The 56,429-nt window shown below is 65.5% G+C and carries 49 protein-coding genes and 1 tRNA gene (2 of these 50 running past the window's edge); 17 read left to right on the top strand and 33 right to left on the bottom strand.

Annotated elements, in window-relative coordinates:
* Together pcnB and folK are read left to right on the top strand one after the other, a co-directional pair.
* A protein-coding gene (gene pcnB, locus CCX87_RS13555; RefSeq protein ID WP_087747064.1) for a polynucleotide adenylyltransferase PcnB crosses the window boundary here: on the top strand, positions 1-497 show its 3' portion. It extends 1,093 nt beyond the left edge of the window; the window shows 497 of its 1,590 coding nt (coding positions 1,094-1,590); the start codon falls outside the window, past its left edge; the stop codon is at positions 495-497.
* A 35-nt stretch (positions 498-532) separates the two neighbouring features.
* Positions 533-1,039, top strand: a complete 507-nt coding sequence (gene folK / locus CCX87_RS13550; RefSeq protein WP_232476402.1) for a 2-amino-4-hydroxy-6-hydroxymethyldihydropteridine diphosphokinase — start codon at positions 533-535, stop codon at positions 1,037-1,039.
* Between the two features lie 149 nt (positions 1,040-1,188).
* Here folK and CCX87_RS13545 read toward each other — a convergent pair whose 3' ends face one another.
* Together CCX87_RS13545 and CCX87_RS13540 are read right to left on the bottom strand one after the other, a co-directional pair.
* On the bottom strand, positions 1,189-2,166 hold the full coding sequence (locus CCX87_RS13545) for a tripartite tricarboxylate transporter substrate binding protein (protein WP_087747060.1): 978 nt from the start codon (positions 2,164-2,166) through the stop codon (positions 1,189-1,191).
* 103 nt (positions 2,167-2,269) lie between these two features.
* On the bottom strand, positions 2,270-3,328 hold the full coding sequence (locus CCX87_RS13540; protein ID WP_087747057.1) for a CDP-6-deoxy-delta-3,4-glucoseen reductase: 1,059 nt from the start codon (positions 3,326-3,328) through the stop codon (positions 2,270-2,272).
* 181 nt (positions 3,329-3,509) lie between these two features.
* On the opposite strand from CCX87_RS13540, the gene CCX87_RS13535 reads away from it, so the two are divergent.
* Positions 3,510-4,460: an NAD-dependent epimerase/dehydratase family protein gene (locus CCX87_RS13535; protein ID WP_087747054.1), complete on the top strand. Its 951-nt coding sequence runs from the start codon at positions 3,510-3,512 to the stop codon at positions 4,458-4,460.
* A gap of 18 nt (positions 4,461-4,478) precedes the next feature.
* Here CCX87_RS13535 and CCX87_RS13530 read toward each other — a convergent pair whose 3' ends face one another.
* The 3 genes from CCX87_RS13530 to CCX87_RS13520 form a co-directional block, all read right to left on the bottom strand.
* Entirely contained in the window at positions 4,479-5,129 is a 651-nt protein-coding gene (locus CCX87_RS13530; RefSeq protein ID WP_087747052.1) for a DUF4124 domain-containing protein, read from the bottom strand.
* Positions 5,130-5,313: 184 nt separating this feature from the next.
* Positions 5,314-5,910, bottom strand: a complete 597-nt coding sequence (locus CCX87_RS13525) for a hypothetical protein (RefSeq protein WP_087747050.1) — start codon at positions 5,908-5,910, stop codon at positions 5,314-5,316.
* 347 nt (positions 5,911-6,257) lie between these two features.
* Complete coding sequence (locus CCX87_RS13520) at positions 6,258-7,217, bottom strand: chemotaxis protein (protein ID WP_087747047.1); 960 nt, start codon at positions 7,215-7,217, stop codon at positions 6,258-6,260.
* Between the two features lie 215 nt (positions 7,218-7,432).
* On the opposite strand from CCX87_RS13520, the gene CCX87_RS13515 reads away from it, so the two are divergent.
* Together CCX87_RS13515 and CCX87_RS13510 are read left to right on the top strand one after the other, a co-directional pair.
* A complete protein-coding gene (locus CCX87_RS13515) occupies positions 7,433-7,927 on the top strand; it encodes a hypothetical protein (RefSeq protein WP_087747045.1) in 495 nt (164 codons plus the stop codon).
* A gap of 330 nt (positions 7,928-8,257) precedes the next feature.
* On the top strand, positions 8,258-9,451 hold the full coding sequence (locus CCX87_RS13510; protein ID WP_087747042.1) for a sugar transporter: 1,194 nt from the start codon (positions 8,258-8,260) through the stop codon (positions 9,449-9,451).
* Positions 9,452-9,475: 24 nt separating this feature from the next.
* Here the strand turns inward: CCX87_RS13510 and CCX87_RS13505 are convergent, their stop codons facing one another.
* Together CCX87_RS13505 and CCX87_RS13500 are read right to left on the bottom strand one after the other, a co-directional pair.
* Entirely contained in the window at positions 9,476-10,747 is a 1,272-nt protein-coding gene (locus tag CCX87_RS13505) for a CaiB/BaiF CoA transferase family protein (protein WP_087747040.1), read from the bottom strand.
* Positions 10,748-10,954: 207 nt separating this feature from the next.
* Positions 10,955-12,160, bottom strand: coding sequence for an acyl-CoA dehydrogenase (locus CCX87_RS13500; RefSeq protein ID WP_087747038.1), 1,206 nt, complete (start codon positions 12,158-12,160; stop codon positions 10,955-10,957).
* A 218-nt stretch (positions 12,161-12,378) separates the two neighbouring features.
* On the opposite strand from CCX87_RS13500, the gene CCX87_RS13495 reads away from it, so the two are divergent.
* Both CCX87_RS13495 and CCX87_RS13490 read left to right on the top strand, forming a co-directional pair.
* Positions 12,379-13,317, top strand: coding sequence for a LysR substrate-binding domain-containing protein (locus CCX87_RS13495; protein ID WP_087747036.1), 939 nt, complete (start codon positions 12,379-12,381; stop codon positions 13,315-13,317).
* Positions 13,318-13,472: 155 nt separating this feature from the next.
* Positions 13,473-13,691, top strand: coding sequence for a hypothetical protein (locus tag CCX87_RS13490; protein WP_087747034.1), 219 nt, complete (start codon positions 13,473-13,475; stop codon positions 13,689-13,691).
* A 183-nt stretch (positions 13,692-13,874) separates the two neighbouring features.
* Here the strand turns inward: CCX87_RS13490 and CCX87_RS13485 are convergent.
* Positions 13,875-13,959, bottom strand: a tRNA-Leu gene (locus CCX87_RS13485).
* A 41-nt stretch (positions 13,960-14,000) separates the two neighbouring features.
* On the opposite strand from CCX87_RS13485, the gene cysM reads away from it, so the two are divergent.
* The 3 genes from cysM (at position 14,001) to CCX87_RS13470 (ending at position 15,813) form a co-directional block, all read left to right on the top strand.
* Positions 14,001-14,903: a cysteine synthase CysM gene (gene cysM, locus CCX87_RS13480; RefSeq protein ID WP_087747032.1), complete on the top strand. Its 903-nt coding sequence runs from the start codon at positions 14,001-14,003 to the stop codon at positions 14,901-14,903.
* Between the two features lie 92 nt (positions 14,904-14,995).
* Entirely contained in the window at positions 14,996-15,580 is a 585-nt protein-coding gene (locus tag CCX87_RS13475; RefSeq protein WP_087747030.1) for an NUDIX domain-containing protein, read from the top strand.
* Positions 15,581-15,585: 5 nt separating this feature from the next.
* Complete coding sequence (locus tag CCX87_RS13470) at positions 15,586-15,813, top strand: sulfurtransferase TusA family protein (protein WP_087748338.1); 228 nt, start codon at positions 15,586-15,588, stop codon at positions 15,811-15,813.
* A 79-nt stretch (positions 15,814-15,892) separates the two neighbouring features.
* On the opposite strand, the gene CCX87_RS13465 is transcribed toward CCX87_RS13470, so the two are convergent.
* From CCX87_RS13465 to hemC, 16 genes are all read right to left on the bottom strand, one after another.
* Positions 15,893-18,241, bottom strand: coding sequence for a DUF262 domain-containing protein (locus CCX87_RS13465; protein ID WP_087747028.1), 2,349 nt, complete (start codon positions 18,239-18,241; stop codon positions 15,893-15,895).
* Positions 18,238-19,950: a GmrSD restriction endonuclease domain-containing protein gene (locus tag CCX87_RS13460; protein ID WP_087747026.1), complete on the bottom strand. Its 1,713-nt coding sequence runs from the start codon at positions 19,948-19,950 to the stop codon at positions 18,238-18,240. Before CCX87_RS13460 ends, CCX87_RS13465 begins: the two co-directional genes overlap by 4 nt.
* A 4-nt stretch (positions 19,951-19,954) precedes the next feature.
* The gene (locus CCX87_RS13455) at positions 19,955-20,947 is read right to left on the bottom strand and encodes a helix-turn-helix transcriptional regulator (RefSeq protein WP_087747024.1); all 993 of its coding nucleotides are present in this window, start codon (positions 20,945-20,947) and stop codon (positions 19,955-19,957) included.
* A gap of 4 nt (positions 20,948-20,951) precedes the next feature.
* Positions 20,952-22,436, bottom strand: coding sequence for a DUF2779 domain-containing protein (locus tag CCX87_RS13450; RefSeq protein ID WP_087747022.1), 1,485 nt, complete (start codon positions 22,434-22,436; stop codon positions 20,952-20,954).
* A gap of 27 nt (positions 22,437-22,463) precedes the next feature.
* Positions 22,464-24,539: an AAA family ATPase gene (locus CCX87_RS13445; RefSeq protein WP_087747020.1), complete on the bottom strand. Its 2,076-nt coding sequence runs from the start codon at positions 24,537-24,539 to the stop codon at positions 22,464-22,466.
* Positions 24,540-24,707: 168 nt separating this feature from the next.
* Entirely contained in the window at positions 24,708-25,757 is a 1,050-nt protein-coding gene (locus tag CCX87_RS13440) for a Sir2 family NAD-dependent protein deacetylase (protein WP_087747017.1), read from the bottom strand.
* 132 nt (positions 25,758-25,889) lie between these two features.
* On the bottom strand, positions 25,890-26,777 hold the full coding sequence (galU, locus tag CCX87_RS13435) for a UTP--glucose-1-phosphate uridylyltransferase GalU (RefSeq protein ID WP_087747015.1): 888 nt from the start codon (positions 26,775-26,777) through the stop codon (positions 25,890-25,892).
* 97 nt (positions 26,778-26,874) lie between these two features.
* Positions 26,875-29,844: a valine--tRNA ligase gene (locus CCX87_RS13430; RefSeq protein WP_087747013.1), complete on the bottom strand. Its 2,970-nt coding sequence runs from the start codon at positions 29,842-29,844 to the stop codon at positions 26,875-26,877.
* Positions 29,845-30,078: 234 nt separating this feature from the next.
* On the bottom strand, positions 30,079-30,867 hold the full coding sequence (locus tag CCX87_RS13425; protein ID WP_087747011.1) for an SDR family NAD(P)-dependent oxidoreductase: 789 nt from the start codon (positions 30,865-30,867) through the stop codon (positions 30,079-30,081).
* Positions 30,868-30,949: 82 nt separating this feature from the next.
* Positions 30,950-31,522, bottom strand: coding sequence for a YceI family protein (locus CCX87_RS13420; RefSeq protein WP_087747009.1), 573 nt, complete (start codon positions 31,520-31,522; stop codon positions 30,950-30,952).
* 52 nt (positions 31,523-31,574) lie between these two features.
* Positions 31,575-32,150: a YceI family protein gene (locus CCX87_RS13415; protein WP_087747007.1), complete on the bottom strand. Its 576-nt coding sequence runs from the start codon at positions 32,148-32,150 to the stop codon at positions 31,575-31,577.
* 33 nt (positions 32,151-32,183) lie between these two features.
* Positions 32,184-32,759: a cytochrome b gene (locus CCX87_RS13410; RefSeq protein WP_087748337.1), complete on the bottom strand. Its 576-nt coding sequence runs from the start codon at positions 32,757-32,759 to the stop codon at positions 32,184-32,186.
* Positions 32,760-33,015: 256 nt separating this feature from the next.
* Positions 33,016-34,293, bottom strand: coding sequence for a heme biosynthesis HemY N-terminal domain-containing protein (locus CCX87_RS13405; RefSeq protein WP_087747004.1), 1,278 nt, complete (start codon positions 34,291-34,293; stop codon positions 33,016-33,018).
* Positions 34,294-34,455: 162 nt separating this feature from the next.
* On the bottom strand, positions 34,456-35,580 hold the full coding sequence (locus CCX87_RS13400) for a uroporphyrinogen-III C-methyltransferase (protein ID WP_232476401.1): 1,125 nt from the start codon (positions 35,578-35,580) through the stop codon (positions 34,456-34,458).
* Positions 35,577-36,395 carry a uroporphyrinogen-III synthase gene (locus CCX87_RS13395; RefSeq protein ID WP_088133054.1) on the bottom strand — a complete coding sequence of 273 codons (819 nt, stop codon included), beginning with the start codon at positions 36,393-36,395 and terminating at the stop codon, positions 35,577-35,579. The genes CCX87_RS13400 and CCX87_RS13395 overlap by 4 nt, the downstream gene beginning before the upstream one ends.
* 7 nt (positions 36,396-36,402) lie before the next feature.
* The gene (gene hemC, locus CCX87_RS13390; protein ID WP_087748336.1) at positions 36,403-37,341 is read right to left on the bottom strand and encodes a hydroxymethylbilane synthase; all 939 of its coding nucleotides are present in this window, start codon (positions 37,339-37,341) and stop codon (positions 36,403-36,405) included.
* A 135-nt stretch (positions 37,342-37,476) separates the two neighbouring features.
* On the opposite strand from hemC, the gene ppc reads away from it, so the two are divergent.
* A complete protein-coding gene (ppc, locus tag CCX87_RS13385; protein ID WP_087746998.1) occupies positions 37,477-40,266 on the top strand; it encodes a phosphoenolpyruvate carboxylase in 2,790 nt (929 codons plus the stop codon).
* A 24-nt stretch (positions 40,267-40,290) separates the two neighbouring features.
* On the opposite strand, the gene CCX87_RS13380 is transcribed toward ppc, so the two are convergent.
* Positions 40,291-41,538, bottom strand: coding sequence for an AI-2E family transporter (locus CCX87_RS13380; RefSeq protein ID WP_232476400.1), 1,248 nt, complete (start codon positions 41,536-41,538; stop codon positions 40,291-40,293).
* Between the two features lie 274 nt (positions 41,539-41,812).
* Here CCX87_RS13380 and CCX87_RS13375 point away from each other — a divergent pair, with 274 nt between their 5' ends.
* Positions 41,813-42,376 (top strand): FlgO family outer membrane protein, encoded by a 564-nt coding sequence (locus tag CCX87_RS13375; protein WP_087746995.1) that lies wholly within the window; start codon positions 41,813-41,815, stop codon positions 42,374-42,376.
* Positions 42,377-42,463: 87 nt separating this feature from the next.
* Here CCX87_RS13375 and flhC read toward each other — a convergent pair whose 3' ends face one another.
* The 5 genes from flhC to CCX87_RS13350 form a co-directional block, all read right to left on the bottom strand.
* Positions 42,464-43,024 (bottom strand): flagellar transcriptional regulator FlhC, encoded by a 561-nt coding sequence (flhC, locus tag CCX87_RS13370; RefSeq protein WP_087746992.1) that lies wholly within the window; start codon positions 43,022-43,024, stop codon positions 42,464-42,466.
* A 55-nt stretch (positions 43,025-43,079) separates the two neighbouring features.
* Complete coding sequence (gene flhD, locus CCX87_RS13365) at positions 43,080-43,406, bottom strand: flagellar transcriptional regulator FlhD (protein ID WP_005800286.1); 327 nt, start codon at positions 43,404-43,406, stop codon at positions 43,080-43,082.
* A gap of 251 nt (positions 43,407-43,657) precedes the next feature.
* The gene (locus tag CCX87_RS13360) at positions 43,658-44,557 is read right to left on the bottom strand and encodes a sulfurtransferase (protein ID WP_087746990.1); all 900 of its coding nucleotides are present in this window, start codon (positions 44,555-44,557) and stop codon (positions 43,658-43,660) included.
* Between the two features lie 63 nt (positions 44,558-44,620).
* Complete coding sequence (locus CCX87_RS13355; protein ID WP_087746989.1) at positions 44,621-45,532, bottom strand: DMT family transporter; 912 nt, start codon at positions 45,530-45,532, stop codon at positions 44,621-44,623.
* A 129-nt stretch (positions 45,533-45,661) separates the two neighbouring features.
* On the bottom strand, positions 45,662-46,801 hold the full coding sequence (locus tag CCX87_RS13350; RefSeq protein ID WP_087746987.1) for an aromatic ring-hydroxylating oxygenase subunit alpha: 1,140 nt from the start codon (positions 46,799-46,801) through the stop codon (positions 45,662-45,664).
* A 329-nt stretch (positions 46,802-47,130) separates the two neighbouring features.
* Here CCX87_RS13350 and xseB point away from each other — a divergent pair, with 329 nt between their 5' ends.
* The 5 genes from xseB (at position 47,131) to CCX87_RS13325 (ending at position 52,718) form a co-directional block, all read left to right on the top strand.
* Positions 47,131-47,373, top strand: a complete 243-nt coding sequence (gene xseB, locus CCX87_RS13345) for an exodeoxyribonuclease VII small subunit (protein WP_086911775.1) — start codon at positions 47,131-47,133, stop codon at positions 47,371-47,373.
* The gene (locus CCX87_RS13340; protein ID WP_232476399.1) at positions 47,358-48,326 is read left to right on the top strand and encodes a polyprenyl synthetase family protein; all 969 of its coding nucleotides are present in this window, start codon (positions 47,358-47,360) and stop codon (positions 48,324-48,326) included. The genes xseB and CCX87_RS13340 overlap by 16 nt, the downstream gene beginning before the upstream one ends.
* Before the next feature lie 96 nt (positions 48,327-48,422).
* Positions 48,423-50,312 (top strand): 1-deoxy-D-xylulose-5-phosphate synthase, encoded by a 1,890-nt coding sequence (dxs, locus tag CCX87_RS13335; protein WP_087746981.1) that lies wholly within the window; start codon positions 48,423-48,425, stop codon positions 50,310-50,312.
* A 42-nt stretch (positions 50,313-50,354) separates the two neighbouring features.
* Entirely contained in the window at positions 50,355-51,437 is a 1,083-nt protein-coding gene (locus tag CCX87_RS13330) for a TRAP transporter substrate-binding protein (protein ID WP_087746978.1), read from the top strand.
* 198 nt (positions 51,438-51,635) lie between these two features.
* Positions 51,636-52,718 carry a TRAP transporter substrate-binding protein gene (locus CCX87_RS13325; protein WP_087748334.1) on the top strand — a complete coding sequence of 361 codons (1,083 nt, stop codon included), beginning with the start codon at positions 51,636-51,638 and terminating at the stop codon, positions 52,716-52,718.
* A 204-nt stretch (positions 52,719-52,922) separates the two neighbouring features.
* Here CCX87_RS13325 and CCX87_RS13320 read toward each other — a convergent pair whose 3' ends face one another.
* The 3 genes from CCX87_RS13320 to CCX87_RS13310 form a co-directional block, all read right to left on the bottom strand.
* The gene (locus CCX87_RS13320) at positions 52,923-54,746 is read right to left on the bottom strand and encodes a TRAP transporter large permease (RefSeq protein WP_087746976.1); all 1,824 of its coding nucleotides are present in this window, start codon (positions 54,744-54,746) and stop codon (positions 52,923-52,925) included.
* Positions 54,747-54,766: 20 nt separating this feature from the next.
* Positions 54,767-55,408: a TRAP transporter small permease subunit gene (locus CCX87_RS13315; RefSeq protein ID WP_087746972.1), complete on the bottom strand. Its 642-nt coding sequence runs from the start codon at positions 55,406-55,408 to the stop codon at positions 54,767-54,769.
* A gap of 182 nt (positions 55,409-55,590) precedes the next feature.
* Positions 55,591-56,429, bottom strand: the 3' portion of a protein-coding gene (locus CCX87_RS13310) for a substrate-binding domain-containing protein (RefSeq protein WP_087746969.1). 289 nt of this gene lie beyond the right edge of the window; only the last 839 of its 1,128 coding nucleotides appear in the window; its start codon lies off the right edge, out of view — the gene reads right to left on this strand; its stop codon occupies positions 55,591-55,593.

The raw sequence follows: 56,429 nt of genomic DNA, 5'->3' as shown, positions 1-56,429 counted from the left end.
ACGTGTTCGACAAGCGCATCGGCGACGTGTCGGGCCGCGGCAAGCTGGCCGCCGATATGCGCGAGATCTGGGTGATGCAGCCGCGCTTTGAAAAGCGCGTGGGCAGCGGGCCCTTTGGCATGGTCGACCAGTTGCGTTTTCGTGCCGGATTCGACTTCTTGCGCCTGCGTGCCGACGTGGGCGAAGTCGAAGAAGCTCTGGCCGAATGGTGGCAGGACTTCCAGAGCGCCAGCGATGACCGCCGTGACGACCTCATGGACCAGGCCCGCGAAGAGCAAAAGGCGCGCCAGAAGGCCCAGCCCGTGGTCAAGCGCGTGCCGCGCGCGGCTCCCGCTGCCGGGTCTGCACCCCGTGATGCAGCGGCCAGCACAGCAGGGTTGCCCGACGACGCTGCGCCGCTGGCCGATGGCGAGGCGCCCAAGAAGCGCCGCCGTCGCCGTCGCAAACCCGGTGGCGGCAGCAGCGAAGGCGCGGCCTCCGCGGCCGCCGGCGAATAAGCGGAGATTTTGGGATGCAGGGTGAGAGCACCGCTGTGGCCTCCGTTGCACCTGGGGCTTTGGCGGCGGTGTCTGCCTGGATCGGCCTGGGGGCCAACCTCGGTGATCGCCAGGCTGCCTTGCGCGCCGCGCTGTCGGCCATCGGGGCCTTGCCAGGCACGCGGGTGCAGCGCGTTTCATCCCTGTATGGCAGCGCCCCCGTGGATGCGGGCGGGCCTGACTATCTGAACGCCGTGGTGCAGCTGGGCACCAGCCTGGCGCCCCACGCCTTGCTGGCGCAACTGCAGGCGATCGAGCAGGCCGGCGGGCGCGAGCGGCCCTACCGCAACGCCCCGCGCACGCTGGACCTGGATATCCTGCGGTATGGCGACCAGGTGATCAACACCCCCACGCTCACGCTGCCGCACCCGCGCCTGCACGAGCGCGCGTTTGTGCTCTATCCCCTGGCCGAGCTGGCGCCCGAGCTGGTGCCAGCGCAGCAACTGGCGGCCGTGGCAGCGCAGCGCATCGACCGGGTGCAGGGCGCCGACTGGGCGCTTTAGGCGGTACGTAACGCCCGGCAGTCCGGTGTTTCGGTGCTGCGGCGCTACTGAAAACATAGCTGCTAGCGCTTATGGATAAAGCGCTGCAGCCCTATTTCATCCAAATCGATGGGCGCCACCCGCTGTCCGGATGGCGATCAGCCCATCCCTCAATCCACCCTGGCGCCCGAGGCCTTCACCAGCGATTGGTATTTGGCGCGCTCGCTGGCCATGAAGGCGTCGAACTGCTCGGGGGTGGTGGGCACGGGCTCGGCCAGCAGCGCGCCAAAACGGGTTCTGGTTTCGGGGGCGTTCAGTGCCGCCACGAAGGCCTTGTTCAGCTTGGCGATCACCGGCTTGGGCGTGCCGGCGGGCGCCACCAGGCCCCACCAGGTGTCGATCGAGAAGCCCTTGAAGGTGCTGGACAGGGGCGGCACGCCGGGCAGGGCCGGGCTGGCCTGCAAACTGGTCACGGCCAGGGCCTTGAGCTTGCCGGCGCGGATGTTGGGCGCGGCGGTGGCCAGGTTGTCGATGTTGAAGTCCACCTCGCCGCTCAGCAGCGCCAGCTGGGCCGGGTTGCCACCGCGGTAGGGGATGTGCAGGGCAAAAATGCCCGCGCGCTGCTTGAACATCTCGCCCGCCAGGTGGCCCGCGCTGCCATTGCCGCCGCTGCCGTAGTTGAGCTTGGCCGGGTTGGCCTTGGCGTAGGCGATTAGGTCGGCCACGGTGTTGATTTTCAGGCGTGCCGCCTTTTCGGCGTTCATGACCAGCACGTTGGGCACGCGCACCATCTGGGTGATGCCGGCAAAGTCCTTGGCGGCGTCGTAGGGCATGTGTGCGTACAGCCAGGGGTTCACGGCGTGCGTGGCGGTGGCGGCGATGCCGATGGTCAGGCCGTCGGGCGCGGCCTTGGCGATCGCGTCGGCACCGATGTTGCCGCCGGCGCCGCCCTTGTTGTCGATGATCACCGTGCCCAGTGCGTCACGCACCCGCTCGGCCAGCGCGCGGGCCGTGATGTCCAGCGGGCCGCCGGGGGCGTAGGGAACGATCAGGCGAATGGGCGCGCCCGCGTCCTGCGCCATGGCCAGGGAAGAAGAAAAAACCGCTGCGGCAGCGGCACTTGCAAGAAGGATGTTTCGGCGGTTCATGGCTCCATTGTGCAAAAAACGGAGCGCTGGCCCTGAAAAAGGCCGCTGGCCGGAGCGATGGGCCGCATGCCAGCGGCCTCCATCCACCCGCAATCTGGCGGGTTCAGCCGTGCTTGTCGGCCTCGGAGGTGAAGGAGTCGGCAAAGAACTCATCGGGCGGCAGGCCGCGCTCGGCGCTGTAGGCGGCGCGTGCCGAGTCCACCACGATGGGCGCGCCACAGGCATACACCTGGTGGCCCGAGAGATCGGCAAAATCCTGCAGCACGGCCTGGTGCACGAAGCCGGTGCGGCCCGTCCAGCCGTCTTCGGGCAGGGCATCGGACACCACGGGCACATAGCTGAGATGGGGCATCTCTGCGGCGCGCGCCAGCATCCAGTCGTGCAGGTACAAGTCGCCCGGCCGGCGGCCGCCCCAGTACAGCGTGGTGGGGCGCGTGATGCCCTTGAATTGCATGTGCTCGATCAGCGCCTTGATGGGCGCAAACCCCGTGCCCGATGCCAGCAGCACGATGGGCTTGTCCGTGTCTTCGCGCAGGAAAAAGCTGCCAAACGGGCCTTCGATGCGCAGGATTTCTTTTTCCTTCAGCGCGCCAAACACATGGTCGGTGAACAGGCCACCCGGCATGTGGCGGATGTGCAGCTCCAGCCCCGGCGCCTCGGCTTGGGTGTGGGGGGCGTTGGCCATCGAATAGGCACGGCGCGCGCCGTCACGCAGCATGAACTCGATGTATTGCCCCGCGTGGTAGCGGAAGGTGTCGGCCGCGGGCAGCTGCAGGCGCAGCTGCATCACGTCGTGCGATTTTTTCTCGAACGCGGCCACGCGCACCGGCATCTTCTTGATGGGGTAGGCGCTTTCGTCGGTGACCTGGCGCGATTCAAGCACCACGTCGGTCAGGGCGTGGGCGCAGCAGGTCAACACGAAACCCGCGGCTTCCTCGTCGGCCGTCAGGGCCTTGGACTGGTGCGCGCCATGGTGCACGGCGCCGCTGAGCTTCTTGCACTTGCACGAGCCGCAGGCGCCGTCCTTGCAGCCATAGGGCAGGCCCACGCCGCTGCGGATGGCGGCGGCCAGAATGGCTTCGTTGGCCTGGGCGCTGAATGCGCGGCCGCTGGGTTGCACGGTGATCTGGAACGCTGCGTTGGCAGTCTCGGCACGGGTCATGTTGTGGGTATCCTTGGACTATTCTTCAAGCTGTCTTCATGCGAATGGCCCCGATTTTGCCCTCAGAACCTGATCACTCCCTTAACCGCGCAAAGGCCTGCCGCCGCGTGTGGCTGCCCGGCACGCCCGCGGCGCGCCAGAGCCACAGCGCGCGCCGTGCCCGTTCATGGCGGGGGGCGCAATGAGCACCGTCGCACTGGCCAGCGGGCTGGGCGCGCTGCCCTCGCGCTTTCGGCGCGAGCGCCTGCTGATCGTGGGCTATGGCGATGTGGGCCAGCGCGTGGCGCGCAGCCTGCTGGCCGGGCCGGGTGCGCGGCGCATGCGCGTGCTGGCGCTGACCTCGCAGGCCGGGCGCATGGGCAGTCTGCGCGCGCAGGGGGTGACGCCGCTGGTGGGCAACCTCGATCAGACCGCCACACTGCGCCGCCTGTCGGGCCTGGCCACGCGCGTGGTGCACCTGGCCCCGCCACCGGGTGAAGGTGGCGGCGGCACTGCATGGTGGCGCGACCCGCGCACCGTGGCCCTGGCCCGGGCCTTGCGGCTGCGCAGCCTGCCCGTGTCGCTGGTGTATGCATCGACCAGCGGTGTGTATGGCGACTGCGCGGGCGCGCGGGTGGCCGAAACCCGCACCGTGGCGCCCGGCACGCCGCGGGCCCAGCGCCGCGTGAATGCCGAGCGCGCTGTGCGCCACCTGGGGCGTGCCGGCGTGCGCGCCAGCATCCTGCGCATTCCGGGCATCTACGCACCCGACCGCGAGGGCGGCACGCCCGAGGCGCGGCTGCGCAAGGGCACCCCTGTGCTGCTGGCGCAGGATGACGTGTACACCAACCACATCCATGCCGATGACCTGGCGCGCGCCTGCCTGGCGGCGCTGTGGCGTGGCAAGCCCCAGCGGGTTTACAACGCCAGCGACCGCAGTGAGATGAAGATGGGCGACTATTTCGATCTGGCCGCCGACCTGTATGGCCTGCCGCGCCCGCCCCGGGTGCCGCGCAGCACGGCGCAGGATGCGCTGCCGGTGATGCTGCTGAGCTTCATGAGCGAATCGCGCCGGCTTGACAACCAGCGGTTGCTGGGCGAGCTGGGCCTGCGACTGCGCTACCCCACCGTGGCGCAAGGCCTGCGCGCCTGATCCCTGACCACCGCGCTGTCAGCGTGGATAGCTGTTGCCCTGGCTGTCGTAGCAGCGAAACACGTTGCACTGCGTGAACTTGCGCGGTGGCGGCGGTGGGCCGGGCCGGGTGTAGGTCGGGTGGCGCGGCGGAACCACCACGACCGCAGGGGCCGTCTCCTGCCTGGCCGCGCGGGCTTTTTCCACCTCGGCATAGGCCTCGGGGCCCAGGCAGTCCAGGTCTACCTGGCGCTGCGCGGCTTCGACGCGCAGGTTCTGGTCATAGGTCCCGCTGGTGCTGCTGATGACGACATCGAGGTTGCGGCGCGACCGGGCGCACTCGGCTGACCGCGCATAGTCCTGCGCGCGCGCCGCCGGGCGAGCGGTGCGTGCCGCAAGATCCCTCTCACGTTGGGCAGCGCGGTCGGCGTCGATCTGCTGGGCAGCCGCCTCGGCCTGCAGTTGTTGCTGCTTGCGCGCCAGCGCCTCGGTGGCTTGCTCGCGCTCCAGCTGGATTTCCTGCGGCGTCTTGCGGGGTTCGACCTCGCGCACCGATGCAGAGCCCGCGCAGGCGCCGTCGGTGTAGGTGACCTGGCCGGTGCGCGCGTCGGTGCAGCGCAGCACCTGGGCCTGCGCGGCGAAACACAGCAGCGCCGCAGCGGCGACCAGGCAATTGCGCACGAGGGGCATGGTGGTTTTCCTTCAGGGTTCCTCAGAGGCTGAGAGTTTTTTGCGCGGGTCCGAGCAGCGCGCCACAACGCAGCCGATCTAGGCGCAAAGCACAGCCATAGCTCGGGCTATGGCGCGCATTTGCAACGACGAGCGGGTGCGTTTTGGCGTGATGAGCGGGCATGCGCAAAAGATTCTCAGCCTCTCAGTTGCCCTGGCCGCGCGGGGCGTCGCCTCTCCAGCGCGGCTGGTCCGGGCGATCCGGGCGATCCGGGCGATCCGGGCGATTTTGCCGCGCGTTGTCGCCCGCCGGGCGGCGTTCATCATCGCGGCGCGGGCGCTGGGCCTGATCGCGGTTGCCGTGATCCCGCTGGGCCTGCTCACGCTGAGCCTGCTCGCGGCGGCCTTGTTCACGCGCTTGGTCGCGCTCGCGGTCCCGGCGGGCGTCCTGCTCGCGGCGAGCATCCTGGGCCTGGCGGGCTTCGCGTTCGCGGTGGGCTTCCCGGTCACGCAGGGCTTCGCGTTCGCGCTGTGCCTCGCGCTCGCGCTGGGCCCGCTCGCGTTCACGCCAGTCATTGCGGTCGTCGTGGCGGCGCCCGTAATAGCCGGGTGGCGGGGCCACCGGGTAGCCGTAGGCGCGCGGTGGGCTGCCGTAGATATAGGCAGGCTGCTCATACACGCCATAGCCCGACGGCTGGGGCGTGTAATAAGGGTCGTAAGGGTCGCCAGGAACCACGGCGCAGCCCGTGGCCAGCGCGGCAAGCGCAACGGCAGAAACAATGCGGGCAAGGTGGTATGTCATGGTGGTCAGACTCTGGCGCTGCGGCAGGCGTTCCGCCCGCTGCGTAAAGCCCTTGAAAAGCGCCCCGGCGGGGCGTTACAACTTCACGGACCGGCCGTGCCCATTAGACGCCTGACGACACCATTTGGTTGACCTGGCCCCATGACCAACGCCGCTGCCCGTGTAGCTACCAGTGCAACTACCCGTGCGGCAATGGGGCCTGGGCCGCGTGGCATTGTCAGACCCGAGGATTTAGCCGATGCGCCAAAGCGCGCCTGATAATTGCTATATTTTATATAGCTGCTTGCGCTTGTCTGGTAAGCGCCAAGGTCACTTTTGACCAACAATTATCGCGCGCCACCTGCCGGCTATGCCGGCAGCACGCGCCGGATGGCGCCGGCCAGGTCTTCGGCCACAAACTTGGCCACATAGCCGTCCGCACCGACGCTGCGCACATGGTGTTCGTTGGCCGAGCCCGACAGCGACGAGTGGATGATCACCGGCAGCCCCTGAAAGCGCGCATCCTGTTTGATGTGCCGCGTGAGCGTGAAGCCGTCCATCTCGGGCATTTCCAGGTCGGTCAGCACCAGCGCCACCTTGTCCAGCACGGTTGTGCCTTCGGCGGCGGCCTGGGTGGCCAGGGCATTGAGGCGGTCCCAGGCTTCCTGGCCCGACTTGACCATTTCGAAGGGGGCGTGCAGCAATTGCAACTCTTGCTCGATGAGCGAGCGGGCCACAAAGGAATCGTCGGCCGCAAGGATGATGGTGCCGGGCTGCATCGCCAGGCGCGGGCCCACTTTCTGGGCGTCGACCGGGTTGCCTTCGGGCGGCGACACCAGCTGCAGGATGGCCTCGACATCCAGCACCTGCGCCAGGCGCGAGCCGTCGGTGTTGCCATCCAGGCGCGCAATGCTGGTCACCAGCTTGCCGCCCGCGCCGCTGGCTTCGGCGGACAGCACCTGCTTCCAGTCGAGCCGCACGATGTCTTCCACCGACTCCACGGCAAACGCCTGGGTGGTGCGCGCATATTCGGTCACCAGCATGATGTTCAGCCCGGTTTTGGGCGTGCAGCCCATGATGGCCGGCAGGTCGAGCACCGGAATGATCTGCCCGCGCAGGTTGACCACGCCCATCGAGTGCGCCGCAGCGCCCGCGATGGGGGTGATGCTGGGCATGGCAACGATTTCACGGATTTTGAAAACGTTGATGCCAAACAGCTCGGATTGGCCCAGCGCGCTGTCGGCGCCCAGGCGAAAAAGCAAGAGCTCGAACTGGTTGTTGCCGGTGAGGTGGGTGCGCTCTTCGCTATCTCGCTGTACGGTTTGCATGGAGTGTCCTTGGCGCGGATACGCGCTTTTACAAATTTTAGAAGCAGAACCGATGGAACCGCCTGAAACAGCGGGCTGCGCGAAGAAATACTGCCGGGGCCACCCCGGATGGGTGGAAAAAGCCCCGCCATGTGGCGCTGTGCTGCAGGGCGCGGGCGGGGCCGTGGCAATCCGCCGTATGCTCTGCGCCTTTTCCCAGAACTGCCGCAGTGCCCATGACCGACGCCATCCCTGATACCCCCGACACGCCCGCCCCCGTTCAAGAACCGCGCCTGTGGAGCGATGGGCGCTGGACGGCGCGGGTCATTAAGAACGAGGATGACGATGGCTGGGCGGTGGCCATGACGCTGCTGGGCGAGGCCGAGCCGGCGCTGGTGGGGCCGTGGACCATGGGGCGCGACAAGAAGAACCCCAAGCCGCTGGATGTGTCGGCCTTCAACACCCTGGTCAAGACGGCCAGCGAAGTGCTGCGCCGCCACGAGCAGCAGCTGCATACCCAACTGAACAAAAACGTCACCGTGACGGTGCAGGGCCAGTGCCTGCGCGTGGCGCTGGCCATCGTGCCCGACGAAGAAGGCGCGACCGCTACGCTGCACGCACAGGACGAATACGGTGAAGAGGTCGCGCGCGTGCCGGTGTCGCCGGGCTTCAAGTTGACCGTGGCCAGCGCCGAGGCGTGGGTGGTGAGCGGTTTTGAGCGGCCGCGCTGAAGGCTGGCGGAACCGTTCAGTCCCGCTGCCCTTGTCTGCAGAAATGGTGTTTCGGCAGCGCGAGCGCGCAAGGCTGGAAAATGCCAGAATCGAAGCGTTGTGCGGTGCAGCATTCATGGGCAGGTTGCATGCCTGCCCCCTGTTCGTGCACTTTTTGTGCGCCTTCTTTGTCTCCCCACCCTGAACCTTCACTGACAAGCCTTGCCGGTTGCGCCGTGGCATTGCGCGTGGGCGCCGCCGCAGTCGTCACCGCAGTTGCAATAACCAACGCGGATGCCCGTGGCCGCGCAGGAAGTCGTGCAGGAGGTGGGGCACGTTTTTCATTGCCTTATGTCCAACATTTCCCGCAGTCCTACCCAAGCCTGGCTGGCCGTCATTGCCCTGGCCCTGGGGGCTTTTGTTTTCAACACCAGCGAATTCGTGCCCGTCGGCCTGCTCAGCGACATTGGCGGCAGCTTTGGCATGCCAACGGAGCAGGTGGGGCTGATGCTCACCATCTATGCCTGGATCGTGGCGCTGGCGTCCTTGCCCTTCATGCTGCTGACCAAGAGCGTCGAGCGGCGAAAACTGTTGGTGGGCGTGTTTCTGGTGTTCATCGTCAGCCATGGGCTGTCGGGCGTTGCCTGGAGCTTTCCGGTGCTGGTGCTCAGCCGCGTGGGTGTGGCCTTGTCGCACGCGATTTTCTGGTCGATCACCGCCTCGCTGGCCGTGCGCGTGGCACCCCAGGGAAAACAGGCGCAGGCGCTCAGCCTGCTGGCCACGGGCACGACACTGGCCATGGTGCTGGGCATTCCCCTGGGGCGCGTGGTGGGCGAATGGCTGGGCTGGCGCACCACGTTTTGGGCCATTGGCGGCGTGGCGGCGGTGGTGCTGCTGGGGCTGGCCAAATGGCTGCCGCTGCTGCCCAGCCAGAACGCCGGGTCGCTGGCCAGCGTGCCCATGCTGCTGCGCCGTCCGGCGCTGGTGTCGCTGTACCTGCTGCTGGTCATCGTGGTGACGGGGCAGTTCACCACCTACAGCTATATCGAGCCGCTGGTGCAGACCATTGCCGGCTATAGCGGCGACACCACCACCGTGGTGCTGCTGCTGTTTGGCGGCATGGGCGTGGGCGGCAGTCTGCTGTTCAGCCGCTTTGGCATGCGCTTTCCGAACGGGTTCCTGTTGCTGGCGCTGGCGGCGCTGGCGCTGTGTTTGCTGGTCTTGCTGGCCAGCACGCGTTCCATCGGCGCGCTGTACATGGTCTGCGCGGTGTGGGGCGTGGCGCTGATCTGCTTCACGCTGGCCATGCAGGCCAAGGTGCTGCGCATGGCCGCCGATGCCACGGATGTGGGCATGTCCATGTTCTCCGGCATTTTCAACATCGGCATTGGGGCTGGTGCCCTGTTGGGCAGCCAGGTCAGCCAGCATTGGGGCATGCAGCACATCGGTGTGGTCGGCGGTGCCTTGGTGGCGCTGGGCCTGGCGTGGTGTGCGATGGCCTTCTGGCGCTGGGGCGAGGGCTTTCGCGGGGTGCCGGCGGGTTGATCGTTTCCATCACCCCTGTGCCTCTCAGAGGGTTCTGCTCTCACGCAGTGCGGCAATGGCCTGCGCGCTCAGGCCCAGTTCGCGCAGCACCTCGTCGGTGTGCTGCCCGAGCGCGGGTGGCGCGTTGCGCAGCACCGGCGGGTTGCTGGACAGGCGCAGCGGGCTGGCCACGCCGGTGATCTGCGCCACGCCGTCGCCGGCCTCGCCCGTCTTCCAGCGCGGCAGCGTCACGGCCAGGCCGCGCGCCTTGACCTGCGCGTCGTCAAACGCCTGGGCAATGGTGTTGACGGGGCCGCAGGGCACGGCCTTGTCTTCCAGCAGTGCAATCCACGCGGCCGTGGTGCGCGTGCGCGTGACGGCTTCCATGGCGGGGATGAGTTCGGCGCGGTGCTGCACGCGCAGCGTGTTGGTGGCAAAGCGGGCATCGGCGGCCCACTGGGGTTGGCCGGCAGCGGCGCAAAAGCGCTGAAACTGCCCGTCGTTGCCAATGGCCAGCAGCATGTTGCCGTCCTGCGTGGGAAAGTCTTGGTAGGGCGCCAGGCTCGGGTGGCTGTTGCCCATGCGGCCAGGCGCCTCGCCGGTGGCGAGGAATCCCGACGCCTGGTTGGCCAGCACGGCCATGCCCACGTCCAGCAGCGCCATGTCGATGTGCTGGCCCTGGCCGGTGCCGGTGGCTGCGTTGTCGCGCACATGCAGCGCGGCCAGGATGGCGTTGCTGGCATAGATGCCGGTGAACAGGTCGATCACCGCCACACCCACGCGCAGCGGACCGCCGCCGGGTTCGCTGTCGGCCCGGCCGGTGATGCTCATCATGCCGGTCATGGCTTGCACCATGAGGTCGTAACCGGCGCGCTCGGCATACGGCCCGCTTTGCCCGAAGCCGGTGACCGAGCAGTAGATGAGGCGCGGGTTGAGCGCGCGCAGGCTCTCATGGTCGAGGCCATATTGCCTGAGGCCGCCGACCTTGAAGTTCTCCACCACGATGTCGGCCTGCTGCGCCATCTGCTTGATGAGTGCCTGGCCCTCGGGCGTCGCCATGTCGATGGTCACCGAGCGCTTGTTGCGGTTGCAGGCCGTGAAATAGCTGGCCTGGTTCGTGTTGTTGCCGGCGGCGTCCTTCAAAAAGGGCGGGCCCCACTGGCGCGTGTCGTCGCCCACGCTGGGGCGCTCGACCTTGACCACATCGGCCCCCAGGTCGGCCAGCATCTGGGTGCACCAGGGTCCGGCGAGCACGCGGGAGAGGTCGAGGACCTTGATGCCAGCGAGGGCGCCAGCGTTGGGGGAGGGTGTGATCATGAAGTTGGGTTGCTATTAAATTCATAGCTACTAGCGCTTGTATATCAAGCGCTAGCAGCCTAAACGTATGGGATGGGCATGAGGGATGAGTTGGGCGTGTCTCCAGGCCAGGGACGCCGAGCAAGGGCCGCCCCGCAGCGAGGGCGTCGTCCCCCTTCCCGGCGAAGCCGAGAGAAGGGGGAAGGCGCGTAGCGCCTCAGGGGGATGTCACGCAAATGCCGCAATGCCCGTCTGCGCGCGGCCCAGAATCAGCGCGTGCACATCGTGCGTGCCTTCGTAGGTGTTGACCACTTCCAGGTTCACCAGGTGGCGGGCCACGCCGAACTCGTCGCTGATGCCGTTGCCGCCCATCATGTCGCGCGCCATGCGGGCAATGTCCAGCGACTTGCCGCAGTTGTTGCGCTTGATCAGCGAGGTGATTTCGACCACGTTCTGGTGCTCGTCCTTCATGCGGCCCACGCGCAGCGCGGCTTGCAGGCCCAGGGTGATTTCGGTCTGCATGTCGGCCAGCTTTTTCTGGATGAGCTGGTTGGCGGCGAGGGGCCGGCCAAACTGCTTGCGGTCCAGCGTGTACTGGCGCGCGGTGTGCCAGCAGAACTCGGCCGCACCCAGGGCGCCCCAGGCGATGCCGAAGCGCGCGCTGTTCAGGCAGGTGAAGGGGCCCTTCAGGCCCTGCACTTCAGGAAAGGCGTTTTCTTCGGGCACGAACACGTCGTCCATCACGATCTCGCCGGTGACCGAGGCGCGCAGTCCCACCTTGCCGTGGATGGCGGGTGCCGTGAGGCCCTTCATGCCCTTTTCCAGAATGAAGCCGCGGATGGGGCCGACCACATCCTTGCCATCGCCGCCTTCGCTCACCTCTTTGGCCCAGACCACGAACACGTCGGCCACGGGGCTGTTGGTGATCCACATCTTGCTGCCCTTGAGCTTGTAGCCGCCGGCCGTCTTGTAGGCGCGCGTGGCCATGCTGCCGGGGTCGGAGCCGTGGTCGGGCTCGGTCAGGCCGAAGCAGCCGATGAATTCGCCCGTGGCCAGCTTGGGCAGGTATTTCTGCTTTTGCGCTTCGGTGCCGAATTCGTTGATCGGCACCATCACCAGCGAGCTTTGCACGCTGGCCATGGAGCGGTAGCCCGAGTCCACGCGCTCGATTTCGCGCGCCACCAGGCCATAGCTAACGTAGTTCAGGCCGGCGCCGCCGTACTGTGTGGGGATGGTGGGGCCCAGCAGGCCCAGCTCGCCCATCTCGCGGAAGATGGTGGTGTCCATCTTCTCGTGGCGGAAGGCTTCGAGCACGCGGGGGGCCAGCTTGTCCTGGCAATAGGCGGCGGCGGCGTCGCGGATGGCGCGCTCGTCGTCGGTGAGTTGCTGGTCGAGCAGGAAAGGGTCATCCCATTGGAAAGCGGCGTGGGCCATGGTGGTGTCTCCGGTCGGTAGATCAAGGAATCAATGAAGCGGCGCCTGGCGTCATGCGGGTTGCGCATGGCGTTGTTGCGTGAGGGGGCATCGTAGGCTTGCCACGCAAGGCCTGCAAGCGACTTCTTTTCATCCAGAAATGCGTTTTTGGCATGTATGGAATACTTGTTGCATGGGCTTTCCTGGGGTGGAGAGCCGTTAACGAGTTCGAGTCAAGCATGCGCCGCAATATTCCATCGACCCAGGCCCTGGCCTGTTTTGAAGTCGCCGCCCGGCACGAGAGCTACACGCGCGCCGCGCAAGAGCTCTCGCTCACGCAAAGCGCGGTGTCGCGCCAGATCCAGGCGCTGGAAGAATTTTTGGGCGTGCAGCTGTTTCGCCGCACGCGCCACGGCGTGGTGCTGACGCCCGCCGGCGCGCACTACGGCCGCCAGGTGGCGCGCTGGCTGCAGGGGCTGGAGCGCGACACGCTCGATGTGATGGCCCACCAGGGCGAGGGCGGCACGCTCACGCTGGCGGCGGTGCCCACGTTTGCCACGCGCTGGCTCATCCCGCGCCTGCCGCAACTGGCGCAGCAGCACCCGGACATCGTGGTGCACATCGAAACCCAGACGCGGCCCTTTCTGTTTGCCGACACCACTTTCGACGCCGCGCTGTATGCCGGCACGCCCGAGCAGGTGGCCCACTGGCCGGGCGTGCAGGCGCAGTTGCTGATGCACGAAGACGTGGTGCCCGTGTGCAGCCCACGCCTGCTCGAATCCGCCGCGCCGCGTGGCCGGGGCCGGGCCCACCAGCCCGTGTCGGCCGAGGCGCTGGCCGGGCTGCCCCTTTTGCAGCAAAGCACCCGCCCCTACGGCTGGCGCCAGTGGTTTGATGCCATGGGTGTGAATGCGCCGCACGCGCTGGATGGCCCGCGCTACGAGCTGTTCTCGATGCTGGCCGTGGCCGCCACGCATGGCATGGGCGTGGCGCTGATCCCGCCCTTGCTCATCGAGGCTGAACTGGCCAGTGGCGAGCTGGTGGTGGCCTGCGCACGCCCGCTGCGTGGCGAGCGTGCCTACTACCTCATCAGCCCCGCGCAGGCCCAGCCCCCGGTGCTGGCGGCGTTTGCGCAGTGGCTGCTGGGCATGGCGAAGGGGGATTTGCCCGCACCCTGAAGCGCGCTGCCCCGGCCCGCAGCGGCCGCACGCACGTCCATGCGTCCGTGCAATGGGCAGGGCCAGGTTCTGGTGGGCTGCGCTTGCGTTGCGCAGGCCATCGGTCTAATCTGGCGGCGTCAGTTGCATGCACAACGGCTACCCGGAGATCAACCATGACGAACACCTACCACGCAGCGCATTTCGACCCTACGGTGGACGAGATCGATGTTCTCAAACGGCTGGAGATGGGTGAGGTCATCACCCAGGACGGCGCGCTCAAAGAGCACCTGTCTGGGCGGCTGCTGGAGTGGGGGCTCATCAGCAAGAAGGCGGGCGGTGAAATGGCCATCACCCCCCAGGGGCGGCAGTTGATCCGGCGCCAGGGCAACTGACCTCACCGTGGCGCCTGGGTGCCACCAGATGCCCCCGCTTTTCGGGCATGTGCCCCCAAATGTACCCCCACGTATCCGCGGATTCCGGCACATTTCGGCGCACGTCTGCGCACTAGTCAAAGCCGCTTGCCATAGGGAAAAAGAAAAAGGCCGGTAGCTAATGGAAGCTACCGGCCTTGTCTGTGGTGCCCGGGGCCGGAATCGAACCGGCACGCCTTGCGGCGGGGGATTTTGAGTCCCCTGCGTCTACCAATTTCACCACCCGGGCGGGTAATTTGTGAAGACGCAAATTATGGCACAGTAGGGCGCATGAAATATCCGACGATTGAAGATGCGGTGGGCAACACGCCGCTGGTGGCGCTGCAGCGCATTGGGGCGCAAGGCCATGCCGAGCGTGGCAACGTGGTGCTGGGCAAGCTGGAGGGCAACAACCCTGCGGGCTCGGTGAAAGACCGGCCCGCGCTGTCGATGATTCGCCGTGCCGAGGAGCGCGGCGAGATTCGCCCGGGCGACACGCTGATCGAGGCCACGTCGGGCAACACGGGCATTGCGCTGGCCATGGCGGCGGCCATCAAGGGCTATCGCATGGTGCTGGTGATGCCCGAAGACCTGTCGATTGAGCGGGCGCAGACCATGAAGGCCTTTGGTGCCGAGCTGGTGCTGACGCCCAAGAGTGGTGGCATGGAGCACGCCCGCGATCTGGCCGAGGCCATGCAAAAGCGCGGCGAGGGCAAGGTGCTGGACCAGTTTGGCAATGCCGACAACCCGCGCATCCACTATGAAACCACCGGCCCCGAGCTGTGGGAGCAAACGGGTGGGCGCATTACCCACTTTGTCAGCGCCATGGGCACCACGGGCACCATCACGGGGGTGTCGCGCTTTTTGAAAGAAAAAAACCCCGCCATCCAGATCATTGGGGCGCAGCCGCAAGAGGGCTCGCGCATTCCGGGCATCCGCAAGTGGCCGCAGGAATATCTGCCCAAAATTTACGACGCCTCGGCGGTCGATGAGCTGGTTTATGTGAGCCAGGACGACGCCGAAGAAATGTGCCGCCGCCTGGCGCGCGAAGAAGGCATTTTTGCGGGCATTTCGGCGGCGGGCGCCTGCTGGGTGGCGCAGCAGATCGCGCAGCGCGAGAGCAATGCCACCATTGCGTTCATCGTGTGCGACCGGGGAGACCGCTATCTCTCTACCGGCGTGTTTCCTGCGTGAGGCGCTCAAGCCATCGTTGGCGTCAATATTTTGATGAAATTGGCCTCTAGCCCTTATATATTAAGCGCTAGCAGCTATCATAATAATAGTATATGAACTACGAAACCCGCCACTGCGCGCACTGCGGCACCGCCCTGCAACCCATCACCCTGGCCGAAGACGGCGGTGACAAAGAGCGGTTGCGTTGCCCCGCCTGCGGCTGGACGCACTGGAACAACCCCACGCCCGTGCTGGCGGCGATTGTGGAGGTGGGCGGCAAGGTGCTGCTGGCCCGCAATGCGGCCTGGCCGGGCAAGATGTTTGCGCTGATCACCGGCTTCATGGAGGCGGGCGAGTCGCCGCAGGAGGGCATTGCGCGCGAGGTGAAGGAGGAAACCAACCTCGACGTGCAGTCCACCACCCTGGTGGGCGCGTATGAGTTCCTGCGCATGAACCAGATCATCATTGCCTACCATGTGGTGGCCACGGGGCAGGTTCAGTTGTCGCCCGAGCTGGTGGACTACCGGCTGTACGATCTGGCAGACCTCAAGTGCTGGCCTGCGGGCACCGGCTATGCGCTGGCCGACTGGCTGCGCACCAGGGGTCATGAGCCGGTGTTTTTTACCGCCGAAGAAAATGCAGAGCGCCGCCGCGGGCTGGATGACCAAGCCCCGGTCGCGACGCCGCCTAAGGATTGATGACCATGGACGTTCACAAAGAAATCGACACCCGGGGCCTTAACTGCCCCCTGCCCATCCTCAAGGCCAAGAAGGCGCTGTCAGACATGGCCAGCGGCCAGTTGCTGAAGGTGGTGGCCACCGATGGCGGGTCTCTGCGGGACTTTCAGGCGTTTGCCAAGCAGACGGGCAATGAGCTGGTGGAGCAGCAGACGGTGGGCGAGGAATACATCCACATTCTGCGGCGGCGCTAAGCGTTGCAAGCTAAACCGGTTGCTAGCCCATGATGGGCGAGCGCTGATAGCTATTATTTTGGTAACTATGTGCTCAGATTCACATCCCGACTGCGATCAGGTCCCGCAGTAGTTGCGCGCCCAGCTCGATCCGGTCTTCGGTGTCGATGCCATTGTGTTGGGGTATGGCGTACAGCAGATTTTGATAGCGGGGGTGGCTTTGCACTACACCGTTGAACGCCTGCTGCTGCACGGCGTCTTCAGGGATGTTGCTGAATTCCCAACCAGCGTCCACGCACCGTATCTTGATGCGACTGCCGAGTAGCTCCAGGTAGCGGGCCTTGTCTTCGTAGCCGTAGAAGGAGCGGGGCCAACGGTCATTCGCTGGGGTTACTTGCGCGAGCGTGGCCAGTGCCAGAAGGTAGGCGTCGTGGTGGTAGCTGCGGTTGTCGCAAGAGTCGGTGTAGAGCATGCACAGGGAATAGCCTGGGTCTGGGGACACCACGTAGGTGCCAGCAAACTCAAGTTGTTCGCCGCGCATTGCTGGGTACTTTGCAAGGTAGTAGCGCCAGTCTTTGGGGGTCTGGGGGTCGTCCAGAAACGCATCGACGACGGATTGCGGCGGCTGCCCTGCCGCCATGCAGTCCAGCAGGGCCAATAGCGCGGTAGAACTGGGGTGGGGATGCTCGTTGCGCCGAGCGCGCCAGTGGTCTTCCCATAGCCCTGCTTGCTGTTGTCTGGGCGCGCCCAGGTAGGTCAGGCGGTGGCCGGAACTGCGCATATAGCCCCGGCCATCATTGCGCTTGGCCAGCAGAGCCACGCTGGCCAAGCTGTAAGGCGTGTGGGGCGGATTAAACAAGATGGCGAACTGCAGGGCGCGGGCTTCAAAGGTGGCGGGGTTCTGCGCGGGGTCAAGGTTGAACGCCGTCAATCCGCCACGCAGCAGTACATGGTCTTCCAGCCGGTGCATGGTATCCCGCAACGTGGGATGGATGTCTAGGAGGGCTTGCTTGTCCTGCTCGTTGCGCACTTGTACTTGGTTGAATGTTTTGATTTCAGCCAGCGTTTTTCCGACGACGATGCCATACACCTCGGCCAGTAGCCTGGGCATGTTGTCGGTGCGGATCTCAACACGCGATGCCTCGATTAGATTGCGCAGCAGGCGTAGGCGCGGGCGCAGGGTGTCTAAAGGCACGAATTCCATGTGCGCGCGCAGCACCCCATAGAGCAGCAGGGTGTGCGGCAAGCTCCAGGGGCGGCTTTTGCCGTAGCTCTCGCAGCAGGCGTGAAAGAGATCCACGCCGATGCGGTTTTCGTTGAAATCCCTGAAATTGAACATGCGCAGAGGCTGCGTGGCAGGCCCTTCGGTGCGGGTGAAAAGTTGCTCGAACAAGGGTTTGATACTGTCGGGCCCTATACCGGCCCAGATATCCAGCGCGCGCACCGTCCAGTTCATGTCGGCTAGCAGGCATCCGGCCAGCTCGGCCAGTGCTTGCCGGTCGGTTTGGGACTGATTGACGTCTTTCTTGCCGATCTTCCAAGCCTGCACTTCGGCCAGAAAACGCAGGTAGCGCATGAACTCTTCGTCGATCAGGTGGTTGTCGCCCCGGTAGTGCCAGAACAGGTCGGCCCAGATCGTATCGATCTTGTCAGAGAACGTGCGCTTGGTTTCTGCGGGGATGGCAGGGTCGTCGCGCATCAGCGCTTCCAGCTCGGCCTTGAAGTTCTCGAAATCGGTCAACGGCCTGCCCCGTGAGTTCATCTTCACGTACAGGGTGTTGTTCTCGCTCTTGCTCTGAATGGGCAGCAGATGAAAGCGGATGGCTGGATGGGTCGGGTCGGTCAGCCGCTGCCAGTGTGCGCGCAGCTTTTCCGTTGAGTCCTGGCAATACCGCTCATGTAACGCGTCCAGCATGACCAGCATGCCCTGGATGGTGGGGTCGTGCTTCCAGGTGGGCAGGTAGCTGGCTTGGTCTTTCAGCCATGTGGACACAGGGCCTTGCGCCATGCTGGGGCGGCATACAGTCAAAAACTCGCAGAACGCCCGCGCGCTGGGGCGGGTGGCGTAGCTGAAGGCGTGCCAAGGCTGACGAACCCCTTCGGTTTCGCCGGTATGCCAGGCCAGATAGCAGTGCAGCAAAAATAATGTAGTCAGGCGCTGCTGGCCGTCCAGCGGGTACAGCGTGGGCACTTTCTGCGTGCCGTGCTCTATTACCACCACGTCACCGAACACGAAGTCCAGGTCGATCCCGCCGGGGCTGTCTAGAGCGTCGCACAAGCTGGTGATGAAACGTCCGCGAATCTGCTGTACCTGCGGGCTGTTGCGGCCTTGTGCGTAGTCGCGCTGGATCAGGGGGATTTCGATGGCCTGCACCTGCAACCCGTTGATGGGCTGGCTGAACAGTTGGGCCAGGCTGGTGTGGGTGCTGTCGCTGTGTGGCGTGTTCATGGCAGGTAGGGTTTCAGTTTGTCTTTGATGGCTTGCAGGTACTCAGCCTTGTCCGCTGCGCCCCAGAAATGGGGTTGCATATTGCCTGCGGGGGTGTAGTACTTCAGGAAAACGTTGCGGGTGGCCGCCGGGATGTAGTCCCCGCGCTTGTCGCTATCGACCACCTTTTGCCGCTTGACCTCGAACACGGCATTGCTCAGTTCGGCATTGACTTTGTGGGACAGCAGGGCCAGGTTGGCGATGGTGTGGTCAGCGCCTTCATCATCAGGGGTCAGTGCCTTTTGTATCCGCCCCGCCAGGTCGCGAAACCGCTCGCCAAAGCCGCGTTCCTCCACCGCCGGGATGGCGCCGTCGATCTCGTCGAGCAGTGCCATTGCAGCACGGTCAATCTGGATGGCTTCCAGGGCATTGCGATGCTCCTGTAGCCATGATTTCCATTGATCGGCACGGGTCAGGTCTTGGGCGTTCTGAGCGTGGATGTGCTCCAGTGTCCATGCCTGCCCCACATGTTTCTCAAACGGAAATCGCTCGCGGCAGATTTGCACGTTGAACAGCAGCAGCACGCGCTGAAGGGCTGCGGCGTTGTTTTCGTAGCTCAGCTCGTCCAGCGCGCTTGCGTTGATCTTCAAGGTGCCTTTAATCTGCTCGTCCAACCAGTCGTCAAAAGCATTTTTGTTGCTGTCGAGGGCTTGCCTTTGGATCTTGCCAATGGATACTCCGCAGGCCACCAAAAAGCCGATCTTGTTGTACCAGCGCGGCTCCTCGAACCAGCCCAGAATCTGGGCGTGCAGTTTTTCCACCTTTCCCCAAAACTTCAGGCCGCTGCTTTCGGCCTGCGAACGCAGCGTGTCGAATGTGTGGTATGGCGGGGGCTTGCTGTCGCTGGGTCTTTCCGGCTGTGCCAGGGTGTCGAACAGCAAGCCGATGCGGGTGCCATGACGTGCGCCGTTCTGCACGTTGCCTGCGACGAAGGCCCAGATTTCGGGGCGCTGCAAGTCGCGCTCCATGCCGTCCCATTGCGCGGCGATTTCGCTTTCGCGCCCCTTGTGGTTCTTGGAAACGTGTGTTAGCAAGACTGCCTTGAGAAGCTCGGCGTCGGTCAGTGGAATGCGACCTTGGTTCAGGCGGGTGAAGAGGGGGATGGGCGCCTCTTTTTCTGGCACTTCGTACCAGATGACGCGCACCGAGTCAGAGAGATAGCCATAGATTCGAAGGATCAGTGCCTCTTTGGCTTGGTCGGTGCTGGCCCTGTTGTCGAACCACTTCTCGATCGCGTCATGCGCGCCTCTCAGGTGGAAATAGTCGATGTTTTCCAGAGCCTTTTGTGCATCCAGTGTTTGTAGATAGTCGCGGCTGCCTGGGCGCGTTTCGTATTCCAGGTGATAGGCAGCACCAGAGCGCCGATAGCCGCTTTTATGCATGTAGTTGAAGATCAGCCACAACGTGGTGAGCCGTTGCTGTCCGTCGATCAGTTCCCAGTTGTCGTCACTACGTTTCTTGATCACGATAGGTTGCAAGCTGTAGTGCCTGGTTTCGTTCATGGCGCTTTCCCAGATGTCGGTCAGCAGCTTTTGGACTTCATCTTCTGTCCAGCGGTAACCGCGCTGGTATGCCGGTATAAAAAATGTTCCGGTAAGCCCTTGGTTTTGCTGCTTGGTATCAGGGTCCGTTCCGAAGCCCACGGGCTTGTATTCCAGTTTGTAGTTCATCTTTTTACTTTTCCTCGGTATTCAAAGTCATCTTGCGCACATCGGTGACCGCGGTCCCAAATCCCCGCAACCACCAGTCCAGCATCGCGCTGTCCACCACGGTGGCAGTGATTTCCATCCATCCATCGTTGTGATCCTGCACGTGCTGGTCTTTCGATAGGGGTGTCTCCCGCAGGTGAAAGCCTGCCTCGTTTTCAATGCAGAACGTCAGCCGCACCTGCTGCCCCTCCCCAAACCCAAACCGCCCATCGTCGTCATATTTCTGCAAGTCAAATTCCACCGGGCGCGCGAACGTTAGCGTGGATGCCTGCGCCTTGCGAATACGGTGCAGCGCCAGGCTGCGTTCGTTGTCGAAGTCTTCGTACCGGCACACCAGGTACAGGCGCGGGCCTTGCTGGGCCAGGCCCAGGGGCATGACCTTGATGGACTTTCGTTTGCCTGCGGCATTTTGATAGTCCAGCTCCAGCCAGCGGTTGGCATACAGCGCCTCGCTCACTTCCTCTAGCACGCCGGACGGGATGGCGGGCGGCAGCAGTGGCTGGCTGGTGGCCACCACGCGCACCTTGCGCGGCCATTCGCGGGCCAGGCGGGTGGACTGGGTGCCGTGGCCCTGGCTGTCGTCGCCCAGGTTGCGCCGGGCCTGGCTGAAGAAGCCGTCCATGGATTGCATCAGCCGTGCGGGCAGCAGGTGCTTGAGGTGCTCCTCGGCCAGTTGCAGCAGTAGTGATTCGTGGGGCGTGAGGTGTGGCACGGCCAGGGTCTGGGCGCGTTCTAACCAGCGATAGCCGTAGGGTTTGCTGCGCTCGTCACGTTCGATTTCGAAGTGGCTGCTGAGCATTTCCAGCTGGCGCTGGATGGTGCGTTCGCTGCGCTCCATGCCGGCGTCCTTGAGCTGGCGGTGCAGCTCGCTGGCGGTGATCTTGCGTCCGCGCGGGATGCGGCGCAGCAGTTCCACGGCGAGCAGGACGGTTTCGAGGGTATCGGGGCGTTGGGGCATGGAGTCAGTCTCGAACGGGCTGGCCGGTGAATGCGCTCCACAGCCGTACCATGGCCCAGGTGTCCAGGCTGCAGTATGCCAGCAGTTGACGTTCCAATTCGGCTTTGCGCGGCGCACTGGTGGCGGGTGTGATCGCCTCCAGGTATGCCTGCTGAGCCGCCCCCCCGTCCTGCACGCCGTCGAGAGCGTCATAGTGCAATTCAGGGCACAGGGCGGGCAGCACGGCCTTGATGCTCCAGCTGCCTTGCTGGCTGGGGTGGTAGTAGTGCTGGCGGGCGATGGGCAGCAGGTCTACCACGCGATCGTTGATGGCCCGCAGCGCGGTGGCCAGGCGGGGGTGGCGTTCAGCGAGTTCACGGATGCGGGTGGTTTCAAACGCGGCGTTGTAGACAAACACCGGGCCGCGTTCGCCGCAGGCTGCAACAAGGGCCTGGGCAAAAGCCAGCGATGGGTTGCCGCCGGAGAGGTCGAGGAAGGCCTGGTGTGTGGCCCGCCCCGTGCGCCCCAGGCGGTGCACGCTGAACTGGAAGGGAAGTTGCTGGTAGGGCCGTGTGCCTTTCCAGAGGGGCACGCCGAACTGGATGGTTTCAAAGTCCATGAAGTAGCCCGGCAGCTTGTGCGCGGCCAGGGCCTGTGCGGTGGCGGGCTGGTCGAAGAAGGCCTGGCCCGACATGGTGGCGGCCTTGACGCGTTGCTGTATCGGGTTGAGCAGATTGTCAGGTACGTCGCGCAGCTCGCTGATTCCGTGCTCTTCGATGTGAGCCTTGAGCGCGTTGCCACGGCGCGGCAGCCAGTGTACGGGGTGTTCGGCCTGGGGCTCCTGGCTCTGGCAGTGGGCGAGAAAACCGCATTCGTAGGGCTCGCTGCACTGCGCGCCGGTGACAGTGCGAGGCGCCTTCTTGCGCGCCACCACGGCCTGGGCGTCGGCAATCCAGCCACGCACTTCGCCGGTGCGGGCGAAGGCCTCGTCGGTCAGGTCGGCCTCCACCAGCAGGCCCTGGTAGTCGCCGTCGCCGGGGTAGGTCCAGCTGTTGTCGACGTGCGCCAGCGCGATGGAGCGCAGCGGCACGCCGCAGGCCCGGGCCACAAAGGCCTGCACGGCGACATCGTCGCGGTGGTAGTCCTTTACGCTGGTGCTGGACTTGACCTCCACCATGCGCCATTGCTTGCCCGCAGGCAGCAGCACGTCGGCAAAGGCCAGCGCGCCTTCGGCACGAAAGCCTGCCTCGAAGATGGGCTGGCGTGCGCGGAGCAGGGTTTGCGTGCGCGCAAAGGCCTCGTCAAAGCCCTCGACCTGAGGGTCGATCAGCTGGCCGTGCTGCGCCGGGTCGTAGATTTGCCGCGCAATGTCGCCCACCTGGTGCCCCGTGGCGTAGTTGGCCAGCGTGGCGCCAGAGTCCTCGCGCAGCTGCGGCGCGTGGATTTCGAGCCACAGGCGCTTGGGGCATTGGCGGAAGGCGAGCAGTTTGGATTTGGATAGAGTGCGCATAGCGGCGGGCTTTCGTTGCAAATTGTGTCAGACGAATCCGATGCGCTGGTGCGCCTCGCCGCTCTTCAGCGCGCATTCGGCCTCCAGTGCAGCCACCAGCGCATCGGCGCTGGGCAGTGGGCGAAGCCGCTGCTGGCGCAGCACTGCGGCAAAGTCACCGGGCGTGAGCTGGTGCAGGCGGTCCAAACGCGTCCGCAGCGCAGCGCTGGGCGCAGCCAGCCCCAGCTGCACGCAGTGGCGCTGCAGCAGCGCCCAGGCCTGGGGGGCGCGCAGGTAGTCCAGTTTCACCTTCAGGTCAAAGCGGCGCAGCGCGGCGGGGTCCAGCCCGTCCATCAGGTTGGTGCTGGCGATGAACACGCCCGCAAAGCTCTCCATCTGCGTCAGCATTTCGTTCACCTGTGTCACCTCCCAGCTGCGCTGGGCGCCCCGGCGGTCTTGCAGAAAGCTGTCCACCTCGTCGATGAGCAGCAGCGCACCGTCGTCTTCGGCTTCGCGGAAGGCGCGGGCGATGTTCTTCTCGGCCTCGCCGACGTACATCGACAGCAGGTCGGACGCGCGGCGCACCAGCAGCGGCATGTCCAGCTGCTCGGCCAGCCAGCGGCCAAAGGCGGTCTTGCCCGTGCCCGGCGGGCCGTACAGGCACAGGCGGGCGCTGCGCGTGGCCGCAATGCCTTGTGCCAGCGCGGCCAGGTCGGCGTCGGCGTGCAGAAAGGCGGGGTCATACACCTCGGGCAGGCGGTTGGCGTCATGGCGCGGCAGCGGGCGGTGGCCCTGGGCTTGCAGCGTGTGGCTGACCAGGTGCTCGAAGGCGCTGGCGCTGGCCGCGCGGCCCACCTCGGCTTCGATGGCGTGGGCTACGGTGCTGGCGCGGGCGACCACGGCGGGGGCCAGGTGCTCGGCGTCGGCCACGCGGGCCAGGCGCGGGGCATCCAGCAGGTCGCCGCAATGCGCTTGCACGATGCGCGCGCGCTGGCTGCGCGGCGGCACGGGCAGCTCGAACACCATGTCGAAGCGGCGGATGAAGGCGGCATCCATCCCGGCGACGGTGTTGGACAGCCACAGCGTGGGCACGGGGTTGTCCTCTAGCATGCGGTTGAGCCAGGCCTTGTGCGACTGGGCAGTTCCGCGCTCCAGCGGGCTGTCGTGGAACACGTCTTCCACCTCGTCAAACAGCAGCAGCGCCTTGCGCTGTGCCAGAAAGCTCTGCGCGGCGCGGAAGGCGCGCAGGCGGTTGACCGGACTGATCGGGTCGCCGTCATCGTCCTCGCTGGCCACCTCAAACAGATCGCAGCCCAGGTCTTGCGCCAGGGCGCGCGCGAGCTCGGTCTTGCCCGTGCCGGGCGCGCCGTGCACGTACAGGTTGACCCCGCGCCGCTGTGAGCATTGCGCGTGGTGCAGCCAGGGGCGCACGATGTCCAGCGTAGGCTTTATGTGGCCGTAGTCGGTCAGCGCAAGATGCCCCGGCGCGGCGGGCTGGATCTTGCCGCGCAGCAGGTGGATGGGGTCGGCGTCGGTGGACACCATCTGGTCGGCGAAGGTGTGCGACAGCATCTCCAGCTTGGACTTGAGGCGCCCTGATCCGCTGCGGTCCACCACCACCAGACCCGAGCGCGCCAGCAGGCCCTGGCTGCCCAGCGCCTGGCGCACCTGCGCATCGGGCAGATCCAGCAGCATGGCCACGGTCTTGATGACCTGGGTGGTGGTGAGTTGCTCCAGCATGTCGGCCGTTTCGTCCAGCATGGGCTCGTTGTGCAGGCACACGGCAAACGCCAGGATGCGCGCATCCACCGCGCTCAGCCCCACCAGCGCGGCCAGCCGCTGCACGTTGTCCTGCAGCAGGGCGGGCAGGGGCTGTTGGGCGCATGCGCGCTGGGCCTTGCTCAGCTGCTGGTACAGCTCGGCGCGCACCGCCTGGGGGTTGAAAGGGCGGTCTTCGGGGTCAATCCAGTGGTCCAGACCCAGGGCGTAGGCGATGTCGTCGCGGCCAAAGTCGTCCTTGCACACGAAGCGGCGAAGGACTTCATGCGAGGTGATCAGGCGCAGCATCCACAGTGCAATGTGGGGCGCCTGCTTGGTGGGGGGGCGAGGGTGACGGTAGGCCATGCAGATGCTCCTTTGGGTGACAGGAGTGATCATCCGCAGGGGTGCGACGACTTGTGTCGCTGGCAGGTGTTGTGGCGGGCAGCGCGAGAGTTTTAGGTGATTTGAGGCTCCAGCACTTTGCTGTAAAGCGCTGGCAGCTATCAATTTTGATGTGCCGACGCGACCGATTCATATATCAGCCGCAAGGTGCTGCTGAATCCGCTCCAGCGCCTCTCGCGCCCCCAGCGCAATCTCAATCGCATCCGGGTTGTGAATACTGGCCTCGCGCAGGTTGATGCGCACCAGCGCGCTGCCGCGCTGCTGCATGCGCCGGGTGAAGTTGCGCACGGTGGGCACGGCGCGGCCAGCGCCGATTTCGATCACCAGCGGGGCGGTGGTGCTGTCCAGCCACATGTCGAGCAGCATGCGCTGCTGCTGGCTGCGGGTGTCGTTCCAGTGCCGGTCGTCAAACATCAGCACATTGGGCCGCGCCAGCGCGCCGCAGCGTGGGCAGTGGGGCAGTTCGCCCTGCCACTGGCAAGCGGCTTCGTCCACCTGCGGGTGCAGGTGGGCCGTGGGCCAGATCTCGCCGCTGCAATGGGCCGTGCATTGCAGGCGGTGGATGGAGCCGTGGCATTCATGAACGCGGGCCGTGGGAAAACCCGCTTTTTGAAAGTGCCCATCGACGTTGCTGGTGAAGACGAAGCAGCCCTGCGCCATGCGCTGGCCCCAGGCGTGGAGCACCCCAAACCCGGCGTGTGGCGCGGTGGCGCGGTACAGATTGAGCCGGTGGCCGTAGAAGCCCCAAGCGGTCAAGGGGACCTGTTCAAACGCCGGGGGCGAGGCGATGGTTTGAAAGCAGAGCCCTTGCCGACCCAGCGCGGGGTAGGCGCGCAAAAAGCCTTCGTCGCCCCGAAAATCCGGCAGGCCCGAGTCAATGCCCATGCCCGCGCCTGCGGCAATGACCAGGGCCTTGGCGCTGCCGATCAGGCGTGCGGCTTGGGCCAGTTTTTCTTCGAGCAGGAAGTCGGTGTGCCGGTCGGCCTCAGCGCGGATGTGCCAGGTGTCGGTGTCAGCCTGGTGCTCCAGCACGTCACCCCGCAGGGCGTGGCGCAGGTCGATGGCGTGCTGGTAGCCAATGCGCAGGCGGCGCTGCAGGTGGGAGATGCCGGTATCGTTGGCGTGCAGCACGGCCCGGCGGGCGTGGTAGTACAGCGGGTCGTGGGGTGTTTTGGGCATGGGTGCTCCTTCTTTGATAGCTTCTGGCGCTTGATGGATAAGGGCTAGAGGCCAATTTGGCTATAAAGAAGAATCAGTATCCACAGGGCTGCGTCAACAGGTGTCGTACGCAGTGCCCTGGCCCGGGGCGAACTACAGCGCCAGCTTTTTCAGATATTCACGGAAGTGTTTGCCCACCTGAGGGTGCTGCAAAGCCAGTTCCACCGTCGCTTCCAAAAAACCTTCCTTGCTGCCGCAGTCGTAGCGCTTGCCTTCGTACTGGAAGGCGTACACGGCTTCGTGCTGCATCAGGCGGGCGATACCGTCGGTGAGCTGGATCTCGCCGCCCACGCCGCGTGGCTGGTTGCGGATCTCGTCGAAAACGCCGGGCGTGAGGATGTAGCGGCCGGCCACGCCCATGCGCGAGGGGGCGACATCGGCCTTGGGCTTTTCCACGATGCGTTCAATGCGGATCAGCGGGCCGCCAGCGGATTCACCGGCCACGATGCCGTATTTGTGGACCTGGTCTTCCGGCACTTCCTGCACCGCGATGACCGAGCGGCCTTGCTGGCGGAAGGCGGTGGCCATCTGGGCCAGCACGGGCTGGCCGCCTGGGGGGCCCACCATCAGGTCGTCGGCCAGCAGCACGGCAAAGGGCTCCTTGCCCACCAGCGGCTCGGCGCACAACACGGCGTGGCCCAGCCCCAGCGAGCGGGGCTGGCGCACAAAGGCGCAGTCCATGTCGTCGGGCTGGATGGAGCGCACCAGCGCCAGCAGTTCCTTCTTGCCGGCGGCTTCGAGTTCGGCCTCCAGCTCATACGCCGTGTCGAAATGGTCTTCGATGGCGCGCTTGCTGCGGCCGGTCACGAAGATCATGTGGCGGATGCCAGCGGCATAAGCCTCTTCCACAGCGTACTGAATCAGCGGCTTGTCAACCACGGGCAGCATTTCCTTCGGAGACGCCTTGGTGGCGGGCAGAAAACGGGTGCCCAGGCCAGCGACGGGAAATACGGCTTTGCGAACGGTGGTGGCAACAGTCATGAGACTCCTTGAGTGAAGACAGGGATTCGGGGTGTTGTGGTCGTCGTGGATATGCAAGTGTCAGGCCAGAGCTGCCCGGCCCTTCACTTTTGTTCTGTCAGCCCAGGCGGCCCAGCTGGTCGCGCAGGCGGGTCAGCGTGGCGCCGAAGTCAGCGATGCGCTTCTTTTCCTGGTCGATCACGGCCGGTGGGGCCTTGGCCACAAAGGCTTCGTTCGAGAGCTTGTTGTTGGCCTTGGCGACTTCGCCTTCGATGCGGGCGATTTCCTTGGACAAGCGGGCCTTCTCGGCGGCCACGTCAATCTCCATGTACAGCGCCAGCCGAGCTTCGCCCACCACGGCCACGGGGGCGGCCTGTGCGGCGGCGGCCCAGGCGGCTTCGTCGTCAAACACTTTCACTTCACTCAGTTTGGCCAGGGCCTGCAGCACCGGGGCCACGCCGCGCATGAAGTCGGTGTCGCCCACCACATACAGCGGCAGGCGGGTGGAGGGCGACACGTTCATCTCGCCACGCAGGGCGCGGCAGGCGTCCACCAGAGCTTTGACGCGGCCCATGTGGGCGATGGATTCCTCGTCGATTTTTTCGGGCTGGGCCTGGGGGTAGCGGGCAATGCTGACCGACTCGCCTTTCAAACCTGCCACAGGCGCCACCTTTTGCCACAGTTCTTCTGTGATGAACGGAATGATGGGGTGGGCCAGGCGCAGGATGGCTTCGAGGGTGCGGATCAGCGTGCGGCGCGTGGCGCGTTGCTGGGCGGCGTTTCCAGTCTGGATCTGCACCTTGGCGATTTCCAGGTACCAGTCGCAGAACTCGTTCCAGACGAAGTCATAGACCGTGTTGGCCACATTGTCGAGGCGGTACTCGGCAAAGCCCTTGGCCACTTCGGCCTCGACCTTTTGCAGTTGCGAGCTGATCCAGCGGTCGCACTGGCTGAAGTCCAGGTAGCCCTCGAACGCGCCGCCGCTCTGGCATTGCTCCTTGGTGTGCTCTTGCAGGCCGCAGTCCTGACCCTCGCAGTTCATCAGCACGAATCGGCTGGCGTTCCAGAGCTTGTTACAGAAGTTGCGGTAGCCTTCGCAGCGCTTGCTATCAAAATTGATAGACCTGCCCAGGCTGGCCAAGGCTGCGAAGGTGAAACGCAGCGCATCGGCGCCATAGGCTGGAATGCCCTCGGGGAACTCCTTTTGCGTGTTCTTGCGCACGGTGGGCGCGGTCTCGGGCTTGCGCAGGCCGGTGGTGCGCTTGTCGAGCAGGGGCTCCAGCGCAATGCCGTCGATCAGGTCCACGGGGTCGAGCACGTTGCCCTCACTCTTGCTCATCTTTTTACCCTGCGCGTCGCGCACCAGGCCGTGGATGTAGACATGCCTGAACGGCACGCGGCCGGTGAAGTGCGTGGTCATCATGATCATCCGGGCGACCCAGAAGAAGATGATGTCGTAGCCCGTGACCAGCACGGTGCTGGGCAGGTACAGGTCGAAATCCGAAACACCCGTTCGCGCTGAGCTTGTCGAAGCGTGGGCTCCGGCTTCGACAGGCTCAGCCCGAACGGCTTCAGGCCAGCCCATGGTGCTGAAGGGCACCAGCGCGGACGAATACCAGGTGTCGAGCACGTCCTCGTCGCGGCGCAGCTGCTTGCCCGGCGCCTTGGCCTGGGCCTCGGCTTCGTTGCGGGCCACGATCACGTTGCCGTCTTCGTCGTACCAGGCTGGAATCTGGTGGCCCCACCACAGCTGGCGGCTGATGCACCAGTCCTGGATGTTGTTCATCCACTGGTTGTAGGTGTTGACCCAGTTCTCGGGCACGAAGCTCACCTGGCCGGTGGCTACCGCGTCGATGGCCTTTTGCGCGATGCTCTTGCCGGTGGGGTCCTGGTCTGACACCTTGCTCATGGCTACGAACCACTGGTCGGTCAGCATGGGCTCGACCACTTGGCCGGTGCGGGTGCAAATCGGCACCATGAGCTTGTGCTTCTTCACCTCGACCAGCGCGCCGATGGCTTCCAGGTCGGCCACCACGGCCTTGCGGGCCACGAAGCGGTCCATGCCCTGGTACTTGGCGGGGGCGTTCTCGTTGATGGTGGCTTGCAGGGTCAGCACCACGATCATGGGCAGCTTGTGGCGCTGGCCCACGGCATAGTCGTTCTGGTCGTGCGCGGGCGTGACCTTGACTACGCCGGTGCCGAATTCCTTGTCCACGTAGTCATCGGCAATCACGGGGATCTGGCGGTCGCACAGCGGCAGGTTGACCATCTGGCCGATCAGGTGCTTGTAGCGCTCATCCTCGGGATGCACCATCACGGCCACGTCGCCCAGCATGGTTTCAGGGCGCGTGGTGGCCACCACGAGCTGGCCCGAGCCCGAAGCCGCAAGGCTTCCATCAGGGTCTACTAGCGGGTAGGCGATGTGCCACAGCGAGCCGTCTTTTTCTTCGTTTTCGACTTCCAGGTCGGATACGGCGGACTGGAGCTTGGGGTCCCAGTTCACGAGGCGCTTGCCGCGGTAGATCAGGCCCTGTTCGTACAGGCGCACGAAGGTTTCGGTGACGACCTTGCTGAGCTTGTCGTCCATGGTGAAGTATTCGCGGCTCCAGTCCACGCTGTCGCCCATGCGGCGCATTTGCGTGGTGATGGTGTTGCCCGACTTTTCTTTCCACTCCCACACTTTGCTCACAAAGTTCTTGCGCGCCTCGGGGGGCGTGGGGCCCATGTCGTGGCGGCTGATGCCTTGCTCCTGCAGCTGGCGCTCCACCACGATCTGCGTGGCAATGCCGGCGTGGTCGGTGCCTGGCACCCAGGCCGTGTTGAAACCCCGCATGCGGTGGTAGCGCGTGAGGCTGTCCATGATGGTCTGGTTGAACGCATGGCCCATGTGCAGCGTGCCCGTCACGTTGGGTGGCGGCAGCTGGATGGAGAAGGCCGGCTCGCCCGCCTGGGGAGCACCCGTGCCGCGAAAGCCCGCCGCGCCGTAGCCGCGGCGCTCCCACTCGGGGCCCCAGTGGGCTTCCAGGGCGGCGGGTTCGAAGGACTTGGAGAGGCTGTCGAGGCCGGGTTGTGCAGTGGTGTCGCTCATGGCGGGATCGCAAATGAAAACGGCATCCCCAAAGGATGCTGTCAGGTTGACTGGGGGCGGGATGCGTTGATTTTACCGGCCTGCCCGCACAGACCGGCAGCGCCGCGCCATTTTGGGTGTTTTTGGTCTCTGGCGCTTGATAAGCAAGCGCCAGCAGCTATCAAATACGGAGTGTCTAAGTCGTCTGCGGCGCGCCCATCGCACCACGGTGCCTGGTGCGCCGCAGGTGCCTGATCAAAGAATGCTCTCGACAATCCCGCCTTCCACGCGCAGGGCCGCGCCGGTGGTGGCGCTGGCCTGGGGCGAGGCGGTATAGACGCACAGGTTGGCCACTTCTTCGGGGGTGGCAAAGCGGCCAATCAGGCTGGAGGGGCGGTTTTCGCGGAAGAAGCGCACTTCCATCTCGGCCACCGTAATGCCTTGTTCGCGCGCCAGGTTGTCCATGAAGTCCACCACGCCTTCGGTGCGCGTAGGGCCGGGGAGGATGGTGTTGACCGTGACGCCGCTGCCCGCCAGCACCTTGGCCAGCCCGCGCGACAGGCCCTGCACGGCCGACTTGCTGACGCCGTAGTGCACCATGTCGGCCGGGATGTTGACGGCCGATTCGCTGGAGATAAACTGGATGCGGCCCCAGCCGCGTGCCTTCATGCCCTGCGCGTAGTGGCGCGACAGGCGCAGGCCGCTCATCACATTGGTCTGGAAGAAGTTTTCCCAGTCGGCATCGCTGATGGCAAAAAAATCCTGCGTGCCGTAGATGCCCAGGTTGTTGACCAGGATGTCGGTGTCGGGCAGCGCCGCGATCAGGGCCTGGCAGCCCGCTGCCGTGGCCAGGTCGGCGGCAATGCCCTGGGCTTGCAGCCCTTCGGCCTGCAAGGCGGCCACGGCGGCGTTCAGGCGTCCGGCATCGCGGGCGCTCAGGGTCACGCGGGCGCCGGCCTGGGCCAGCCCACGCGCAATGGCCAGGCCAATGCCCGAACTGGCACCGGTGACGACGGCGGTTTTTCCGGAGAGATCAATGTGCATGAGAGTGCCTCGAAAGTGAAGAAAAAAGGCGCCCGCCCCGGTGGGGTAGGGCGCCTGCATCAGCCCCGCAGGGGCCCGGAGTTTATTGCTTGACGGCTTCGATCTGCAGCACCAGGCGCACGTTCTTGGGGAAGCCCCAGTCGATGCCGTAGTTCACGCCAAAGGCCGTGCGGTCGATGGTGGTTTCAAAGTCGCCACCGCACACTTCGCGCTTGAGCATGGGGTTCTCGTAGCAGGCAAACTGGTTGGCCTTGAGCGTGACGGGCTGGGTCTTGCCCAGCAGCGTCAGCTGGCCGTCCACAGCCGTGAGCTTGTCGCCGTTGAAGTGGAACTTGTCCGAGACAAACTTGGCCGTGGGGTGCTTTGCTGCGTCCAGCAGTTCGTTGCTTTGCAGGTGCTTGTCAAAAGCAGCGGTGCCGGTGTTGATCGAGGCAACGTCGAACGTGATCTCGACCTTGCCGCTCTTGCCGGCCTTGTCGAACTGCACGGTGCCTTCTTTCTTGTCAAAGCGGCCGCGGTTCACCGAGGCGCCAAAGTGGCCGATCTCGAAGGTGGCAAAGGTGTGCGTGGGGTCAATGGCGTAGGTGGCGGGGGCTGCGTGGGCGGTAGTGGCCAGCACGGCGGTGGCAGCAAGGGCGAAGAGGGATTTACGCATCGAAAACTCCTGAAAAAAAGGTTGGGGAAACGGGGGGAATAGAAAAAATCGATCAAAGCTTGCCCACGCCAGTCAGCGCGAGCTTGAATTTCACCTGCACATCGTCGGCCACCATCGAGGTGTCGGCCCATTCGTTCTCGCCGATCTTGAACGCCAGGCGCTTGAGCGGCAGCGTGCCGGTGGCTGTGGTGGTGGCGCCGCTTTGTGCCAGCGTCACCGGCACCACCACGTTCTGTGCGTTGCCTTTGATGGTGAGCGTGCCGGCCACTTCATATTTGCCCGCGCCCAGCGCCTTGATGGCGGAAGACGCGAACTGGGCCTGAGGGAACTTGGCCACGTTGAACCATGCGGGCTTGGGCAGCTCGGCATCGGTTTCGCGCGAGCCCAGGGTGGCGCTGCCGGTGTCCACCGTGAAGGCGATCTTGCTGGTGGCCAGTTTGGCGGGGTCAAAGTTGACTTGTGCATCAAACTTCTTGAAGTGGCCTTGCAGCGGCACGCCCATCTGGCGCGCGGTGAATTGCACTTCGCTCTGGGCGGGCACCAGTTTTTGCTGCGCCAGCGCAGGGGTGGCGGCCAGCAAGGCGGTGCTGCCCAGGGCCAGGGCGGAGAAGAAGGAAGCAATCTGCATGGGGGAAACTCCTGATGGGTTGGGCAACGGTGATCAGCGGCGGCCCGGCAGCATGCGCAGCAGCAGCCCGTCGCGGTCAATGAAATGGTGCTTGAGCGCAGCCGCCACATGCACCAGCACAAGAGCGGCCATGGCCAATGCGCTGAGCTTGTGCAGCGGTTTCAGGGCATCGGCCAGTTCTGGGCTGGCAGCAACGAAGTCGGGCAATTGCCAAAGCCCGAAAAGCACGAGGGGAAAGCCCGCCGCCGAGCTGTAGGCCCAGCCCAGCAAGGGCACGGCGAAAAACAGCAGGTACAGCAGGTGGTGCGCGCCGTGGTGCGCCAGTTGTTGCCATCGGGGCATGGCTTTTTCCACCTGTACCGGCAACTGCGGTGGCCGATGCACAAGCCGCCATGCCAGGCGCAGCAACGACAGCGCCAGGATGCTGACACCCGCCCACTTGTGCCAGTTGTAGAGCTTCAGGCGCTGGGGCGAAAACGGCAAATCGGCCATGTACAGGCCGACACCAAACAGGGCGATCAGCGCCATGCCCAGCAGCCAGTGCAGCAGCATGGCGGTGCGGGTGTAGCGCGGGGCGGTCTGGGCCTGGCCTTGATGGGAACGGTGCATTTCGGTGAAGGCAGTGAAAGAGGCCTGGAACCCCAAGTTGCGGGTGGTGCGCAAGCGGGGCCTTCAGGCGTGGTGGATCGAAGGTTCAAGTTTATGAAGCCACGGCGCTCGCGGGCTTCAGGGGAATTGACGGCTTAGTTCAAAATTACTGAACTGAGTGAGTGTCTACGCTCAAAGTTCCCCAATGCTCTGCACCCGCGAGCCACCAGGGAAAAGGCCGACAACGACGGTGTCGGCCCCTTGCGTCAGTGCTGCTTCAATGCGCGAGCGCGGCCTTTTTCCAGGCTGCGGCGGCGGCCTCACCGTCATTGCGCTGTTCTGCCAGTTCGGCAAGATGGCGCCAGGCACTGGCGCGCAGGCTGGCATCGGGCAAACGCGTGGTGGCCTGGGTCAGCAATTGCTGCGATTTGCCCCACAGTTCGCGTTTCAGGCAGGCCACGCCCGCCAGGTATTGCAGGCGGGCGTCGCGCGGATTGGCCAGTTGCGCGGATTCGAGGCGGGCCAGCCAGGTGGCGTCCAGGGTGTCCATGCCTGATTCGAGGGTGCGGACCAGCTTGAGCGCATGGTGGTCGGGCAGTGCGTCGGGCAGCGTCACCATGCGTTCCCACGCCGGCAGAAGCCAGGCCCTCACCTGCGCCGATTCGCCGCCGAGGGCTGCCAGCCGCTGGGCAGCGTGGATGGCCAGCTCCGGCATGGTGCGCTCGGATGGCTCCAGTTGCAGCCAGATCTGTTGCAGCTGGGCCGTGTCATGCGCGTTGCTGACGAGCTCGGTGGCCAGGCCGCGCACGATGCTCTGGGCTGCGTCCGCCGAGAAGGCATGGTGCTTGCCCAGCAGGCGCGCGGTGTCCAGCGCGTCCTCGGTCTGCCGTGCCAGGCGGCTGGCCTTGAGCCTGATGCGCAGCGCCAGCGTGCGCCGGGCGGCGCCCTGCGGCAGGGCGGCAAGCCGCTCAAGGGCTGTGCCGGCATCGCGGTCGTCGAGGTGCCAGCGCGCAGCACGCATCTGCACGCCGTCGCGCAGCTCTTGCTCCTGGGCAGTGCCGCCTGCCGGGGCCTGGTCCAGGGCCTGTTGCAAATGGCGGTCGCGCGTGGGGCGGTCCTGCAGCGCATGAGAGCTCTCGGCGGCCACCATGTGCGCCAGCGCCCTCAGGTGGTGGCCGTGAGGCACCTTTTCGCTGGCGGCGGTGAGCGCTTCTTCCTGGGTCAGTGCGGCCAGGGCCGCCTTGCGCGAGCGGATGAAGCGACCGGCAAGCAGGTGCGTCAAGGCATCGAGCATGGCGCCGTGCATGGCGCGCTCTTTTTGCTGAACGCGCCACCGGCGGGCCTGGTGGGGCAATTCGAGCATGGCGGCCAGCGCACGCAGCGCCGTGTACACCGTAATAAAGCCGCCCACCAGCAGCAAAACGACCATGTTCAGGGACAGGTCGATGCGATAGGGGGGCCAGTACAGCGTGACGGTGCCCTGGTTGTTGCCCGCAAACAGGGCCGCAGCCACGGCCACGCCAAACAACGCCAAAAGCCAAAGTGCAGCACGCATATCAGTAGTCCAAAGCGCTGCGCGCCGGCCGGTGAAACGGGCGCAGCGCAGGCCAGTGCCCCCGCGCAAGGGCCGCCCCGCCGCGCTGGGGGCGTCCCCCTCCCGCCTCGCGCAGCGAAGCGAGAGAGGGGGAAGGCGCGAAGCGACTCAGGGGGAGCTTCATCATCTACCCGCAGCGGCCGTGGCCAGTGCGGAAAGGGTTTCGTCCAGGCGCGGCAGCTCGGCGGCCTTCATGCTGGCCTGGGCGGTTTGCAGCACGGCGGCTGCCGCCTGGGTGCGGCGCGAGGCGGGGTCGAAATATTTGTTGAGCGCCGCCGTGGCGGCGGTGAGGTCGGCGCGGGCCGATTCAAACTGGCGCGCCAGAACGCCCAGTCGGGCATTGAGCAACTTGAGCTTGAGGTTCTCGCGCAGGAAGAAAGTCTGCTCGGGCGCCAGCAAAATGGCCTCGGGCTGGTCGATGCGGCTCACGCGCACCAGGTTGCGGGCCTCGTCGCGCACCACTTCCCAGCTGCGTTGCAGCGTGGTTTGCCACCAGGGCTGTGCGCCCTGCGCCGCGGCATCCGGAGTGGCCGCAGCGGGCGCGGTGGCGGCCAGGCGGCGTGTGGCCGCAGCCAGCGCCACGGCGTTTTGCACGGGCAGCTCGTCGACCTGGCGCACCAGGTCATCGAGGCGGGCCAGCAGGCCGGCGGTGTCGGTCACTGTGGCACGGGTGAGACGGTCCAGGTCGCGGCCGATGGCACGCTGCACGGGGGCCAGGCGGGGCTGGGCGGCGCGCTCGATGCGCTGGTTGGCGCTTTTGAGGGCGGCCACCAGGGGCTCGAGGCTGCCGGTGAGCTGGGCCTGCTGCTGCGCCAGGCGAATGGCCGATTCGATATCGACCACCAGGTTCTCGTCGCGCGAGCGCGACAGGCTTTGCATCAGTTCTTCGAGCTGGCTGCGCTGCAGCGCCACTTCGCCCACACGGGCTTCTGTGACGGACAGGCGGGCAGCGGTGTCGCGCGCCAGCTCTTCGGCCTGGCGTGCCATGGTGCGTGCCTCGATGGCCTGGGCCCCGGAGTCGGCCGACTGGCGCGCGAGCTGCTCCTGGATGGTGTTCAGCTTTTGCCACAACAGCCCGCTGCTGACCAGCGCGGCCATGGCCACCGCGCCCAGCAGGTAAGTGCCGGTGTGCCGCGGCGTTGCGGTGGGTGCGACGCCTGTCGCCGAGCCAGCGCCGGGCACGGCAGCGGTCACCGGTGTGCCTGGGGCGGCTGTGACGGACGGGTCGGTATGGGGCTCGGGGCTCATGCCGCCGATTCTATCGAGGCCACCACGTCCTCCAATGCAGGTCGGCATTCCTGTACGTGGCCAAATCCGGCGGCGCGTGCGGCTTGCGCGATGCGCGGGTGCGTGGCCAGGGCGCGCGCTGCTTGCAGCGGAAGGCCCGGCGCGGCGCTGGCCAGGTGCGTGAGGGCCTCCGAGCTGCTCAAAAGCCACCACGATCCGTCGCCTGCGGCCGCATGGGCCAGCGCGGTCTGTTCGGGCGTGAGCTGCGGGGCGCCGCGGGTGTAGGCCACCACGAAATCCACCGTGGCGCCGGCCTGCTCGATCTGGCGCGCCAGCCAGTCCCGGCCTTGGCCGGAGCCGGGCGCCGCCCCTGCGGCGCAGCCGCGCACGATGAGAATGCGGTCGCCCGCGCGTACCTGTGGCGCTACCTGCTGCCACAGCGTTTCCGATTCAAACTGCATGGCGTCGGGCGCCGGGCTGTCGATGCAATCGCGGGAAACCCCCGCGCGCAGCAGCGCCCGCACGGTTCCGGGGCCAGGTGCCCATGCTCTTGTTTCGATAGCTATTGGCGCTTTATCTGTAATCGCTAGAGCCTCTTTTGACTCATTTTTTGTAAAAAAGCATTCCACGGCGTTGCCGCTGACAAACATGGCGGCACGGTAGCTGTCGAGGTGTGCGCGGGCCTGGGCGAGCGCGGCCTGCGCAGCGGGGTCGGTGCAGGCGCCAATGGCGATCAGGGGCAGCGCCGTGGCGGCATGGCCGCGCGCGCCCAGTTGTTCGACCCAGTGCGCGGCTTCGCGCGCTGGTCGTGTGACGATGATCCGGGCGCTGGCCACCGCAGGCTCAGCCGGCCACCGGGTCCATGCCCCGGGCGCCACCGGCCCGCAGGCGGGCGGCGATGGCGATGCCCAGGGCATCGGCGTCCGCCAGCGTGGCCACCGGGGCGCTGGCGCTGGCGCGCACCAGTGGGGCACTGCCGTCGGGGTCGCCCCAGGCGGCATCCAGATGCAGGGTGCCTTGCACCAGCCGGCCATGCGCCGCCAGCGGCATCGAGCAGCTGCCGCCCATGGCGCGGCTCACGGCGCGTTCGGCCGTGACGGTGAGCCAGGTTTCCTGGTGGGCCAGCGGCGCCAGCGCCTCCAGCAGGTCTTGCCGGTCGCTGCGGATCTCGATGCCCAGTGCACCCTGGCCTGCGGCGGGCAGCATGTCGGTGGTGGCAAATTCGGTGCGGATGCGTTCTTGCAGGCCCAGGCGCTTGAGGCCCGCCGCCGCCAGCACGATGGCGTCGTACTGGCCTTCGTCGAGCTTGCGCAGGCGCGTGTCGAGATTGCCGCGCAGCGGCGCTATGCGCAGATCGGGCCGCAGCGCCTGCAGCAGCACCTGGCGGCGCAGGCTCGAGGTGCCCACCACCGCGCCCTGGGGCAGGGCGTCGAGCGACGCATGGCGGGGCGATACAAAGGCGTCGCGCGGGTCTTCGCGCTCCATCACGCAGGCCAGGGCAAAGCCTTTGGGCAGCTCCATGGGCACGTCTTTGAGCGAATGCACGGCGATGTGGGCGCGGCCCTCTTCAAGCGCCACTTCCAGCTCTTTCACGAACAGGCCCTTGCCGCCCACCTTGGAGAGGCTGCGGTCGAGAATCTGGTCGCCCTGGGTGGTCATGCCCAGCAGCGATACGCTGTGGCCGCGCGCGCGCAACAGGGCCTGCACATGCTCGGCTTGCCACAGGGCCAGGCGGCTTTCGCGGGTGGCGATCACCAGGGGAAGTTGTTGTGTCGGGCTCACGTTCGTCACCTATTTGGAGTCATGGGCAGGCGGCGATGCTAGCATCGCGCCCGCACCGGTGGCTGGTGCCTGCAATGGCTTGCGCAGTGGGCCGACGGCGGCCGGCTGCCCACCCCACCACCCGGAGACAGACCCATGAAGCGAGCCGACAAGGACCAACCCCTGATAGACGACATCCGCCTGCTGGGGCGCATTCTGGGCGACGTGATCCGCGAGCAGGAAGGGGTGGATGCGTACGAGCTGGTCGAGCAGGTGCGCAAGCTCTCGGTGGCCTTCCGCCGCGATGCAGACCAGGAGGCCGACCGCGCGCTCAAGAAACTGCTCAAGTCGCTGTCGGGCGACCAGACGGTGAGCGTGATCCGCGCCTTCACCTATTTCAGCCATCTGGCCAACCTGGCCGAAGACCGCCACCACATCCGCCGCCGCGCCGTGCACGAGCGCGCGGGCGATACGCAGGAGGGCAGCATCGAAGTGGCCCTGTCGCGCTTGCGCTGGGCCGGCATTGCGCCCAAGACCATTGCGCAGACACTGGCCAGCAGCTATGTGGCGCCGGTGCTCACCGCCCACCCCACCGAAGTGCAGCGCAAAAGCATTCTGGACGCCGAGCGCGACATCGCCCAGCTGCTGGCGGTGCGCGACGACATCCAGGTGCGCGCCCAGCTTTACAACAGCGCCAAGGACGCGCTCACGCCGCGCGAGCTGGCCGCCAACGAAGCACTGCTGCGCGCCCGCGTGGCCCAGCTGTGGCAAACGCGCCTGCTGCGCTACAGCAAGCTCACCGTGGCCGACGAGATCGAGAATGCGCTGTCGTATTACGAAGCCACTTTTTTGCGCGAGATTCCCAAGATCTATGCCGATCTGGAGCGCGAACTGGGCCAGTACCCGGTGCACAGTTTTCTGCGCATGGGCCAGTGGATCGGCGGCGACCGCGATGGCAATCCCAACGTGACGGCGCAAACCCTGCAATATGCCCTGCGCAGCCAGGCCGACATGGCGCTGCGCCACTACCTGACCGAGGTGCATTTTCTGGGCGGTGAACTGTCGCTGTCGGCGCGCCTGGTGGCCGTGTCACCCGAGATGCAGGCGCTGGCCCAGCGCTCGCCCGACACCAGCGAGCACCGGCAGGACGAGCCCTATCGCCGCGCGTTGACCGGCATCTACGCACGCCTGGCGGCCACGCTCAAGGACCTGACGGGAGGCGACGCCGCCCGCCATGCCGTGGCGCCGCAAAACGCCTATGCCGGCGCTGGTGAATTTCTGGCCGACCTGCGCGTCATCGAAGCATCGCTGCAATCGCACCACGGCGTAGCCTTGGCCGCCGAGCGCCTGCACCCGCTGATCCGCGCCGTCGAGGTGTTTGGCTTTCACCTGGCCACGGTGGACCTGCGCCAAAGCTCCGACAAGCACGAAGAGGTGGTGGCCGAATTGCTGGCCACGGCCCGCATCGAACCGAACTACAGCAGCCTGCAGGAGGCCGCCAAGCGCGCGCTGCTGATCAAGCTGCTCAACGACGCGCGCCCGCTGCGCGTGGTGGGCGCCCAGTATTCCGCCCACACCCAGGGCGAGCTGGCCATTTTTGAAACCGCCCGCGTGCTGCGTGAGCGCTTTGGCCACGAGGCGATTCGCCACTACATCATCAGCCACACTGAAACGGTGAGCGATTTGCTTGAAGTGCTGTTGCTGCAAAAAGAAGTGGGCCTGATGAACGGCACGCTCGATGCAGAGTCGAAAAACCACCTCATCGTGGTGCCATTGTTCGAGACCATTGAAGACCTGCGCAACGCCGCGCCCATCATGCGCGAGTTCTATGCCCTGCCGGGTGTGGCCGCGCTCGTGCAGCGCAGCGGTGGCGAGCAGGACATCATGCTGGGCTACTCCGACAGCAACAAGGACGGCGGCATCTTCACCAGCAACTGGGAGCTGTACCGTGCCGAGATCGCACTGGTGGAGCTGTTTGACGAGCTGGCCACCAGCCATGGCATTCAACTGCGCATGTTCCATGGCCGTGGCGGCACCGTGGGCCGGGGCGGCGGCCCGAGCTACCAGGCCATCCTGGCGCAGCCCCCCGGCACCGTGCGCGGCCAGATCCGCCTGACGGAGCAGGGCGAGGTGATTGCATCGAAATACGCCAACCCCGAGATCGGCCGGCGCAACCTTGAAACCCTGGTGGCGGCCACGCTCGAAGCCACGCTGCTGCAGCCCACCAAATCGGCCACCAAGGCGTTTTTGGACGCGGCCGCGCAGCTCTCGCAGGACAGCATGCTGGCCTACCGCGCGCTGGTGTACGAAACCCCCGGCTTTACCGACTATTTCTTCAACTCCACGCCGATCCGCGAGATTGCCGAGCTCAACATCGGCTCGCGCCCGGCATCGCGCAAGGCCAGCCAGAAGATCGAGGATTTGCGCGCCATTCCCTGGGGCTTCAGCTGGGGGCAGTGCCGCCTCACGCTGCCCGGCTGGTACGGCTTTGGCGCCGCCGTGGAGGCGTTCGTCAACACAGAAGGCAAGGACCCGAAAACCCAGACGGCCTTGCTGCAGAAGATGTACCGTCAGTGGCCGTTTTTTCGCACGCTGCTGTCCAACATGGACATGGTGCTGGCCAAGAGCGACCTGGCCCTGGCCTCGCGCTACAGCGAACTGGTCACCGACGCCCGCCTGCGCAAGAAGGTGTTCAGCACCATCGAGGCCGAATGGCAGCGCACGGCCGATGCGCTGGCCCGCATCACCGGCGACAAGCAGCGCCTGGCGCACAACACGGCGCTGGCCCGCTCCATCAAGCACCGCTTTCCCTACATCGACCCGCTGCACCACCTGCAGGTGGAGCTGGTGCGCCGCTGGCGCGCGGGGCAGGGCGACGAGCGCGTGCAGACCGGCATCCACATCTCCATCAACGGGATTGCCGCAGGGCTGCGCAACACGGGCTGATGCCCTGCCGTTTTGCCGAGGTGATCAGTCGCCTAGCAACTCCCCCACCGCCTTTAAATCCTCCACCCGGTCACACACCGCCTTCACGGCCATCATGACCGGGATGCCCAGCAGCAGCCCCCACAGGCCCCACAGCCAGCCCCAGGCGAGCACGCTCACAAACACCGCCACGGGGCTCATGCTGCTGGCGCGGCTGGTGAGCCAGGGGGTGATGAGCTGGCCCACGATGGTGTGGATGAGCAGTGAGGCGCCGCCGATGGCCAGCGCCATGTCCACCGAGCCAAACTGCAAAAATGCCACCAGCGCCGATGCGCCGGTCACCAGCACCGAGCCGATGTAGGGCGCAAGGTTGAGCACCCCCGCCAGCACCGCCCACACGGCCGCGTTTTCCAGCCCCAGGGCCCAGAAGGCCAGCCCGGTGGCAATGCCCACCAGCACGCTGGTGAACACCTGGACCAGCAGGTAGCTTTGGATCTGCGCGGTGATTTCATTGAGCACCTGCATGGTGATCTTCTTGCGCTCCAGGCTGGTGCCGGCGATGCGCACCAGCTTGCGCCGAAACAGGTTGCCCGACGCCAGCGAGAAGAACGTGAGAAACACCACCACGGTGAGCTGCCCCAGGGCCGACATCAGGCCCATGGTGCCGCTCCAGAGGTAGTCGCGAATGCTGAACGATGGCCGCTCAATCACCACGCGCTGCACGCCCCTGCGCGTTGGCGTGGCGGCGCTGCCTTCGGTGGCCGCCTGCTCGATTTGCGTGGCAGCCTTTTGCATGGTGTCGAGCGCGTTGTCGCCGCCTGAGCGCTGGCGCAGGCTGTCACGCACCTTCTTGGCGGCCACCGGCATGGAGTTAACCAGCTCGGCGGCCCCGTCACTCAGCGACCAGGCCGCGCTGGCCACACCGGTCAACAGGGCCACCAGCAACACGCCAGAGCCCAGCCAGCGCGGCACATGCCAGCGCTGCAGGGCATCGACCACGGGCCGCAGCGCCGTGGTCAGCAGCAGGCTCAGCATGATGGGAATGAATACCGCGCTGGCCCAGTGCAGCAGTGCCACGCTGGCAAACAGCGCCAGTAGTGCCAGTGACAGATTGCGCACATCCACAGGCGTTTGCAGCATCAGCGGTGCGCGCAGACGCGCTGGGCCAGATGCCGGCTGCACGGGCGCCGCCAGGGTGGCCGTGGGGTCGGCGCTGGCGCTCGCAGCCGCGTTGGCGGAGGCGGACGCAGGAACGGGGGTGGGGGGCTGGAGGGGCTCTGTGGGCTCGGTCATGCGCGGATTGTGCGGCAGCCGATGCCCTTGCCATGTAGGCGACCGTCGCCTGTCTGCGGGTGGGGAGAAACTGCGCCCCAAAACCCGTGTTGTTTGCGGGTTGGCCTGAAGGGCTTGTCGCTAGCATTGCCCGATGCAAGCTGATACATGGCGCTCGACGCGTACCCTCGTGAAATTTTTGGCCCTCGGACTCCATCGAGAGCTGCGGCGGGGTGCGCCTTTCCGCGAGGCCGCACCTGCTGCCCATGTTGTTCATTGCCCGAGTGGCGGTGCCATGCAACGCTGGATGTTTGTGGCCGCCTGCCTGCTGGGTGCTGCCGCCTTGCCTGGCTGCGCAGGCTATTACTACGGCGAAAAATACGGCCCCACGTTGGGCACCACGGTGGACGCCATGCGGCACGGCAATTTGGTGGAGGCCAGCTACCGGGCCACCGATGCGCTGCTCAAGACCGCGGCCCTGGACCCGGCCCAGCCCGTGGTCGTGGCCACGCTGGTGAATGTGGACCGGCCGTCCGAGTCATCGCGCCTGGGGCGCATCGTGGCCGAGCAGATCGCCGGCCGCATGGTGCAGCGCGGTGTGCTGGTCACCCGGATGGCGTTGCGGGACGCGCCGGCGGCGCCGCGAGATCAGGGCGAACTGCTGCTGCCCCGCGCGTTGCGCGAAGTCGTCCGAACCCAGGGGGCACAGGCCGCGGTGGCGGGCACCTATGCGGTGTCGGCTCGCCAGCTGTATATCAGCCTGAAGCTGATCAGCCCGCCGGGCAACGCCGTGCTGGCCGCGCACGACTATGCGGTGCCGCTGGATGAGGATGTGCGCGCCCTGCTGGCAGCGAAGTGAGGTTGCCGGCCTGTGTCTCAATTGCTCACTAATTGATAGCTGCTAGCGCTTTATTCATAAGCGCTAGAGGCCAATTTTGCTTGAATTTCAGTGCAGCATCAGTGCGCCAGCGGTTTTGCTCTTGCCGGCGCGGGCGGGTGGGTTGCACAGGCCGCAGGTGAAGTGGCGGTTTTCATACAGCTCGGTGACGAACTGGCCTTTGCATTCGGCGCATTGGGTGCGCGTGAGCATGCCGGCATCCACAAACTTCACCAGGCGCCAGGCACGGGTGAACGACAGCAGGGGCTCGATCTCGGCCGTGGCCACTTGTTCGTTGTAGAGGCGGTAGGCCTTGGTCAGCAGCTCCACCGAATCCAGGTCCACACCCTTGGACAGGTATTCGTAGATGTTGAGGAACAGCGAGCTGTGGATGTTTTCCTGCCAGGTGAGGAACCAGTCGGTGGAAAACGGCAGCTGCCCCTTGGACGGCGACTTGCCGGCGATCTCCTTGTACAGGCGGATCAGGCGTTCATACGACAGCGTGGTTTCCGATTCAAGCACCTGCATGCGCGCACCCATCTCGATCAGCATCGCAGCGCGTGCGATCTGCCGGGATTCGTTCAGAACGCTCTTGGCGGGGGCTTTGGGGGTGGCGGGCGTGGCGGACATGGAGGGCTTTCGGTGGCGAGCGGCTTGAAGCGGGATGCGAGAGGGCAATGCAGGATCAGAGCACTTCCGACACGCGGCTGGCCATCAGGATGTTGGCGTGCAGCGTGTTGGTGGCTTCGTTGCCCACCTTCTTGGCCGAGTGGTTGGTCAGCAGGCTCCACACCAGGTTGTCGTCCACCCGGAAGCTGCAAAGAAGCGTGTTGCGGGAGGCCAGTTTGAGCACTTGCGCTGCCGACAGCGATGCCAGAATATCGGCAGCGTCTTCGTTCATGCCCAGACGGAACACTGCTTCGGCCTTGTCGTGGCGAATCAGGTTTTGCGCCAGCATCAGGTAAGTGAGGTTGGCTTCGCGAATTTCGGCGAGCAGTTGTTCGTTGGTCATGGCAGCTTTCCTTTTCATGGCCGGTTCTTGCGTTGCCTGCAGACTGCAGGTTGTGCGTGATCCGTTGAAATGGATTGTGAAACTGCCCCAATCAAAAATTAAGTCGGGGTTTGGCTGTGCCGCGCGTCTGGTTTCGGGGTGGGGTTTGTAGGAATTTGCCTTACGCGCGCCGTAGCCCCATCACCCCATTGGCGCAGGCCAGCGGCCTGCTGCACACAGCCGTCGCCAGGCGCTAGATCCTGAACACTTTCTTAACCGCGCTCCACGGGGCGTGAAGGGTCGCTGCACCATTCGCTCCAGCTGCCCGCAAAAAGCGTGGTTTTTCCGAGTCCGGCCACTTCCATGGCCAGCATGTTGGGCAGGGCGCTCACGCCGCTGCCGCACTGGTGGACCACGGTGGCCGGGTCGCGGCCCGCGAGCAGGGTTTCGAATTCGGCGCGCAACACGGCCGCAGGCTTGAAGTGGCCGTCGGCGCCGATGTTCTCGGTGAACGGCCGGTTGAGGGCGCCCGGAATATGCCCGGCTACCGGGTCCAGGGGCTCGATTTCGCCGCGGTAACGGGGCGCGCCGCGCGCATCGATCAGCGTCTGGCCCGGTTGCCGCAGTGCCGCCAGCACATCGTCTGCGCTGGCCAGTTGGCGCAGGGGGGCGTGCAGCTCAAAGTTGGACTGGAAACGGGCGGGTTCGGCCCCGCTGGCGAGGGCGCCGCCCGCGGCCTGCCAGGCCTGCAGGCCGCCGTCGAGCACCGCCACCGCATCGTGCCCGGCCCACTTGAGCATCCACCACAGGCGACCACAGTAGTTGGCGCCGTTGCGGTCGTACACCACGGCCTGCATGCCGTTGGCAAAGCCCACGCTCGACAGCCAGACGGCAAAGCGCTCGCGGCTGGGTAGCGGGTGGCGGCCGCCCGAGGCGGGGGCGTCGGCCTCTTGCGCGGTGACGGTGCCCGTGGCGCCGGGTGCGCCGTGCGGGGCGCTCAGGTCGGTGTCCAGGTTGGCATAGATGGCGCCGGGGATGTGGGCGTCGGCATAGTGCTGCGCACCGGCGCAGGGCTGGGCCAGGTCAAAGCTGCAGTCGAACACCATCAGCGGCGCACCGCTGGCGATCAGGGATTGCAGGCCGGGGGCGGATAGCAGGGTGGTGCAGGTCATGGGCGGTGGGGTGCGCGCAGGCGCCAGGGCGAAGGTGGAGGCAAAAGGACTGCCGCCATTGTGTCAATGTTCCTCGGCCGGTGCCCCCGGTGCGGCGCGGGTGCGCAGCACGGTGGCCACGATGCCGCTGCCTACGATCAGCACCATGCCGACCCAGCCCATGGGGGAAATCCGGTCGCCAAATAGCGCCACGCTGTAAATGGCCGCGAACACAATGCCCGAATACTGCAGATTGGCCACCACCAGGGTGCCGCGCGGGGTTTTGGCGCTGGCATAGGCGCGTGTCATGCACAGCTGCCCGCCAGCGGCCAGCGCGCCGATGGGCAGCAGCCACAGGGCGGGCCAGCCCGGCCAGGGCGAGGTGCCGGTCAGCAGCAAGGCCAGGCCCCCGGCCACGGCCGAGCCCACCGCAAAATAGAACACCGTGCGTGATTCGGGCTCGCCCAGCCGCGACAGGGCCACCACCTGCATGTAGGCAAAGGCCGATGTCATACCCGACATGAGCCCGATCAGGCCGGCAAAGGCCTGGTTTTGGTCAAGGCTGGGGCGCAGCATCATCACCACGCCGACAAAGCCGGTCAGCACCGTCAGCACCAGCGGGCCCTGGAATGCCGGGCGCGGCGACGCGGCCGAAGGGCGCCAGGCCAGCAGCGCGCCGCCCACCAGAAAGGCGGCAATCCACACACTGCTCATGTAGTTGAGCGTCATGGCGGTGGCCAGTGGCAGGTGGGCAATGGCGTAGAACCAGGCGCCCATCGACGCCACGCCGACCAGGCTGCGCCAGGCGTGCATGCCGGGGTATTGCGTGCCCAGCGTTACGCGCTGGGAGCGCGACAGCAGCCAGAGGATCGCGATGCCGATGAGGCCGCGATAGCAGACCAGCTCGGCTGCGTTGAAGTGGGCCGATGCGATCTTGACGCACACACCCATGCTGGCAAACAGGAACGCGGCCAACACCATCCAGAGGGCTTGCATGGAATCCGATGAATCAATGGGGTTGAGAAGTAAAAAAGCCGCCAGCGCTTGTTTGGCAAGCGTTGGCAGCTATTTTAATCAGAGCATAGAGGCGCTGTCTGGCGGGTTGGGTGCGTTGGGGGGCTGTATTCAGGCCTTTGGCGTTGCCGTGTGCATGGCTTGGCGGTACCACTCGTGAAAGTGCTGCATGCCGTCTTCCATGGGGCTCTGGTAAGGGCCCACTTCGTTGTCACCGCGCGCCAGCAGGGCCTTGCGGCCCGCGTCCATGCGCTCGCCGATCTCGTCGTCCTCGATGCAGGTTTCCATGTAGGCGGCCTTTTGCGCCTCGACAAATTCGCGCTCGAAGGCGGCGATTTCCTCGGGGTAGTAAAACTCCACCATGTTCAGTGTCTTGGTCGGGCTGACCGGGTGCAGCGTGGACACGGTGAGCACATGCGGATACCACTCGACCATGATGTGCGGATACAGCGTGAGCCAAATGGCGCCGTGCTTGGGCGGTTTGCCTTCGCGGTAGGCCAGCAGCGCCTCGTGCCAGCGCTCGTACACGGGGCTGCCCGCCTTGCCCAGGCGATTGGCCACGCCCACGGTCTGCACCGAGTAGTTTTTGCCCAGCTCCCAGCGCAGGTCGTCGCAGGTGACAAAACTGCCCAGGCCGGGATGGAAGGGGCCGACGTGGTAGTCCTCCAGATAGACCTCGATAAAGGTCTTCCAGTTGTAGTTGCACTCGTGCAGCTCGATGTGGTCGAGCACATAACCATCGAAGTCGAGGTCGGAGCGCGGGCCCATCTGGGCCAGGTCGGCGGCCACGTCATAGCCGTTGTCTTCAAACAGCAAGCCGTTCCACTCACGCAGCTTGTAGTTGTTGAGGTTCAGGCAGGGGTCGTGCGCGAAATGCGGTGCGCCCAGCAGCTCGCCCTGGGGGCTGTACGTCCAGCGGTGCAAGGGGCACACAATGTTGCCGCCCGCGCTGCCCTTTTGCTGGGTGTTGAGCGAGCCACGGCCCTTGAGCATCACGGCCTGGCGGTGGCGGCAGACGTTGGAGATCAGCTCCAGGCCGCCCTGGGCGTTGCGCACCAGCGCGCGCCCCTCGCCCTCCTGGGGCAGAGCGTGGTAGTCGCCCGGATTGGGCACGGAAAGCTGGTGCCCCACATAGCGGGGCCCGCGCTGGAAGATGGTTTCCAATTCGCGCTGGAACAGCGCCTCGTCAAAGTAGCTTGAAACTGGTAGTTGGCTTGCGGCCTGCTGCAGTCGAAGACTTAAATCAGACATGGGTGACCTGACCTAAAGACTCCCCACAGGGAGAAAGTGCGGGAGGTGCGCCGGGGCGCATCTGGAAAAAGAAAACCGGCTAGGGTGGGTAGCCGGCTCGAAGGGAATGGGATTATAGGCGGTGTGGTTATTCCCGCATCCCCCATGCGTGTATTGCCCATTACGGTAAGTCATGTGGCCGCTGCACGGCTTGGGGGTGGTTCGCGCGCCGCAGATACTTACCGCCGCAACCCGGGTGCAAAGTCCCCTTGCGGACGGGTGGCTGCGCCGCGCCAGGCGCTGCGCCTAAAATCGCCCGTTTCACCCGCGCAACTTCTGCCCTCCTGCCCATGCCCAAGGCCTCAGCCTCCAACGCCCCGCCCGCCGAACCTGCCAGCTATGAAGCGGCGCTGGAAGAGCTGGAGCAGCTCGTGGGCCGCATCGAGTCGGGTCAGCTGCCGCTGGACCAGATGCTGGCCGGCTACCAGCGTGGGGCCACCCTGCTGGCCTTTTGTCGCCACCGGCTCGACGCGGTGCAGGACCAGATCAAGGTGCTGGACGAAGGCACGCTGCAGCCATGGACGCAGGAATGATGGCCGTGCAGCGCAGTGACCCAAAGGTTTTTGATCTGGTCGGCTGGAGCCGGCATCACCTCGATCGGGTTGAGCAGGCCCTGGGCCAGTGGGTGGGAGAGGGCGCTCCTGCCGGTCTGGGTGAGGCCATGCGCTACGCGGTGCTCGATGGCGGCAAGCGCCTGCGGCCGCTGCTGGCGCTGGCGGCCTTCGAGGCTGTGCATTGCGGCGCTGGCGATGCAGGCCGCGAAGCGGCGCTGCGCGCCGAAATGAACGAAGCGGCCCTGCGGGCCGCGTGCGCCGTCGAGCTGATCCATGCCTATTCGCTGGTGCACGACGACATGCCCTGCATGGACAACGATGTGCTGCGCCGGGGCAAGCCCACGGTGCATGTGCAGTTTGGCGAGGCGCAGGCCTTGCTGGCGGGCGATGCCCTGCAGGCGTTTGCCTTTGAACTGCTCACGCCGGACGACGAGTGCATTCCCCCGGCCGTGCAGGCCACGCTGTGCCGCCAGCTGGCGCGCGCTGCCGGGTCGGCGGGCATGGCGGGCGGGCAGGCGATCGACCTGGCCAGCGTGGGGCTGGCGCTGACGCAGGAGCAGTTGCGCCACATGCACCGCCTGAAAACCGGGGCGCTGCTGCAGGCCAGCGTGATGATGGGCGCGGCCTGTGGCGCGGCCGGCGCCGCAGCGCACAAGGCGCTGGCGGACTACGGCGCGGCGCTCGGTCTGGCGTTTCAGGTGGTGGACGATATCCTGGATGTGGTCGCCGACTCGGCCACGCTGGGCAAGACCGCGGGCAAGGATGCCGCGAGCGACAAGCCCACCTATGTCTCGCTGCTCGGCTTGGCCCCGGCGCAGGCCCATGCGCAGGAGCTGCTGGCACAGGCGCACGCTGCGCTGGCGGCCTCGGGCCTGGCCGACACGCGTGCACTGGCGGCGCTGGCCGACATGGTGGTGAACCGATCCTATTGAAGAATCCCCGTTCTGGTGCGATACCCATGCTTTGAATGTCTAATTGGCCTCTAGCGCTTATGTATAAAGCGCTATTAGCTATCAAAATAATAGTAAATGTCCACGACATCCTTCCCCCTGCTGCAGACCATCAACGACCCTGCTGACCTGCGCCGCCTGTCGCGCGCCGACCTCAAGCAATTGGCCACCGAGTTGCGTGCGTTCGTGATCCAGAGCGTGTCCCAGACGGGGGGGCACCTGAGCTCCAACCTGGGCACCGTGGAGCTCACCGTGGCGCTGCACCATGTGTTCCACACGCCCGAAGACCGGCTGGTGTGGGATGTGGGTCACCAGACCTATCCGCACAAGATCCTGACCGGCCGGCGCGACCGCATGCACACGCTGCGCCAGCTCGGCGGCATCTCGGGCTTTCCGCAGCGTGCGGAAAGCGTTTACGACACCTTTGGCACGGCGCATTCGAGCACCAGCATCTCGGCCGCACTCGGCATGGCGCTGGCCGCCAAGCGCAAGGGCGAAGACCGGCATGCCGTGGCCATCATTGGCGACGGTGCCATGACGGCGGGCATGGCCTTCGAGGCCTTGAACAACGCCGGTGTGGCCGATGCCAACCTGCTCGTCATCCTGAACGACAACGACATGAGCATCAGCCCGCCCGTGGGCGCGCTCAACCGGTACCTGGCCCAGCTCATGAGCGGGCAGTTTTACGCGGCCGCCAAGAACGTGGGCAAGAGCGTGCTCAAGAACGCGCCGCCGCTGCTCGAGCTGGCCAAGCGCCTGGAGCAGCAGGCCAAGGGCATGGTGGTGCCGGCCACGTTGTTCGAGAAATTCGGCTTCAACTACATCGGCCCGATTGACGGGCATGACCTCGATTCGCTCATCCCCACGCTGGAAAACATCAAGGGCCTCAAAGGCCCGCAGTTCCTGCATGTGGTCACCAAGAAAGGCCAGGGCTACAAGCTGGCCGAGGCCGATCCCGTGGCCTACCACGGCCCCGGCAAGTTTGACCCGGCCGTGGGCCTGGTCAAGAGCACGGCCGCGCCCAAGCAGACCTTCACGCAGGTGTTTGGCGAGTGGCTGTGCGACATGGCGGCGCAAGACAATCGGCTGGTGGGCATCACCCCGGCCATGCGCGAGGGTTCGGGCATGGTCGAGTTTGAAAAGCGTTTTCCCGACCGCTATTACGACGTGGGCATTGCCGAGCAGCATGCCATCACCTTCGCGGCTGGCATGGCTTGCGAGGGCGTCAAGCCCGTGGTGGCGATCTATTCCACCTTTTTGCAGCGCGGCTATGACCAGATGATCCACGACGTGGCGCTGCAGAACCTGCCCGTGGTGTTTGCGCTGGACCGCGCCGGCCTTGTGGGGGCCGATGGCGCCACCCATGCGGGCGCCTACGACATCCCCTTTGTGCGCTGCATTCCCAACATGAGCATGGCCTGCCCGGCCGACGAGCGCGAATGTCGCCAGCTGCTGAGCACCGCGTTCGCGCAGGACCATCCCGTTGCCGTGCGCTACCCGCGCGGCAGTGGTGCGGGCGTGGCACCCCTGCGGGGGCTGGAAGGCCTGCCGTTCGGCAAGGGCGAAATCCGCCGCGAGCGCAAGGCAGGCGGGGCCGATGCAGGGGCGCCGCGCATTGCGATTTTGGCCTTTGGCACCTTGCTGTACCCGGCGCTGCAGGCGGCCGAGGCACTCGATGCCACGGTGGTCAACATGCGCTGGGCCAAGCCGCTCGACCATGATCTGCTGCTCGATGTGGCGGCGCGCCACGACGCGCTCGTTACTCTGGAAGAGGGCGCCATCCTGGGTGGCGCGGGTAGCGCCGTGCTGGAGGCGCTGGCCGCCGCCAAGGTGGTGTTGCCCGTGTTGCAACTGGGGTTACCCGATGTGTTCATCGAGCATGGTGATCCGGTCAAATTGCTGGCGCTGCAGGGGCTGGACGCAACCGGCATCGAGAACGCCATTCGCGGGCATTTCAGCCCCGGCTGACCCGTGCCGCGTGGCGTTGCACCGTAGCTGAATTCAAGCCCCATGGATCGTCGTTCTGCCATTCGGCATGCCGGCATTGCCAGCGTTCTGGCGACGGGCCTGGCCCCCGCTGTGCATGCCCAGGCCGCCGTGCGGTGGCGCCTGGCGTCCAGCTTCCCCAAGTCGCTGGACACCATCTACGGTGGCGCCGAGGTTTTTTCCAAAGCCGTCAAGGCCCTGTCGGCGGGCCGGTTTGAAGTTGCGGTGCATGCCGCCGGAGCGCTGGTTCCCGCGTTCGATGTGCTCGATGCGGTGCAAAGCGGCACGGTGGAAATGGCCCACACGGCACCTTATTACTTCTATGGCCGCAACCAGGCGTTCGCCCTGGGGTCGGCCATCCCGTTCGGGTTCAATGCGCGGCAAATGAATGCCTGGATGCTGCACGGCAACGGACGGCGGCTGATGGACGATTTTTATGCGGGCTACAACCTGCTCAGCTTTGCCGGTGGCAATACTGGTACGCAGATGGGCGGCTGGTACCTCAAGGAGATCCGGGGTGTCGCCGACTTCAAGGGCATGCGGATGCGCTTGGGAGGTGGGCTGGTGGGCGATGTGATGACCCGGATGGGTGCGGTTGCGCTGGACATGCCGGGCGGCGACATTTACCAGGCCTTGCACCAGCGCAGCATTGACGCTGCGGAATGGGTCGGGCCTTATGACGACCAGAAACTGGGGTTCCACAAGGTTGCGCCCTACTATTACTATCCGGGCTGGTGGGAGGGCGGGCTGGAGCTGGATTTCTTCATCCATCGCAAGGCCTACGATGCGCTCCCGGCCGATTTGAAGGCCATTGTCAACGCGGCTGCTTCATTGGCCCATGCCGACATGCTGGCCAAGTACGACGCCTTGAACCCCAATGCACTCAAGCAACTGGTCATGGCCAGAACCAAGGTGCTGCCGTTTCCATTGCCGGTGCTGGACGCTGCGTTTCGGTCGGCGATGGAGGTGTTTGCGCAGAACGATTCCCGCAGCCCTGAGTGGAAAAAGATCTACGCAGACATGCGCAACTTTCAGCGCGATCAGATCTTCTGGTTTCGCTTTGCCGAGGCGCGCTTTGACAGCTTCATGTCAACGCAGCGGATCTGACAGGCCGAGCGCGGCGGCAAGCCCGCGATGCTTGCAAAAGGCTGAAGCCTTGCGCCGCTTGCGGCCCCTGCGGGGGAAAACCCGCAAGAGGCGGGGTGGGCATGTTCTTACAATCGATTTCGGCTCGTTAAACCCTCGGCTGGCAATGCAATCCCTATGCTGGTCGAGTTCTGCAAACAATACTTCGGAGAGAACCTCATGGATCGTCGCTCACTTATCAAGCACACGGGCATTGCCGGTGTGCTGGCCGCTGGCGTTGCGCCTGCTGTTCACGCCCAGGCCGCAGTGCGCTGGCGTCTGGCTTCCAGCTTCCCCAAGTCGCTGGACACCATCTTCGGCAGCGCCGAGTTGCTGTCCAAGAACGTCAAGGCGATGTCCGGCGGCAAGTTTGAAATTTCCGTGCACCCTGCGGGCGAGCTGATGCCCGCTTTCGGCGTGGTTGATGCGCTGCAATCGGACACCATCGACATGGCGCAGTCTGCGGCCTACTACTTCACCGGCAAGGACCCCGTCTTTGCGTTCAGCTGCGCAGTGCCTTTCGGCCTGACGGCGCGCCAGAGCACGTCCTGGAAAAAATACGGCAATGGCGGCAAGCTGCTGGATGCCTTCTTTGAGAAGTACAACTTTCACACCGCCAGTGCGGGCAACACCGGCACGCAGATGGGCGGCTGGTACCGCAAGGAAATCAAGACCGCTGCCGACCTCAAGGGCCTGAAAATGCGCATGGGTGGCGGCGTGTTCGGCGAGGCCATGGCCAAGCTGGGCGTGGTCTCGCAGAACATGCCGGCCGGCGATGTGTACCAGGCGCTTGAAAAAGGCACCCTGGATGCCGCCGAGTTCGTTGGCCCATACGACGATGCCAAGCTGGGCTTCAACAAGGTTGCTCCCTTCTACTACTACCCCGGCTGGTGGGAAGGCGGCGCTGACCTGGAATTCTTTGTCAACAACAAGAAATTCGCCGCGCTGTCCGAAGAAAACAAGGCCATCCTGAAGGCCGCCATGACGGCGTCTGCCACCGACATGACCGCCAAGTACGACGCCTACAACCCGATCGCATTGAAGAAGTTGGTGGCTGAAAAGACCAAGCTCACGGCCTTCCCCAAGGCGGTCATCGACGCCGGCTTCAAGGCCTGCATGGAGGTGTACGCAGAGCACACCGCCAAGTCGCCCGAGTTCAAGAAGATCTACGAAGACATGCGCACCTTCCAGCGCGACCAGATCTTGTGGAACCGCTTCTCCGAGTTCCCTTACAACCAGTACATGAACAGCGTCAAGATCTGACGACCCGTTGCTCTTGACGGCCCGTGAGGGCCGTCAGCTACCCACCAAGCCGCGCATGACGCGGCTTTTTCTTTGGTGTTCCGGCGGCGCACCTGCGGGTCACGCCATAAAAAAATAAGGCCCCGCAGGGCCTTTATGGATGGAGTGGGCTGCCGCCATTTGATGGCGGCCCACTCTGGGTCAGGTGGCTGTGTGCCGACGGGGTTAGTTCGTCGGCTTCTTCAGGGCGTCTTCCATGGCCTTCAGGGGATCGTCGGCGGGGGCTGCGTCCGGTTCTGGCATGGGTGGTGCGGCATCGGGCGCTGGTGTTTCAGCGGCAGGAGCCGGCTCCTCGCTGGCGCCATACGGCTCCTGGCCATAGGGTTCACTCTCGGCCGGCCCGCCCAGGGTGTCGCGCATCTGGTCGCCAATGCTCTCCATGTTGTATTCCACCTTGGCGTCCAGCGCACCCGTGACGATCCCGGGGAACGCAATCAGAAGGCCCACCATGGTCAGCTGGATCAGCAGGAACGGAATGGCGCCCCGGTAGATCTGCATCGTGGTGACGGGCTGCATGGTCTTGCGCGTGACGCGGTCGATGTAGGGCTTGTCGGGGGCCACCGAGCGCAGGAAGAACAGCGCAAAGCCAAACGGCGGGTGCATGAAGGAGGTCTGCATGTTCACCGCCAGCAGCACACCAAACCAGATCAGGTCGATGCCCAGCTTGTCTGCCACGGGCGCGAGCAGGGGCACCACGATGAACGACAGCTCGAAGTAGTCGAGGAAGAACGCCAGGAAGAACACCATCAGGTTCACCGCGATCAGGAAGCCGACCTGGCCGCCAGGCAACGTGGTCAGCAGATGCTCCACCCAGACAGGGCCGTCGGCCGCCTGGAACACCAGGCTGAACGTGGTGGCGCCAATCAGGATGAACATCACGAAGCTCGACAGCTTGGTGGTGGAGGCGAGGGCCTGCTTGAGCAGCTTCATGTCCAGGCGCTTGCGTGCCCAGCCCATGATCAACGCGCCCATGGCACCCATGGCGCCGCCTTCGGTGGGCGTGGCAATGCCCAAAAAGATCGTGCCCAGCACCAGAAAGATCAGCAGCAGCGGCGGGATCAGCACAAAGGTCACGCGTTCTGCCAGGCGCGAGAGCAAGCCCAGCTTGAAACCCTTGTTGAGCAGTGCAATGACCAGCGCCACCGCCGTGCCACCGCACATGGCGACCACGACCTTTTCGTCGGTGGCCACGGATGTGACCAGTTCGCCTTGCCACCAGCTGTGCACGTCGGCCATGTGGCGCGCCAGGAAGATCGACACGGTGGCCGACAGCGCGGCCAGAATGGCCAGCGAGGTGTAGCCGCCGCTGCCGTTGGGTTCGCGGTAGGTGCGCGCTTCCGGCGGCAGGGCGGGCACCTGGTGGGGCTTGAACACCGCCAGAAACATCACATACAGCACATACATGCCCATCAGCATGAAGCCGGGGAGGAAGGCGCCCTTGTACATGTCGCCCACGCTCTTGCCCAGCTGGTCGGCCATCAGGATCAGCACCAGTGACGGCGGAATGATCTGGGCCAGCGTGCCGGAGGCGGCAATCACGCCGCTGGTCAGCCGGCGGTCATAGCCGTAGCGCAGCATGATGGGCAGCGAGATCAGGCCCATGGAGATCACCGATGCCGCTACCACGCCGGTGGTGGCAGCCAGCAGGGCGCCCACAAAGATCACGGCCAGAGCCAGACCGCCGCGCATGGGGCCAAAGACCTGGCCCACGGTGTCGAGCAAGTCCTCGGCCATGCCGCTGCGCTCCAGTATCAGCCCCATGAGCGTGAAGAAGGGAACGGCCAGCAAGGTGTCGTTGGCCATGATGCCAATGAGGCGCTGGGGCAGCCAGGCCAGCACCGAGCTGGGGAAAATGCCCATCTCGATACCGACAAAACCGAAGAACAGGCCGCAGGCGCCCAGGCTGAAGGCCACCGGGAAGCCCAGCAGCAGGAACAGGATCAGCCCCGCAAACATGAAGGGGGCGAAATTGGTCGCGAAGAATTCCATGATGAAGATGCTCCGTGGGCTCAGCGTGTGGGCGTGGCGGGTGGGGTGGTGCCCGCAGCGGCAGCGGCGGCGGCATCAGCTGCTTCCTGTTGCTGGCGCAGGATTTCGACCAGCTCCTCTTCGGACGATTTCTCGACCAGGCGGCCCATGGGGTCGGGGCCCTGGCCGCGCAGGAAGGCAATGCGCTTGATCAGCTCGGACCAGCCTTGCAGCATCAGCAGCGTGAAGCCCACGGGCAGCGCCACCCACACGGGCCAGCGGATCAGGCCACCGGGGTTGCCCGACATTTCGCCGGTCTGGTACATCTGCACGACCAGAGGCACGCTCAGGTACAGCACCACGATGCACAGCGGCGTCAGAAAAAGCGCAAAGCCCACGATGTCGATCCACACCTGTACGCGCTTCGGTAACCGGCTGTTGACCACATCAATGCGCACATGCTCGCGGTGCAGCAGCGTGAACCCGGCTGCCACCAGGAAAGACCAGGCAAACAGGTACCACTGCGCTTCCAGAAACGCATTGGAGCTGACCCCGAAAATCTTGCGCACCAGCGCGTTGATGGCGCTCACGGCGGTGGCCGCGAAAATGAGCCAGATGACGTACTTGCCGACAAAGGCGTTGAGTGCGTCTATGGCGCGTGAAAGTTTGAGTAAAGCCTGCATGGGCGTCTCCAATCTGAAAGCTGTGCGTGCGACATGCCCGCCCGGTCGCTCAGGGGCGCGCGGGATCGACGAATTTTGACAACCGCGCGATTCTACGGAGCACTGTAGGCGCAGGCTGACGGCAGCGTGACGGTGTTATCCCTTTGCGGTGGCTGATTTAGCAGCTTCTAAAAGCATAGCAATCAGGGTTTATGCCTAGGGTCTGCGCCCCGCTTGCGACTGCTGAATCGCCACCACGGCAGCACCGTGCTCATGGCCAATACTTCGCCGCAGTGCAAGGGGGTGTAGCCCGGCAGCGTCTGCATGTGCGCCAGCCACTCGGGTGTTTGCAGCAGGTGGCGCAATGCCCGCGTGGCGGGTTGGTCCAGCGTGGATTTGAGGCAGGCCAGGTGGTAGCGCTCATGCACCAGGGGCACAAAATCCAGCCCCCGGGCATGGGCCGCCAGGGCAATGCCCATGCCCACGTCGGCCGCACCGGCCGCCACAGCCTGCGCCACGGCGCCGTGCGACGGCTCGTTCAGGTCATAGCCGGTGATGTCTTCGGGGGTGAGCCCGGCCATGGCCAGCAGGTCGCCCAGCAGCACGCGGGTGCCGGTGCCCAGCGGCCGGTTCACAAACCGGGCGCCGGTGCGCGCCACATCGGCCAGGGTGTGCAGCCCCAAGGGATTGCCGCGCGCAACGATCAGCCCCTGGGTGCGCCGCGCAAAGCCAATGATCTTGTGCCGCCCCGGTTGCAGCAGCGGGCGGTAGGTGCGTGCCGCCAGCGAATCGGCCGCGGGGTCTTCGAGTGTGTGAAACCCTGCCAGCGTGCACCGGCCCTCGTTGAGCGCGCGGATGGCGTCCACGCTGCCGGTGAAGCGGATATCGAGGTGCAGCGCGCCACCCTCGCCGGGCATGGCGGCGTGGGCGCGCAGCGCGCCCAGGGCATCGTCGTGGCTGGCATACAGGGTCAGCACATGGGTACTGTCGTCAAACGCCACGGCAAAGGCGCGCTCCAGATCCGCGTGCAGCGCGGCAATCT

It is taken from the genome of Acidovorax sp. T1, assembly GCF_002176815.1.
GTDB lineage: Bacteria > Pseudomonadota > Gammaproteobacteria > Burkholderiales > Burkholderiaceae_C > Acidovorax.
Note: the sequence above shows the minus strand (reverse complement) of the source record. Positions and strands in the feature narration are given on the sequence as shown.

Excerpts from the sequence above, each read along its gene's own strand:
- CCX87_RS13545 (WP_087747060.1), bottom strand. The coding sequence starts at position 2,166 with ATGAACCGCCGAAACATCCTTCTTGCAAGTGCCGCTGCCGCAGCGGTT.
- CCX87_RS13540 (WP_087747057.1), bottom strand. The coding sequence starts at position 3,328 with ATGACCCGTGCCGAGACTGCCAACGCAGCGTTCCAGATCACCGTGCAA.
- CCX87_RS13535 (WP_087747054.1), top strand. The coding sequence starts at position 3,510 with ATGAGCACCGTCGCACTGGCCAGCGGGCTGGGCGCGCTGCCCTCGCGC.
- CCX87_RS13530 (WP_087747052.1), bottom strand. The coding sequence starts at position 5,129 with ATGCCCCTCGTGCGCAATTGCCTGGTCGCCGCTGCGGCGCTGCTGTGT.
- CCX87_RS13525 (WP_087747050.1), bottom strand. The coding sequence starts at position 5,910 with ATGACATACCACCTTGCCCGCATTGTTTCTGCCGTTGCGCTTGCCGCG.
- CCX87_RS13520 (WP_087747047.1), bottom strand. The coding sequence starts at position 7,217 with ATGCAAACCGTACAGCGAGATAGCGAAGAGCGCACCCACCTCACCGGC.
- CCX87_RS13515 (WP_087747045.1), top strand. The coding sequence starts at position 7,433 with ATGACCGACGCCATCCCTGATACCCCCGACACGCCCGCCCCCGTTCAA.
- CCX87_RS13510 (WP_087747042.1), top strand. The coding sequence starts at position 8,258 with ATGTCCAACATTTCCCGCAGTCCTACCCAAGCCTGGCTGGCCGTCATT.
- CCX87_RS13505 (WP_087747040.1), bottom strand. The coding sequence starts at position 10,747 with ATGATCACACCCTCCCCCAACGCTGGCGCCCTCGCTGGCATCAAGGTC.
- CCX87_RS13500 (WP_087747038.1), bottom strand. The coding sequence starts at position 12,160 with ATGGCCCACGCCGCTTTCCAATGGGATGACCCTTTCCTGCTCGACCAG.
- CCX87_RS13495 (WP_087747036.1), top strand. The coding sequence starts at position 12,379 with ATGCGCCGCAATATTCCATCGACCCAGGCCCTGGCCTGTTTTGAAGTC.
- CCX87_RS13490 (WP_087747034.1), top strand. The coding sequence starts at position 13,473 with ATGACGAACACCTACCACGCAGCGCATTTCGACCCTACGGTGGACGAG.
- cysM (WP_087747032.1), top strand. The coding sequence starts at position 14,001 with ATGAAATATCCGACGATTGAAGATGCGGTGGGCAACACGCCGCTGGTG.
- CCX87_RS13475 (WP_087747030.1), top strand. The coding sequence starts at position 14,996 with ATGAACTACGAAACCCGCCACTGCGCGCACTGCGGCACCGCCCTGCAA.
- CCX87_RS13470 (WP_087748338.1), top strand. The coding sequence starts at position 15,586 with ATGGACGTTCACAAAGAAATCGACACCCGGGGCCTTAACTGCCCCCTG.
- CCX87_RS13465 (WP_087747028.1), bottom strand. The coding sequence starts at position 18,241 with ATGAACACGCCACACAGCGACAGCACCCACACCAGCCTGGCCCAACTG.
- CCX87_RS13460 (WP_087747026.1), bottom strand. The coding sequence starts at position 19,950 with ATGAACTACAAACTGGAATACAAGCCCGTGGGCTTCGGAACGGACCCT.
- CCX87_RS13455 (WP_087747024.1), bottom strand. The coding sequence starts at position 20,947 with ATGCCCCAACGCCCCGATACCCTCGAAACCGTCCTGCTCGCCGTGGAA.
- CCX87_RS13450 (WP_087747022.1), bottom strand. The coding sequence starts at position 22,436 with ATGCGCACTCTATCCAAATCCAAACTGCTCGCCTTCCGCCAATGCCCC.
- CCX87_RS13445 (WP_087747020.1), bottom strand. The coding sequence starts at position 24,539 with ATGGCCTACCGTCACCCTCGCCCCCCCACCAAGCAGGCGCCCCACATT.
- CCX87_RS13440 (WP_087747017.1), bottom strand. The coding sequence starts at position 25,757 with ATGCCCAAAACACCCCACGACCCGCTGTACTACCACGCCCGCCGGGCC.
- galU (WP_087747015.1), bottom strand. The coding sequence starts at position 26,777 with ATGACTGTTGCCACCACCGTTCGCAAAGCCGTATTTCCCGTCGCTGGC.
- CCX87_RS13430 (WP_087747013.1), bottom strand. The coding sequence starts at position 29,844 with ATGAGCGACACCACTGCACAACCCGGCCTCGACAGCCTCTCCAAGTCC.
- CCX87_RS13425 (WP_087747011.1), bottom strand. The coding sequence starts at position 30,867 with ATGCACATTGATCTCTCCGGAAAAACCGCCGTCGTCACCGGTGCCAGT.
- CCX87_RS13420 (WP_087747009.1), bottom strand. The coding sequence starts at position 31,522 with ATGCGTAAATCCCTCTTCGCCCTTGCTGCCACCGCCGTGCTGGCCACT.
- CCX87_RS13415 (WP_087747007.1), bottom strand. The coding sequence starts at position 32,150 with ATGCAGATTGCTTCCTTCTTCTCCGCCCTGGCCCTGGGCAGCACCGCC.
- CCX87_RS13410 (WP_087748337.1), bottom strand. The coding sequence starts at position 32,759 with ATGCACCGTTCCCATCAAGGCCAGGCCCAGACCGCCCCGCGCTACACC.
- CCX87_RS13405 (WP_087747004.1), bottom strand. The coding sequence starts at position 34,293 with ATGCGTGCTGCACTTTGGCTTTTGGCGTTGTTTGGCGTGGCCGTGGCT.
- CCX87_RS13400 (WP_232476401.1), bottom strand. The coding sequence starts at position 35,580 with ATGAGCCCCGAGCCCCATACCGACCCGTCCGTCACAGCCGCCCCAGGC.
- ppc (WP_087746998.1), top strand. The coding sequence starts at position 37,477 with ATGAAGCGAGCCGACAAGGACCAACCCCTGATAGACGACATCCGCCTG.
- CCX87_RS13380 (WP_232476400.1), bottom strand. The coding sequence starts at position 41,538 with ATGACCGAGCCCACAGAGCCCCTCCAGCCCCCCACCCCCGTTCCTGCG.
- CCX87_RS13375 (WP_087746995.1), top strand. The coding sequence starts at position 41,813 with ATGCAACGCTGGATGTTTGTGGCCGCCTGCCTGCTGGGTGCTGCCGCC.
- flhC (WP_087746992.1), bottom strand. The coding sequence starts at position 43,024 with ATGTCCGCCACGCCCGCCACCCCCAAAGCCCCCGCCAAGAGCGTTCTG.
- flhD (WP_005800286.1), bottom strand. The coding sequence starts at position 43,406 with ATGACCAACGAACAACTGCTCGCCGAAATTCGCGAAGCCAACCTCACT.
- CCX87_RS13360 (WP_087746990.1), bottom strand. The coding sequence starts at position 44,557 with ATGACCTGCACCACCCTGCTATCCGCCCCCGGCCTGCAATCCCTGATC.
- CCX87_RS13355 (WP_087746989.1), bottom strand. The coding sequence starts at position 45,532 with ATGCAAGCCCTCTGGATGGTGTTGGCCGCGTTCCTGTTTGCCAGCATG.
- CCX87_RS13350 (WP_087746987.1), bottom strand. The coding sequence starts at position 46,801 with ATGTCTGATTTAAGTCTTCGACTGCAGCAGGCCGCAAGCCAACTACCA.
- xseB (WP_086911775.1), top strand. The coding sequence starts at position 47,131 with ATGCCCAAGGCCTCAGCCTCCAACGCCCCGCCCGCCGAACCTGCCAGC.
- CCX87_RS13340 (WP_232476399.1), top strand. The coding sequence starts at position 47,358 with ATGGACGCAGGAATGATGGCCGTGCAGCGCAGTGACCCAAAGGTTTTT.
- dxs (WP_087746981.1), top strand. The coding sequence starts at position 48,423 with ATGTCCACGACATCCTTCCCCCTGCTGCAGACCATCAACGACCCTGCT.
- CCX87_RS13330 (WP_087746978.1), top strand. The coding sequence starts at position 50,355 with ATGGATCGTCGTTCTGCCATTCGGCATGCCGGCATTGCCAGCGTTCTG.
- CCX87_RS13325 (WP_087748334.1), top strand. The coding sequence starts at position 51,636 with ATGGATCGTCGCTCACTTATCAAGCACACGGGCATTGCCGGTGTGCTG.
- CCX87_RS13320 (WP_087746976.1), bottom strand. The coding sequence starts at position 54,746 with ATGGAATTCTTCGCGACCAATTTCGCCCCCTTCATGTTTGCGGGGCTG.
- CCX87_RS13315 (WP_087746972.1), bottom strand. The coding sequence starts at position 55,408 with ATGCAGGCTTTACTCAAACTTTCACGCGCCATAGACGCACTCAACGCC.